Below are 57,671 nucleotides of genomic sequence, written 5' to 3' on the forward strand. Positions count from 1 at the left end.
CTGCTGCTCGATCGGCGCGCCCTCGGGTTCGGCGGCGACCAGGTCGGGGTTGCCCGCGCCGTGCGTCTTGCCGAAGCTGTGGCCGCCGACGATCAGCGCGGCGGTCTCCTCGTCGTTCATCGCCATGCGGCCGAACGTGTCCCGGATGTCGCGCGCGGAGGCCACCGGATCGGGCTGACCGTTCGGGCCCTCCGGGTTCACGTAGATCAGGCCCATCTGCACGGCGCCGAGCGGGCCGGACAGTTCACGGTCGCCGCTGTAGCGCTCGTCGCCGAGCCAGGTGTCCTCCGGGCCCCAGAAGATCTCCTCCGGCTCCCAGATGTCGGGGCGGCCGAAGCCGAAGCCGAAGGTCTGGAAGCCCATCGAGTCGAGCGCGACGTTGCCGGCGAACACCAGCAGGTCGGCCCAGGAGATCTGGTTGCCGTACTTCTGCTTGACCGGCCACAGCAGCCGGCGCGCCTTGTCCAGGTTCGCGTTGTCCGGCCAGCTGTTGAGCGGCGCGAATCGCTGCGCGCCCTGCCCGCCGCCGCCGCGACCGTCGGCGATCCGGTAGGTGCCGGCCGCGTGCCAGCTCAACCGGATGAACAGGCCGCCGTAGTTGCCGTAGTCGGCCGGCCACCAATCCTGCGAATCGGTCAGCACCGCCGCGACATCGGCCTTGAGCGCGTCGACATCGAGCTTGGCGAACTCCGCGGCGTAGTCGAAGTCGGCGCCGAGCGGGTTGCCCTTCGGCGAATGGGCGTGCAGCACCGAGACGTCGATCTGCTCCGGCCACCAGTCGGCGTTGGTGTGCGGGCGCTGATCGGTCTTGACCGTGGGGGACGGGATCGCCGGGTTCTCGCTCTCGCTTTCGCTGCGAGTCTCGGAACCTGGGGTGGGGCTGTCGGTCACGACATTCCTTCCTGAATTGTGATGCGGGCTGCGATCAGGGACGGACGGAGGCGGCCTGCGCGGCCGCACAATCGGGGCATAAACCCCAGTAGATGACCTCGGCCTCGTCGATCACGAAGCCGCTGTCGTCGGACGCGGTCAAACAGGGGGCCTCGCCGATCGCGCAGTCGACGTCGGCGATGGCACCGCACGTCCGGCAGACGACGTGGTGGTGGTTATCGCCGATCCGCGTCTCATAGCGGGCCACCAGGCCGGACGGTTGGATGCACCGGAGCAGGCCGGCCGCGGTGAGGGTGTGCAGCGAGTCGTACACCGCCTGGTGCGACACCGCCGACAGCCGCGCGCGCACGGCGCGGATGATCGAATCCGTATCGGCGTGCGGATGTTCGTGCACCGCGCTCAACACCGCGACCCGCGGAGCGGTCACGCGCAACGAAACTCCGCGCAACATCTGCTGGAATTCGGTGGCCGTGGGCACGCCTGGAAGTCTTGCCGGTCTTCTTGAACGAGTCAAGCATTGACATCGGCGGCCTCGGCACCGATGCTGACCAGTCGCTGTTGTGTTCGAACGGGTGCGCGGGTACTTTTGCGGACAGGTTCAGACACGAGCCAACGGTAGTCACTGCTTCGAGCATGCCCGTTTCGGCGGAGCCCGGGCCGCGGCTACACCCGATCACGCTGGGCGGCAGGTCCGTTCGGCGCTGACCCGGAGCGTTGTGCATGGCGAATCAGGTGAGTCCGCGGCGGCCGCGAATGTCCCGGCGGTTGTTGTCGCATAACCATCCACCATCGAACACCGGTGTGTTCGCCCACGGGCAGCTTCGCATTCGGGGCGAGACGCCGCGACCGGGTCTGCGTTTGCTGACCGTCCTCGGTGAACTCGATCTGGCCACCTCGCCGCTGCTGGATCGGGTCGTGCGCGACAGCGAACGCATTCCGGCGATGGTGGTGGACATGAGCGAGGTCGCGTTCCTGGGCTTCGCGGGAGTCGACGTGCTCGTGCGCGCCGCCGAACGGGCGGACGACGGCCGGCGCCGGTTCGCGGTCGTGGTGTCGACCCGGCCGACGCAACGCGCATTCGAACTGACCGGAGCCTACGCGTGGATAGGGTGTTATCCCCGGTTGGACATGGCGCTCCGGGCGGTCGCCGAGTAGCCGAGCCGGTGCCCCGCGCTATCTTGCGTCGCCCCAACACTTCTGGCAGGTTCGGAGATGGTCTCTGCGCGTAGCGCCGCGAGGTCGAGCATCGGCGGCGCCGAGACAGGCCGGTGGCAGCGTCTTTGGTCTGTCGGCGGATTCGATCGAATGGTGAGGACACCATGGACTCTGCGCTTGTTTCGGTAGGTTTGCCGCTGGTTCTGATTGTGATCATGTTCGGGTTGGGGCTCTCGCTCACCGTCGCGGACTTCACTCGAATCGCGAAGAACCCCAAGGCCGTTGCCATCGCGCTGATCTGTCAGCTGCTGGTGTTGCCGTCGATCGCGTTCGGACTGGTGCTGCTGTTCGATCCGTCGCCGGTGCTCGCGATCGGGGTGCTGCTGCTCGCCGCGTCGCCGGGCGGGACGGCGGCGAACCTGTTCAGCCACCTGTTCCACGGGGACGTCGCGCTGAATGTGTCGCTCACGGCGGTCAATTCGGTGATCGCGGTGGGCACCGTGCCGCTGATCACCAACTTCGCCATCGGCTACTTCGACCCCGATGGCGCGGCCACGGTCGGGTTGCAGTTCGGCAAGGTCGTTCAGGTGTTCGCGATCGTGCTGATCCCGGTCGTGCTCGGCATGCTGGTCCGGCGCTGGTCGCCGAACTTCGCGGACCGGATGGACAAGCCGGTGCGGATCGGCTCCGCGCTCACGCTGACGCTGGTGATCGGTGCGACGATCATCGACCAGCGCGCCGACATCGTGCCGTACGTCCGGGCGATCGGCGTGGCGATGATCCTGTTCTGCGTGATCAGTCTGACCGTCGGCTATCTCGTCCCGCGCGTGCTCGGCGTCGAGGGCCGCCAGGCGATCGCCTGCTCGATGGAGGTCGGCATCCACAACGGCGTCATCGCCATCACCATCGCCATCAGCGTCCTGGACAGCACCGAAATGGCCATCCCCGCAGCGGTTTACGGCGTCGCGATCTTCCCGCTGGCGGCCGGGTTCGGCTGGCTCGTCACCCGTCGCAACCCGCGACCGGACCCCCACGATGTTCCCGAGGTCTCCGCTGTGGCCGGGTTCGGGCCGGTGGCCGGAAGTCCCGAGGCGATGCTCGGCGAAGCCGCGTCGTACCAACCGTTTTCCCGCACCGAAGACGACCCGAAACCCTCGAGCTGACGACGCCAGTCAGCGCAGGTACCAGCCGGTGCCACCGATCGGGGTCTCCTTCTCGATGCGGGGCACATGCTGATCGAAGAAGAGTTTCGCGGTGAGCTCGGCTCGGCTCCGAACCTCTAGCTTGCCGAAGACCCGCTTGATGTGGTCGTCGACGGTGTACGCGGACAGGGCCAGCAGCCGGGCGATCTCGGTTCGGGAGAACCCGCGCGCGAGCAGGCCGACGACTTCGCGTTCCCGCTGGGTGAGCCGGTAGACGTCGGCGACCAGTGCCGCGATCTCGACCGGGCGGGTGGCCTCGATGATGATCGAGAGTTGCTCGTCGGGACCGGGCAGTCGTTCGGCGTGCAGGGTGAGCCAGCGTCCGGCCCTGGTGCGGACGCGGCTGCGCGCGCGGCCCGGTCGCGACCTGGCCTGGTGCGCCAGATTCAGTACGCAGTAGGGCAATTCGCGCTGCGGGTCGACATCGTCGTCGACCTGGTCGAGCCAGCGGGCGGCCGTCGGGCTCGTGGTGATCGGGTCGAGTTCCGGAGTCAGCAGGATCAGGCCGGGGCCGTTGATGTCCTCGCCCACCGCGATCTCGGTCAGCGTCAGCTCCCGGCGGATCGCGTCGGCGACCGCGCCGGTGGCCCGGGCGGCCAGCCGGGTGTCCGCATCGGCGAAGCCGGGGGCGTCGGCGGCCCGGAACAGGATCAGCGCACCCCACACGTTCGCGTTGCCGCCGAACAACACCCGCATCTCCCGCGTCATGCCGCTCGGCTCGAGCACCTGCTGATAGTGCCTGCTGGTTTCGGGATGTCCGCCGGTCGCCTCCCAGAGCGTCACCGCCCGCCGGGCGCCGCGGGCGAGCGTGGGCAGGGCGAGCGCGTCGTCGCCGCGCGCCTCGATCTCCAGCAGCTGCGGCATGTATTCGAGCGGCAGTCCGTCCCGGTGGAAGCCGCCCGTGGGCAGGACCGACGCGGGGTCGATGGTCAACGCGCACCAGGCGTCGAACGCGACGGCCTGGCGCAGCACCGCGGCCACCGCGCATTGCACGGCGACCGCACCGGACACGGTCCGGCACGCATGCTCGACGCCCGCGGTCAGCACGTCGAGCGACTTCCCCTGCATCCCCTCAGTATCGCGCGCCCGGGCGGCCCGGCGAATCCCCGGAACCGGGGATGGGCGGGGCCGGTCCGCCTCGGGAGGCTGACCGGTATGACGCGATCAACGGCCGGCCTGGCCGGCTTCACCGGCAGCCTGCTCCGTCCCGGCGACCCGGACTATCACTCGGCGCGGCGCCTGTGGAACGGTGCCATCGATCGATATCCGGGCCTCATCGCCCGCTGCCGGACGGCCGCGGACGTCGGGCTGGCGATCCGGTTCGGTGTCCGGCACGACCTGCCCATCGCGGTTCGCGGTGGCGGGCACAGCTTTTCCGGGTTGTCCATGTGCGAGGGCGGGCTGGTCATCGACCTGAGCCCGATGCGGTCGATCGCCATCGATCCACGTGACCGGCTCGCCCAGGTCGGTCCCGGGGTGCGGTGGCGGCAGCTGGATATGGCCGCCGAGGCGGTGGGTCTCGCGGTGCCCGGCGGCGAGGTCTCGCACACCGGAGTCGCCGGACTTACCCTCGGCGGCGGTGTCGGCTGGCTGTCTCGCCGATACGGTCTGAGCTGCGACAACCTCGTCGCCGCCGAACTGGTGACCGCCGACGGCGACCTGCTGGAGGTCACCGAGGACACCCATCCCGATCTGCTGTGGGGATTGCGCGGCGGTGGCGGCAATTTCGGCGTGGTCACCCGATTCACCCTGCGGCTCAACCCGATTCCGGTGCCGATGTATGCCGGGATGGCCCTGTACCCGCTGTCGGCGGAGCCGCTGTCGGTCTTTCTGGACGTGGCCCGCGACGCCCCGGACGAACTCGGTCTCAACGCCGCCCTGCTCACCGCGCCGCCCGCCCCGTTCCTGCCCGCGGAGCATCACGGCAAACCGCTGATCGCGCTGGCCGCCTGCCACACCGGCGACCTCGCCGTGGGCCAGGCGCTCATTCACCCACTGCGCGAAGTCGATTCGCTCCTCGTCGATCGGTTCGGGCCGATGCCGTACACCGCGCTCCAGTCCATGGTCGACGAGTCCGCCCGGCCGGGTCTGTCCGTGTACGGGCTGGCGGAATGGCTCGGTCCGCTCGACGATGCCGCGGTCGACCGGCTGGTCGAATCGGCCGAACAGTTCACCTCGCCGAATTCTCAACTCCTGCTCCGCATTACCGGCGGCGCGATCGCCCGGGTGCCGGAGGGCGCGACCGCTTTCGGCTTCCGTGACGCCGCCGCGCTGCTGACCGTTGCCGCTGCGTGGACGGATCGCTCGGATTCCGGTGTCGCGCATCGCAACTGGGCGCAGAACACGTGGTCGGCCCTGCATCCCTGGTCCGCGGGCGGCGGCTACGTCAATCAGCTGGGGAACGAAGGCGGCCAACGGGTACGCGAATCCTATGGCGAGGCCAACTGGCACCGGCTGGTCCAGTTGAAACGCAGATTCGACCCGGGAAACGTCTTCCATCTGAACCAGAACATCCCGCCCGGACAGCCCTGAGCCGGGCATGATCGACCGCCGAGGCGGTGCTCGGACGATCGTCGCCATGGCGGGGAAGGCGGGGAACGTTGTTATGATCGATTCGCTTTCGTAAGGGTGGCAAACGGGCCCGCAGGTGCGTTGGGGTCCGCCTGACAGTGGACAGGGGGTCGGCCGGATCCGCTTCCGCGGGAACGGCCGTGCCGCAATGGAAATACTCGTCTTGGGTCCGGTCGTGGTGCGCGCCGACGGCGCAGTGCTGGCGCTGGATCGTCCGCTGGAACGGGCGGCCCTGGTGTGTCTCGCCCTCGCGCGGGGAGTCGCCGTTCCGGACAGCAGGCTGGCGGCCGGACTGTGGGGTGACGAGGTCAGAGGGCGTCCGGTAGAACGCCTCTGGAGTGTCGTGTCCCGGCTGCGCACGACGCTGGGCGCGCACGCCGACGTGGTCGAGCGGACCGCCGGGGGATACCGATGTACCGCGACCATGCCGGATCTGCTCGCCGCCGAGTCGGCGTCCGCCCGAGTGCGAGCCGCCGAGTTGACCGGCGATCATGCGGCGGTACGGGCCGAATCTGCTGCGGCACTTGGCCACTGGCGCGGGCAGGCGCTGGCGGACGTGCGATCCGCGCCGTTGGTGGTCGCCGAGGCGCGGCGGCTGGACACCTGGCACCTGGAACTCACCATCGCCGGGATCGCGGCGGCCGTCGAGTCCGGCGACGCCGACGAGGTGGTCACCGAGTTGGCGCGGCTGGTCTCCGCGCACCCGGTGCACGAGACGCTGGGCCGGCTGTACGCGCTGGCCCTCTATCGGACGGGACGCCAAGCCGACGCGTTGAGCAGCCTCGACCGGTTGCGCCGGGCCGTGACCGACCGGCTCGGCGTCGCGGTGACCCCGGAGACCGCCACGCTGGAGCAGCGGATGCTGCGGCACGATCCGCTGCTCCGTCCGTCGTCCGACCGCGGCGTCGCCCAGCGTCCGGCCGAGGTCGAAACATCCACCACCGCTGAGATTCCCGGGCCGCTTACCTCCTTTCTCGGGCGGGAGCGCGAAATGCCCGAGCTACTTCGTCAGCTGGCCGATCCGGCGCCGGTCACGCTCACCGGCGGGCCGGGATGCGGCAAGTCACGGTTGGCGGTGGAAGCCGCTCGCGCAGTGGCTCGCGGCGGTCGCCGGGTGGTCACCGTCCAGCTGGCCGCGGTGCGGGAGGGCGATCTGGTGGGGCAGGCCATCGCCGAGGCCGCCGGGATCGACGCCGCGCCCGGTGACGAAATACCGTTGCTGGCCGCCGAATTGGACGGCGCGCTGCTGCTGATCGACAACGCGGAGCATCTGGCGGAGGAGGTTTCGGCCATCGTTGCCGCATTGTCCGCGGCCGCGCCCGGACTCACGTCGCTGATCACGTCCCAACGGCCGCTCGGGTGTGCTGGGGAAGTGGTCCAGCTGGTCAGCGCTCTGGATCGCCGAGCGAGCCTCACGCTGTTCGCCGACCGGGCCGAGATCGCCCTGGACGAGTCCGTCCAAGCCGACACGGTCGCGATCTGCGCGGCGGTGGATTGGCTGCCGCTCGGCATCGAACTGGCGGCCGGCCTCACCCGCACGCTCTCGATGAACCAACTCGCGAGACGTATCGTGGACACGCTGCGACTGCTGGTCGGCGGTACTCGGGACGGCGTCAGCGACCGGCACACCTCGCTCCGGATGGCGCTGGATTGCAGCTACCAGATCCTCGATCCCACAACGCAATCCGTGCTTCGCGGGATCGGGGTCTTCGCCGGCGGCTTCCCGCCGGACGCGGTCGCCGCGGTGCTGCCCGCCGGCCTCGGCCAGGACCGGATCGACACTGCCTTGGCGGAGTTGGAACACCGCAACCTGATCGCGGTGCTGACCGACGGCACCTACCGGCGTTGCCTGCTGCTCGAGACCGTCCGCGCCTACGCGCAGAGTCAGCTCACGGCCGAGGGTGAAATCGCCGCCGCGCGTGCGCGGCACGCGCAATGGTGCCTCGCGCACGTGCGTAGCGCCGCCGAGACGCACGGCGACGGCAGCGCGGAGGGCGCCGCGGCCATCTTCGCCGAGTGGCCGAACATCGCCGAGGCGCTGGATCGGGCACCCGGCACGCCCGCCGCCGCTACGGCGGTGCAGCTGGCGATCGCCATGCATCGGCCGTGGCTGATGCGGTCCTGGTACGCGCAGGCCGGTCGCTATTACGGCCCGCTGTTGACCGGAACCGATATCCCGGCCAACGATCGAGCGGAAGCGCTGAGCCGCTGGGCTTTTCATTGGATGATGATCGGGAAACTCGACGAGGCCGCCGATCTGCTCGACGAGGCGGCGACCCTGATCGACCCGTCCGACAGCGGACTCGTGGCCATCTCGGTGTACTACTGCCGCGGCTGCATCGACGTCGAACGCGCACGCTATCGGCACGCGATCCGCACCTTGCTCACCGCGGCCGAGTACGCGCGCCGGGCCGGGAACCTGCAGCGCGAATCCGCGTGCATCGATGCCTGCGCCTCGGCCCAATTGTTCGCCGGGGACGCGCGATCGGCGGTGGAGAACTATCGGCGAGCCGCGGACATCGACCGCGCCGAGGGCGACGAGCACGGGCTGGCCCGCGGCCTCAGCAACCTGGCCAAGGCATTGCTCGGCGTCGGGCAGATGACCGAGGCCGCGGCGTGCGCCGCCGAATCCGACGACTACGCCAAGCGATTCGATGACAGCCACATCCTCGCCTTGACCGAGCAGGTTCGAGCCGGGATCGCCGCGGCCGCAGGCGATCTCGACGCCGCCGAGGTGCACTGCCGCACCGCGCTCAGCCTCATGGGCGAGGAAATCGGCACCGCCGACATAGATCTCGCGGATGTGCTGATCGAGCGCGGCGCGCTGGACGAGGCGCGCGAGCTGGTGAATCGCGTACTCGACGACTCCGCCCCCGGCCAGACCACCTGGCTGGCCGCGCTGCCGGTATCGGCCGCGCTGGCCTGGGCAGAGGGCGATTACGCCGCGGCGGCGACCCTGGTCGACGAGACGACAGCCGCGCACGCCGCCTCCGGCTTCGGCTGGCCCCGTTACGTCAACCGCCTGGACACTGTCCGTCGCCGCCTGGCCGACCGTCAGAACTCCGAGTAGGCCACCCGACCGGGTGAACGCCGAGCGGGACCTGGTTGCGGCAAAGAGCGAGAAGAGCCTCCGCCGTGTCCCGCTCGCGGATCAGGACAGTTGGAAGGCCTCGGCCTTGGGCTCGCGGGTGGCGCGCCAGTAGCTGGTGCCGGTGCCGGGCCAGGATTGGCGGTTGCGGCCGGTGTGGTCGAGGAACCAGCTGTGGCAGCCGCCGGAGACCCACACGGATCGGTCGAGCTTGCTGTGCAGCCAGTCGTTGAAATCGCGCTGAACGGTGTCCTGCACCTCGAGCCGGGTAGAGCCCCGATTGTCCATCAGCTGAAGGCATTTCACGATGTAACGCACCTGGGATTCGATCAGGAACAGGATCGATTGCGCGCCGCCGCCGGAGTTCGGGCCCATGATCATGAAGAAGTTCGGGAAGCCCGCCACGGTCATGCCGAGGTAGGCCTCCATGCCGTCGCGCCAGGCGTCCTGGATGGTGAGTCCGTCGCGGCCGACGATGTGCTCGGTCGCGCAGCGGTTGTCGGTGGAGAAGCCGGTGCCGAGCACGACCACGTCCGCCTCGTGCAGTTCGCCGTCGGCGGTGCGGATCCCGGTCTCGGTGAACTCCTCGATGCCCGCGGTCACCAGGTCGACGTCGGGCCGGGCCAGCGACGGATAGAAGTCGCCGGAGAACAGGATTCGCTTGCAACCGAAGGTGTAGGTGGGGGTGAGCTGTGCACGCAGCTCCGGATCGGGCACCTGCTTCTTCAGATGGTGCAGCGCCATTCGCTTGAGCAAGAAGTTCCACCGGGGATGGAAGTAGCCGTAAACCGGCGCCTCGTGCAGCCAGAAGGCGGCATTCCGGTAGACCTTCATCGCGCCCGGAAAGAGCTTGAACAGGCGCTGCTCGACCGCGCTGACGGGACGATCCAGCTTCGGCAGCACCCAGTGCGGGTTGCGCTGGTACACCTCGACATGTGCTGCGGCATCGGCGATTTGGGGGACCAGCTGAATGCCGCTGGCCCCGGTGCCGATCACCGCGACGCGTTTGCCGGTCAGATCGACCGAGTGGTCCCAGCGCGCGGAGTGGAACACCGGACCGGTGAACTTCTCCCGCCCCTTGAACTCCGGGATGTGCGGCTTGTGCAGCGCACCGTGCGCGGCGATCACGGCGCGCGGGCGGTATTCGTCACCGTCCGCGGTGCGGACCACCCACCGGTCGCTGCCGTCGTCGAATTCGTAGGACACCGCCTCGGACTGGAAGCGGATATACGGTTCGAGTTCGTAATCCTTGACCACGCGCCGGATGTAATCGAGGATCTCCGGCTGCCCGGCGTACATCCGGGTCCAATCGGTATTGGGCGCGAACGAATACGAATACATCATCGACATGATGTCGCAGGCGCAGCCCGGATAGGTGTTGTCCCGCCAGACGCCGCCGACACCGTCGGCCTTCTCCAGCACGACGAAGTTGCGTTCGCCGGATTCCAGCAGTTTGATCGCCATCCCGACTCCGGCCAATCCGGTGCCGACGATCAGGACGTTCGGCTGCTCCGGGCTCACGTTGTCGGTCGATGCCATGGTTCCCTCTCACTGCTCAACACGTCCAGGCAGCCGGTGCGCTGTGCTGCCGATGCCCTGAAAACGGGTCGCCCTCGACCCTCGAAAAAAGCAAATTGCCAGCGAATGATTCGGCAACGAGCACCGACACGATTACACCACAATAGAACGCACGACGTACAGAAAAATGTTCATGCGCGTGCATGCGAGGACTGCCGGTCACACCGCCAAACGGTTGCCCGGGTCGGCGAGCCCGGCCGGGTCGGTGGTCTTACGCGCCGGCTTGGGCGCCGGCACCGTGATGGCGCCCGACTTGACCATGCCGGAGGTGAATCGTCGTGTGCCGATGGGTGTTCGGCGATCGGCGCCGTGCCCGGCCGAGTGGATGAGCGCCTTCGTCGGTTGCCACAAGCGCAGCAACGTCTGCTCGTCCGGCACATCCGCCCCGCGTGCGGCGGGTTCGCCCGCCGGTTCGCCGCCGGCGTCGGTGAGCCGCTTGGCCGCCAGGAACAGCTCGGCGACCATCCGGAGGTCTTCCTGATCGTCCTCCTCGACCGTGCTCTCGATCAGGTCGTCGATCGCATTCGGCAGCGGCAGAACATATCTGGCGACGATCTCGGCCGCGTCGTGGATTTCCATCCGCCGCCGGTGCAGCCGCTCCTGCGGCGAGACATTCCAGTTGTCCGCACGTTTGAGCTGGAAGACAACCTGCGGCGCGGCCGCCGTCAGATCCCGCCAGAGCGGATACATCCGGCGCGCGGCGCGGGATTCGCGATCCAGTCGCAGTTGCTGCACCACGGCCTGGACCGCGGACGGCACATACACCGTGACCAGCGCGGCGAAGACGAACAGCCCGGGCTCGCCGGAGGCGAATCCGTCGGCGACGAGGTTATAGGTGTTGCGGGTGAACGCATTACCCGCACCGACCGCGTCCAGCGCCACCGAGACGGCCATCATGCACACGGGCAGCGAGCTGGCCACACCGAAGCAGACCAGCGCGGCGACGGTGATCCGCTCCCACAGCGTGGTCGTCCGCCACACCGTGCCGCGAACCTTCAGGATGTAGTAGTAACCCGAAACAATAACGGGCAGAGCGGAATACAGCCCGATGTAGATGCCGTATCGCCAGCCGCCGTACTCCGCGATGGAGGTCATGCCCTGGCTGCGGGCGGGCGCGCTGAGGAACAGGAAGGCCAGCCCGATCGCCGCCGAGATCCCGATGACGATCTTGAACTGGGATCGGTAGCGCACCGGGCCGTTCTCGTGCAGCAGCGCCATTCCGAGCCCGCAGGCCCAGGCGGTCACGGTCAGCCAGTGCCAGGTGTCGAACACCGAGGGCAGGCCGCCGGGCACGAATTTCGCCACCTGACGGGCGAAGACCGGCTCGCGCAGCAGGGCCGCCGCCGCGTCGAAGCCGAGCAGAGTGTTGATCATCCGTCCGAAGACGGAGGTGTGCAGGGTCAGGGCGAGCCGAATCAGCGTGATGACAACGATGAACACCGTCGCGGAGATGGTGATCCCGGCGGGCAGATGGTCATGTGGCCACATGCTTTACAGCTCTTTCAGCATCGGATCGCGCCGCGGACCGACGGTCCTGGCGCGGAAGCCGATCAGGGTCGCCAGCAGCTCGGCCTCGTACTCCTCGATGGAGGCGTAACTGGATGCGCCGCGCGCGGCCCGCACTGTGGAGAGGTCGATTTCGTGATTCAGCGCGACTCCGCTCGTCAGGGTCGACCACTCCACCGCGGAGAGCGACGTGTCTTGTCCGTGGTCGAGCAACATGTGACTGACCTCGTGCAAAGCTACGTGCAGTTCGACGGCGGGATCGGAGGATTGCCGAAGAAAGATCACGTCGTAGCCTTTGCAGGCCAGCCACAGGCCACACAGACCGACCGGCGCGGTCGGCGGCAGCTGCAGGCGCACGATCCGCCGCCCACGGGTGCGCTCGACCGAGGCGATGAACTCCTCGATGGTCCAGTCGGCCGGCAGTTCGAGGCTGTCGACCACGGCCTGTAGTCGGGCGCGCGTGGAGATCTTGCCTCGGGTGGGCTTCCATCCGAGGCCGGAGACCTTGCGGCGGAACAGTTTCAACATTTCACCAGCCCCCTCGTCCGAACGAGGCGATCCGCGCCAGTGAGGTCCGGCTCGTCGGCATAAACGCTGGTCCGAGCTGCTGCGACAAGGCCGGTGGAATGCGGATCGTTTGTGTTCACGATTTCCTCCCCCGAGCACCTGGAGATCACACCTTGTTATCGCGCACCACAGCGGCATCGTTGCCACCGGCGCAATGTTGTTCGTCGAAGTCATCCGCTCAACGGGGAGCGCGACATTCTCCATTGTCCGGATAACTTCAGTGACCCGCATGTCGACAGACGTCGACTCGCCATAGTCGACTTGCTGGGCTGGCTTATACCCTACCTGTCACCCGGACTTCACGTAGCCGTAGTTTTCCCGTCATGGCCCCTAGATTACGCCTTTGACCTGCTCGTATGTGGGGGAATGGCGAGTCTGGAACGACTTCAAGTCGAATGTTGAAAGCGCAAGTCCCCGAGCGAATTTCAGACCGCGTCCGGGATTGCGCGAGGGCCGTCGGGCACGGCCGTCGCCCAGGCTGAGCTGGGGTTCGGGGGACACCGGACGGTATGTGACACGTGCTCGAATATGTTGTGTCTCAAACACTGTCGGAGACACGACGGAAACGCCGCGTCAGCGAATATCGTCTCCGTCGGCTTCGTGGTCGGACGGGCCGGGCTCGGCCGTGTTCTGCAGCGCCTGCAGCAGCCGGTCGATCGCCGTCTTGGGGAAGATCAGCTGATAGCCCTCGGTGTGACTGCGCGCCCGCTTCAATTCGATGCCGAGGCGGTCGAGTTCGGTGACCAGATCCACGACCGAGCGGTGCTTGCGGGTCAGGTTCTGCAGCGCACTGACGCCGCTTTCGACATCGTCGTCGTCCAGCGCGGCCGCGGGTGCGGGCGGCTCGGCGACCGGGGGCATGAGCGTGCCGCCGTGGTAGAGCGCCGAGGTCGCGCTCCCGGCCGGCAGACCGAGCGCCTCGAGCGCACGGTTGTACTTCGCCTCGGTGGTCGCGCTGATCGTGTCCACCTGCCCGCTCTCGATGCGGGACTGAACATTGCGCGTCGGACCGCCGAGGTCGTGGATGTGCTGGTGAGTTACCAGATCATCGGGAAGATTTCGCTGCCGGAACGCTTTCAGCTGCCGTCCGAACCGCTGTCCAGCCGACTCGACTTTATTACGCTTCACGGTCTCGCTGGCGCCCAATTCGTCGCCCATGGGAAGGATCGTACCACTTGTTTGCGCAGGGATGGTCATTGTGCCCACGCATCACCACTCATGCATGGTCGCAATAGCAAGATCATGCCCTTACGGCACACCCCGGGTCCCAGTATCGTCCACGACGATGCGCATCTGTGGAGCATGGACGCACACTGATGCACACGAATGTGTTGACATGAGTGCTTGTGGTAGTTAAATTCGGTACATGAGTGCGGATCTGGGCACTAGGCGTGAGGTGGGCACCGATCATGTGGAAGTTCAGCGCGACTAGCACGACTTCCAGCGCCATGATGCCTGCCCGCGTTCACCGGTCCAGCCGGCTCATAGCCGATGACTCGCCGCTTGCTCGGGGCTCGAACGGCTCGGCCCGACCGCCGAGGTCTCGTTCGAAGGGGGCCGACATCGCAGTCGGCAATAAGGGGAGTGCCGTGTTCCTCGAGGGGGGAACATGACCGTCCGCACAATATCGGCAATCGGTCGGAAACTCGACAATCAAATCAGCCTGCTCGATATCGCCTCGCTCTTGCGGTCGATGCCGCGGTTACGCGCATCGCCACGTTGAGCGAGGTTGGTCGATACGGATCCTGATCGACTCGGGGGCAACAACTTCGACGTTGCCTGCGGGGTCGATAGATGTGTGTTCACAAACGAAGGTAATGCGATGGATTCTGTGCACAGCTCCTCGAACGAGGCCGAATCGACCGCTCACGAGGGCATTGCCATCGTGGGAATCGGTTGCCGATTCCCCGGGCAAGTTTCCGATGTAGGCGATTTCTGGCAACTCTTGCTGGACGAACGCGATGCCGTTCGGGAGGTCCCGGAGGATCGGTGGACAGGCACCGCCTTCTACGATCGCGACGCGGCGCGCCCCGGCCACCTGCGCACCCGCGACGGCGGCTACCTCGACGACGTCTCCTCCTTCGATGCGCAATTCTTCGGCATCACCCCGCACGAGGCCGCGCGGATCGACCCGCAGCAGCGCCTCTTCCTGGAGACCACCTGGGAAGCGTTGCAGGACGCGGGAATTGTGCCCGAAGCGCTCGCGGGCACGAAAACCGCTGTCTACGCGGGTGTTTCGGGCCATGACTACGGCATCATCCAGCTGAACCCGGAGAACCGCTACCTCATCGGCGGTCACACGATGACCGGTGTCACCAATTGCATTGTGGCCAACCGGGTCTCGTACCTGCTCGACCTGCGCGGCCCCAGCATGACGGTGGACACCGCCTGCTCGTCGTCGTTGATCGCGATCCACCTCGCCTGTCGCAGCATCCGCTCCGGCGAGGCGTCGATGGCGCTGGTCGGCGGCGTCAGCACACTGCTCATTCCCGAGGCGACCATCGGCTTCAGCCAGGGCACCTTCCTGTCGCCGAACGGTCGCTCGAAGTCGTTCAGCGACACCGGCGACGGTTACATCCGCAGTGAGGGCTCGGGCACGATCGTGCTCAAGAAGCTGTCCGAGGCCGTCGCCGACGGTGACCACATCTACGCGGTGATCCGGGGCAGCGCGACCAACCAGGACGGCCGCACCAACGGCATGACCGTGCCGAGCGAGGACGCGCAGGCGCAGATGATCGCCGATGCCTGCCGCGACGCGGGCGTGGTGCCGTCGGACATCGGCTTCGTCGAAGCTCACGGCACGGGCACCGCGGTCGGCGACCCGATCGAGGCGCGCGCACTCGGCAAAGCGCTCGGCATCGGCCGAAATGGCAACGGGCCCTGCATCGTCGGCGCGGTGAAGTCGAACCTCGGCCATCTCGAGTCGGCGGCCGGCATCGCCGGCGTCATCAAGGCGTGCCTCGTTTTGCAGAACGGTGTGATCCCGGCGAACCTGCACGGGGCGGTGCCGAACCACGAAATCCCGTTCAAGGAACTGGGTCTGGAGCTCGCTCAGTCCCAGCAGCCGTGGCCGGGCGGCCGCCCGCGCCTGGCCGGGGTGAACTCCTTCGGCTTCGGCGGATCCAACGCGCACGTGATCCTGGAAGGCGCGCCGGAGGCGATCGACGAGACGCGGCCGGCGGACGCAGAAGCGAAGCAGGACAACGTCACCGAGCAAGAGCCGGTGCTGTTCACGCTGAGCGCGAAGACCAAGGACGCCCTGCGCGCCTACGCCGACAGCTACGCCGACTTCCTGGAGGAGTCGAGCACCGCGCTGCCCACGATCGCGGCCACCCAGGCCAAGGCGCGGGCGCACTACGACCATCGCCTCGCCGTCGCCGCCTCGTCCACCGACGAACTGCGCGACACGCTGCGTGAGGTAGCCCGCGGCTCGGCCCCGGAGGCCGTCCGCACCGGCGTGAAAGCCCCTGTCGCGCAAGACATCGCGTTCGTCTTCTCCGGCCAGGGCCCGCAGTGGTGGGGCATGGCCCGCGAGCTGCTCGCGACCAACGAGGTGTTCCGGCAGACGGTTCAGCGCATCGACGCCGAACTCGGCAAGTACGCCGATTGGACCGTGTCCGAGGAACTCGCTCGCGACGAGGCCGACAGCCGGATCGGCGAAACCTTCATCGCCCAGCCCGCCGTCTTCGCGGTGCAGCTCGGCCTGGCCGCCGTGTGGCAGAGCTGGGGCATCGTCCCCGCCGCCGTGGTCGGTCACAGCATCGGCGAGGTCGCCGCCGCCTACGTGTCGGGCGCGCTGTCGTTCGAGGACGCGGTGCGGGTCATCTTCCATCGCAGCCGGGTGCAGCAGCAGGCCTCGGGCAAGGGCAAGATGCTCGCCGTCGGCCTGCCGCTCGCCGAGGTCGAGCAGCGGGTCGCCGGCTACACCGGACGAGTCGCCATCGCCGCGCTCAACGGCCCGGAATCCGTTGCGCTGGCCGGTGATCCGGACGCGCTCGAGGAGATCGAGCGCGAGCTGAGCGCGGAGAAGATCTTCGCCCGGATGCTCCAGGTCAGCGTGGCCTTCCACAGCCACCACATGGATCCGCTGAAGGACGAGCTGATCTCCTCGCTGGACGGGCTCACCTCCGGTACGGCCACCGTCCCGATGTACTCCACGGTCTCCGCGGACATCGTGCCGACCGGCGGGCTCGACGCCGAATACTGGTGGCACAACGTGCGCGAGCCGGTGAAGTTCGCGCCGACCATCGATCGCCTGATCGAGGATCAGCACCTGGCGTTCATCGAACTGGGCCCGCACCCGATCCACGCCACCGCCATCGGCGAGCTGCTCGAGCAGCGCCACGTCGAGGGTCTCGCCGTCCCGTCGCTGCATCGCAAGCAGAGCGACCGCGCCACCCTGCTGTCCTCGCTGGCCGCGCTGTATGTGGCCGGCATCGAGCCGTCATGGGCCGCGCTGTTCGCCGGGATCGACGAGCGCGCGCAACTGCCGTTCTACCCGTGGCAGCGCGAAACCTATTGGCTGGAATCGGCTACGGCGCGGGAGCGGCGCTTCCCGGCGCTGAGCCATCCGCTCGTCGGTGAGCAGGGCCGGGTCGCGGACGAGCCGGACAAGCACGTCTGGGAGATCGTGCTCGACCCGGACCGCTTCCCCTGGCTCGACGATCACCGCGTGCAGGGCCCCATCGTCTTCCCGGGCGCGGCCTACCTGGACATGGTGCTCGGCTGTGCGGAGGACGCGTTCGGCGCCGGCCTGTACACGCTCGAGGAGGTCGAGTTCCGGCGCGCGCTGTTCGTCTTCGACGACCGCCCGGCGCCCGTCGTGCAGGTCGTGCTGACCCAGTCGATGCACTACTCGGTGTTCAGCCGCCAGGACGGCGACAAGGACTGGACGCTGCACTCGGTCGGCACCCTGCGCCGCGGCGCGCCCGACACCGAACTACCGGTGCCCTTCGCCGAGCTCGAGGCGGAGTGCCCGTTCGAGATCGAGCCCGCGAAGGTCTTCGCCAAGCTCCGCAACAACGGCCTGATGCTCGGCCCGACGTTCAAGGCGATCACCAAACTCGGCTACGCGGAACTCAAGTCGCTCGGGCGGATCGATACGCCGGCCGCCCTCGCGGACGAGGCGCCCCGGCACGCCATCCACCCGGCGGTCCTTGACTCCTGCTTCCAGTCGCTGTCCATCTCGATGGGCAACGACCCGAACAGTGAGGACAAGACGCTCTACCTGCCGGTCGAGGTCAAGCGGCTCAGCTTCTACGCGAAAGCCAAGGGCCGCGTGTACTGCTACGGGCGCGCGCAAGTCAGCGACGACATTGCGTACTGCCACGGTGATCTGTGGATCGTCAACGAGGACGGGACGCTCGTAGCAGAACTCGAAGGGTTCCGGGGCAAGTCGATCACCACGACCGCCGACGACGGCGACGCCCTGCTGCAGTGGCTCTACGAATTCCGCTGGCACCCGGAGCGGGTGCGGACCAAGACCCGCACGCCCGCCGAGTTCTTGCCTGCCCCGGCAGAGCTCGACGCCGCGGTGACCCCGCTGGTCGAGGAGCTGCGGAACTGGTCGGTCAACCGCGACTACCACGCGGTGGCCGAGGCCGAGATGGACGAGCTGTGCATCGGGTACGTGACCGAGGCGTTCTACAAGCTCGGCCTGCGATTCGTGCCGGCCCGCAACTTCGGCGTGGACGAGATCGCGGCCGAGATGGGCGTGGCCGACAAGCATCACCGGTACCTGGGTCGCCTGCTGGAACTGCTTGCGCTGCACGGAGTTGTCGAGAAGGACGACGACGCGTGGCGGCTGGTGGTCGTGCCCGATCGGGTCGACACCGCGGCGCTGCTCGCCGAGCTGCGCACGAAGTACCCGGACAAGTACGAGCCCGAGCTCGCGGTGCTGCGGCGTTGCGGCACCGAGCTGGACGCGGTGCTGCGTGACGACGTCAATCCGATCGAGTTGATCTTCCCGGAGGACGAATTCCAGTCGGTCGCCGACCTTTACGGCCCGTCGTTCTCCTTCGGCAAGGCCAATCGGATCGTCAGCAACGTGGTCGCGGAGTGCGTGCGCGACCTGCCGAGCGACCGTCCCATCCGGGTGCTGGAGATCGGTGCCGGCACCGGCGGCACGACGCCGTACGTGCTCGCCGAATTGCCTGCCGACCGTGCGGAATACGTGTACTCCGACATCACGCATCTGTTCCTCGGCAAGGCCCGCCACCGGTTCAGCGAGTACGACTTCATCGACTACCGTGTTCTCGACATCGAGAAGGACATCGAGGAGCAGGGCTTCGGCCTGCACTACTACGACATCGTCGTGGCCTCGAACGTCGTGCACGCCACCCCGAGCCTGTCCGCCACCCTGGAGAACGCCCAGCGTCTGCTGACCACGAACGGTCTGCTGCTGGTCGTCGAGGCGACGGTGCCGCCGCACTGGGTCGATCTGACCTTCGGCATGACCGAGGGCTGGTGGGCCTTCGCCGACCACGACCTGCGGCCGGACTACCCGCTGATGCGGGAGGCGACGTGGCGCGAGTTCCTGCCCACCGTCGGTTTCGACGGCGTGCAGATCTTCTCGGACATGGCCACGCCGGAGGAGACCGGTAACTCGGTCATCCTGGCCCGCGCCAAGGCCGTAGATCTGGCGCCGCATCAGCCGCGCATCGCGCAGGCGCCCTGGGTGGTGCTGGCGGATGCCGACGGTGTCGGTGACAGCTATGCCGCCCTGCTCACCGAGGCCGGCGCGGCCGGCGTGATCGTCACTCGCGGTGAGGATTTCGAGCAGGTCGACGCCCGCAACTTCCGGGTGCGCGCCAACAGCAGCGCGGATCTGCAACGGGTGCTCGAGCAGGTACGGGCCGACGGCGGTGACGTGGCCGGCGTTCTGCACCTGTGGAACCTCGATTTCGCCGAGGCCGAGCTGACCACCGCGGCACTGCCCGCGATCGAGTCCGACGGGGCCTACAGCGTGATCGCGCTGGCCCAGGCGGTCGAGGAGCTGGACTGGACGGTGACGCCGCGGTTGTGGATCGCGACCTCCGGCGCCCATGTCCTGGACCGGGCGGAACGCGTTGCGCTGAGCCAGGTTCCGAGCTGGGGCATCCTGCGCGTGCTGTTGAGCGAGCACAGCAGCCTACGGGCGAAGATCTTCGACTTCGACCCGGCGGCCCCCGCCGCTCAGCGGGCCACCCAGCTCTTCGACGAACTGCTGCACGTGGACACCGCCGACGAAGAGATCGCGTTCCGCGGGGACACCCGCTTCATCGACCGCCTCGAGCATGTCTCGCTGGCCGAGTTCGAGGCCTCGGTCGCGATCCCGGCCCGGGTCTCCGACGACACCCCGTTCGCGTTGGCGGTGCCGACCGAGCCCGGCGTCGAGCAGCTGCGCTACGAACGGCAGGAGCTGCCGTTCCTCGATCGCGGCGAGGTGGCCATCCGGCCGCTGGCCACCGGCCTGAACTTCCGCGACATCATGTTGACCCTCGGAATGCTGTCCGCGGGTGCGACTTTCGGTGGTCTCTACGAGAACAACCTCGGTGTGGAATGCGCGGGCATCGTCACCCAGGTCGGACCGGACGTGGAGGGATTGGCGCCCGGTGATCGGGTAGTCGCCTTCACTCGAGGCTGCTTCGGCAACCTGGTGGTCGCCGACGCCCGGCGGGTCTACACCGCGCCGGAGAGCCTGTCCGATGTCGAGGCGGCGACGCTGCCGATGGCCTACCTGACCGCGTGGTACGCGCTGGTTGAGGTGGGCAGGCTGCGCGCGAGCGACCGGGTGCTGGTGCACGCGGCCGCCGGCGGTGTCGGACTCGCGGCGGTGCACATCGCCCAATCCTTCGGTGCGACCGTCGTCGCCACCGCGGGTAGCGAGGAAAAGCGGGACTACCTGCGCTCGCTGGGCGTCGCGGATGTCTTCGACTCCCGTTCGCTCGACTTCGCCCAGGAGATCAAGCAACGCTACGACGGCGTCGACCTCGTGCTGAATTCGCTGCAGGGCGAGACGATTCCGAAGAGTCTCGAGCTGCTCCGCCCCCGCGGACGCTTCCTCGAGATCGGCAAGAAGGACATCTACGACAACTACAAGCTGGGCCTGAAGCCGTTCGGTAACAACCTGAGCTACTCCGCGATCGACATCGATCGACTGCTGGAGGAAGACCCGGCGCTGTGCCGCGAGGCGATGACCAAGGTGCTCGAAGCCGTTTCCGCGGGGACGCTGCCTGCGTTGCCGCACACCGATTTCGACGCCACCGAGGTGGCCGCCGCGTTCCGGTACATGGTGACGGCCAAGCAGATCGGCAAGATCGTCGTCGAGTACAAGCCCGACACCGAGCTGCTGATCCACCCGACCTCCAGCGGTGACGACGTCGTCGATGCCGAGGGCACCTACCTGATCACGGGTGGCTACACCGGATTCGGCCTGCGCACCGCGGAGTGGCTGGTCGAGAAGGGCGCCCGCACCGTCGTGCTGGTCGGACGCCGCGCACAGATCGACGAGGAGAACGAGGAGCCGATCGAGGCGATGCGGACCCTCGGGGTCAACGTGGTGCTCGAACGCGCCGACGTCTCGATCGAGACCGAGGTGGTCGGGCTGCTGGAACGGATCGCGGAGCTGCCGCCGCTGCGTGGGATCTACCACGCCGCAATGGTTTTGACCGACGGCCCGCTGGCAGGCATGACCGAGGCGGACTTCTTGCGCACCGTGCGGCCCAAGGTGGACGGCGCCTGGCACCTGCACAACCACACGCAGGATCTCGAGCTCGACGCGTTCGTCATGTTCTCCTCGATGAGCTGGAACGTCGGCACTCCCGGCCAGGCGAATTACGCGGCGGCCAACGGCTTCCTGGAAGCCCTCGCCACCCATCGCCGCGAGCTCGGACTGCCGGCGCTGACGATCAACTGGGGTGCGATGGCCGAGGTCGGGTTCGTCGCCCGGAACAAGCTCGACACCCTCGCCCGACTCGGCTGGACCCCGATCTCGCCGGACCACGCGCTCGACTTCATCGGTCGCTGCCTGGCCCAGGGGGTCACCAGCACCAGCGTGTTCGGCGTCAACTGGGCGAAGATGAACCAGGTCATGCCGATCATCCGCAGCTCGCCGCGGCTCGCCCACCTGGCCCTGGCCGACAGCGTCGGCTCGGCCAGCACCGGCGGCACCGAGGGACTGCGGGCCGAACTGCTCGAACTCGACGAGGGTTCGCGGCAGCCGCGGCTGGTGGAGGCGCTCGCGCAGCAGATCTCCCGGATCTTCGATATGCCGATCGACCGGCTGGCACACGATGTCGCGCTGACCGACCTCGGCATGGACTCGCTGATGGCGGGGCAGATCCGCAACGCGCTCGCCAAGCATCTGGACATCGACTTCCCGACCATGGGCCTGATGCGCGGACCGACGCTGGTCGAGCTCGCCTCGGAGGTCCTGGCCCAGGTGTTCGGTGACGGGTCGGCGATGATCGCGGCGGCGGCGGAAGCCGCAGGCACGCAACGCTGGATCCACACCGTGAAGGGACGTTCGAGCACGGCCTCGCTGCGGGTGTTCGCGCTCCCGTTCGTCGGTGGCGGCGCCTCGGTGTTCACGCCGTGGCCGAACTTCCTGCCGGACACCGTCGAGGTGGTGGGCATCCAGTATCCGGGCCGCGAGGACCGGGTCAACGAGGTGCCGATCGACTCGATGCCCGCGTTCATCGAGGAGCTGGCCGATGCCATGCTGCCGCACCTGGACCGCACCTTCGCGATCTACGGGCACAGCATGGGCAGCCTGCTCGCCTACGAGCTCACCAAGTACCTCGAGCAGAACTACGCCGAAGTCCCGCTCAAGCTGATCATCGGCGGCTGGCCGTCGCCGGCGCTGGTGGAAAGCTACGTGCGCAACCTCAAGCACATTCGCGACGGCTTCGACATGGATCGCGAATCCGACAGCCGGGTGCTGGAAGTGTTGCGGGACAACGACTTGCTCGCGATACCCGTCGAGGACGAGGCATCGGTCAAGCCGATGATGCCCGCGGTCCGGGCGGACCTGAAGATGCTCGGCGACTACCGCTTCGAACACGGTGTCGTGCTGCGGGCGCCGATCACGGTCCTGCGCGGCGCGGACGACCATCTGTTCGAGGTTGATCAGCTCCAAGGCTGGGAGAAGCTGACCAGCGGCAGGTTCGAGCTCACCACCGTGCCGGGTGGCCACCTGTTCATCCAGAACCCCAGCGCACAGGTGATGCGGACAATCGCCGACGAACTGTCCGCCGAGGACAGCTTCCCGACCTTCACCAGCCTCGTGATCGAGGACTGAGCAAGTAGCTCGAACGGAGAAAAATGATGAAACCGGTCGAACGTTACGACGTAGTGGTGTGCGGCGGCGGCCTGGCAGGGTTGACCCTGTCCCGGCAGCTGAAGCGGACCATGCCCGACCTCACTGTGCTGGTGCTGGAGCGGACCGCGGGCGACATCCCCGACGGCGCGTACAAGGTGGGGGAGGCGACCGTCGAGGGCGGTGCGCACTACTTCACCGAACAGCTCGGCCTCACCGGGTATTTCAACAAGCAGCACCTGCACAAGCTCGGCCTGCGCCTGTTCTTCGGCGACCAGCACGGCCCGTTCGAGGCGCGGCCCGAGATCGGTGCGCGACGGTTCCCCCGGGTGCCGTCCTACCAGGTGGACCGCGGCATCTTCGAGCGCGATCTGCGCCACGGCGCCAAGGATCTCGGCATCGACCTGATCGAGCAGGCCAAGGTCACCGACGTCGAGCTGGCCGACGGCGACGACGATCACGTGGTGCACTACGAGGTCGGCGGGCTCGAGCACACGGTCCGGGCGCGCTTCGTCGCCGATGCGTCGGGGCGGCACAAGCTGATCCAGCGCAAGCTCGGCCTCGGCGCCCCGAGTCCGCACAAGATCAACGCGGCCTGGTGGCGGCTCAAGGGCGAGTACGACGTCGAGGTGATGGCGCAGGCGAAGAGCCCCACCTGGCAGCCGAAAACCCAAGAGCGCCGGTGGTTTTCCACCAACCACCTGATGGGCACCGGGTACTGGGTGTGGATGATCCCGCTGTCCTCGGGCAACACGAGCATCGGCATCGTGACCGACGAGGCGATCCATCCGTTCCGGACCTACTCGACGGAAACCAAGGCGAAGCAGTGGATCGCCGAGCACGAGCCGACGCTGGCCAAGTTCACCGAGAACGCCGAGCTGCTCGACTTCCTGGTGCTGCGCAACGCGAGTTACGCTTCGACGCAGGTGTTTTCGCACAATCGGTGGTCGTGCGTCGGTGAGGCGGCGGTCTTCCTGGACGCGTTCTACAGCCCGGGTTCGGACTACATCGCCTACACCAACACCATCACCACGCGGATGATCGAGCTGGACCGCAAGGGCCGGCTCACCGAGGATGTCGCGCAGACCTACAACAAGCTGCTGCTCGACGACCTCTGGCCGAACTACCTGGCGATGTACAACGGCAACTACCCGATCTTCGGGCACGCGCCGGCCATGTTCACCAAGGTCATGTGGGACACCTCGTTCTACTGGGCGCTGCCGTCGCAGATGCTGTTCCGCGGCTTGCTCAAGAGCCCGGACGCGGCGGCGGAGTTCCATCCGATCGCGTCCCGGTTCCACGGCATCCAGACCCGGATGCAGTCGAACCTGCGCGCGTTCGCGGCCCAGGCCCCGCAGCCGGACAAGTACCTGTTCGTCGAGTACAGCAAGGTGCCGATCTGTGCCCAGCTGCACCTGGACCTGCTGACCGACAAGACCGCCGAGCAGACCTTCCGGGACATGCGGCGCAATGTCGATCGGCTGGAGTCCTGGGCGGACTCGTTCGAGCGGGAGATCGCCGCCCGGATCGAGCTGCCGGTGCGGGCGCCGGCCGAGCCGGCCTTGCAGGCATCCGCGCAATAACCGACCAGGAGAGGGAACTTGACGCAACGTACTTCGCCGCAATGACGGTCGCGAAACCGTCCGGCCCGGCGAACCTTTCGGAGGGCGCATAGCGTGTCGCTGACTCATCGAATCCAGTCGTACGGAACCCTCGCCCGGGGCCTGCTCGAGGGCTCCGGGTCGAACCGCACGCTGGCAGTCGAGCTCGAGCGCAGAAGCAGGCAGGCGAGCCACGCGGCGCGTCCGTTCCTGCTCTATGAGGACCAGCAATTCGACTACGCGCAGGCCAATCGCATAGTCAACCGGATCGCCCACGCCTACCGGGCCGCGGGCGTGCGCAAGGGCGACACCCTCGCCCTGCTGATGGAGAACCGGCCCGAGTTCGTCTGGCACTACCTGGCCGCTGGCAAGCTCGGAGTCGTTGCGGCGCTGGTGAATACCCGGGCCCGCGGCGACGGGCTGGCGCACGCCATCTCGGTGTGCGGGGCGAACCAGATGATCATCGGGTCGGAGTGCCTGCCGGCGTTCCTCGCGATCCGGAATCGGCTGGCGCCCGGGCTGATCGAGCGCTGCCTGGTGGACGAGGACCGGAAGGTGCCCGCCGGGGACGCCGCCGGACTGCTGCGGTTCGTGCAGAGCGCGACGTCCACCGATCCGGTCGAGACCACCACGCACGCCCTCAGCGATACCGGCGCCTACATCTTCACCAGCGGAACGACCGGGCTGCCCAAGGCCGCGGTCATGAGCCACCAGCGGCTGACCACCGTCGGCCGGGTCATCGGCGCGCTGGCCTGGCGGCTCGAACCCGGCGACGTCGTCTACAACTGTCTACCGCTGTTCCACACCAACGCCCTGGTGATGGCGTTGTCGAGCGTGCTCGCGCACGGCGCCACGCTGGCCCTCGGGCGCCGGTTCTCGGCGGGGACGTTCTGGCACGACATTCACCGGTTCGAGGCGACGGGCTTCAACTACATCGGCGAGATGTGCCGGTACCTGATCAACACGCCTTCGGATGATCGCGAGCGCGGGCATCGGGTGCGGGTGATGGTCGGGCAGGGGTTGCAGACCGATATCTGGACCACGATGCAGACCCGGTTCGAGATCCCGCGCATCGTCGAGATGTACGCGTCCACCGAGGGCAATATCGCCACGATCAACCTGGCCGGGGAGGTCGGGTCGGTCGGCAAGCTGCGCCTCGGCGGCAAGCTGGCGAAGTGGGACTTCGAGCGCGACGACTTCGTCCGCGACGCGGGCCGGCTGGTTCCGTGCGCGCCGGGGGAGACCGGGGTGCTGCTCGGACCGATCCGCAAGCGCACGCCGTTCGGCGGTTATCGCGACGAAAAGGCCACGCGCGCGAAGGTTGTCACGAATGCCTTCCACGAGGGTGACGCGCTCTTCAACACCGGCGACGTGTTCCGCATCGACGCCAAGAAGAATCTGTTCTTCGTGGATCGCCTGGGTGACACGTTTCGATACAAGGGCGAGAATGTGTCCACCACCGAGGTGCAGGAACAGCTTGTCCGGTGGCCGGGCATCGCCGCCGCCAGCGTGTACGGCGTCGAGATACCCGGCCGCGAAGGCCGCGCGGGGATGGCGGCCATCGTGCTCGCCGACGGTGCTCGATTCGACGGCGAGGCGCTGGCCGCGCACCTCGATGCGGCATTGCCGCCGTACGCACGGCCGGTCTTCATCCGGGTCCGGCCGACGCTGGAAACGACGGCAACGCTGAAACTGGCCAAGCTGGCGCTGCAACGCGACGGTTTCGCGCTGCGGGAAGGGGAGCCGATCTACGTGCGGGACGCGGGCGAGCGCGTCTACCAGGAGCTCACACCGGAGCGCTACGAGGCCATTGCCCGGGACAAGGAGGCGGCCATGACTTCAGAAGGAACTAAGCGGTTATGACATTGGAACCACTGGTCATTCACCGGTCCGGCACCGGCCCGCCGGTAGTGCTCGTGCATGGCGGCATGCCCGCGGCGATGACCTGGGCGGCGCAGCAGCAGCTCGCGCAGAACTGGTCGCTGATCGTGCCGAATCGCCGCGGCTTTCCGCCGAGCCCGGCCGCCCCCTGGCAGGACTTCCTCGCGGACGCAGACGATTTGGCCGAGCTGATCAAGGAGATCCCCGGCGGCGCGCATCTCATCGGCTTCTCCTACGGCGGCCTGAGCGCGGTGCTCGCGGCCGAGCGGCTGCCCCATCTGGTCCGCTCGCTGACCGTGATCGAGGCCCCGTTCTGGGTCGCGGCGCCCGAGGACGAATCCGTGCGCGCGCTGGCTCTGCTGTCCGATCGGTTCGCCGAGCATCCGGAGGACGCGCAGGCCGAGGCGGAGTTCTTCGCGGTGTCCGGCGTCGATCCGAGCATGCTCGCCAACGTCGGCGACGACGTAAGGCACGCAATGGAATTCGGCCGCAAGCTGCGTTCCCCGCGCGAGGCCACGCCGCGGTTCCAGACGATCACCGAGGCCGGCGTGCCGACGCTGATTTTTTCCGGCGATCACAACCCCGCGCTCGAGCAAGTGTGCGATGGTCTCGCCACGCTGCTCGACGCGGAGCGCGTGCATTTGCCGGGTGCCGGACATGCCGTCCAGCACGCGCCTGGTTTCAACACGATGTGGGAATCATTTCTGAGCGCCGCGGAACAGAGTCGCGGCAACGGAGGAGGCACAGATGAGCGATGAGGCCACGATCACCGGGAACGACAAGGTCCTGGAATACACGATCGAGCTCTTTCGCAGCTTTACCCCGCCCGGCGTCACCCTCCAGCTGCCTCCGCCCTCGGCGAAGGAGATGGACATGCAGTTCGAAGAGTATGTGCCGAACAAGTCGCTGACCGCGACGGCCGCGGCGCCGCCGAGTTATGCGAACGCGGTCGGAATCGTGCAGGGCGGCTTCATTTCCGCGATGTTCGACAACCTCATCGGCCCGCTGAGCTACCTGACCGCGCGCGGCCCGACGACCACGCTGGAACTGACCACGCACTTCATGCGCGCGATCTTCCCCGGGCAGCGGCTGCGGCTGACCGCGACCGTGCGCAAGCCGGGTCGCACGGCCATCTACATCGATGCCGAAGCCCATACCGAGGACAACAAGCTGGTGGCGATCGCACGGTCCACCGTGCAGGTTCTACCGATTCCGACCCAGTAGCCCGACGGCCCACCTTCGCCCCGGCGAAGGTGGGCGTCTTTGACCTCAGCGAGGTTTGCCGATGCCCTCTTTGCTCGAAATCAGTGCACATTTCTTCTTGCAGGTCGCGTTCATCCTCGTGACCTGTCGCCTGCTCTGGCCGGTGTTCCGCCGCCTCGGGCAGGTCCAGGTGGTGGCGATCATGGCCGCCGGGTTCGTCTTGGGGCCATCGGTATTGGGTGCGATCTGGCCGGCCGCGCAGGAATGGCTGTTCCCCACCACATTGAAGGTCGGCACCACGTCGATCACCCACCCGAACCTGACCGCCATCTATGTTGTCGGCCAGCTCGGTCTGGTGCTCTACATGTTCCTGGTCGGCGCCTCGTTCAAGCTGGACATCCTCCGGTCGCATCTGGGCAAGGCCGGCGCCACCTCGTTCGCCGGTATCGGCGTCCCGCTGGTGCTCGGCGGCCTGGTCGGCTGGTGGATGGTGGGGCAGGGCGACTACTTCACCGACAAGGTCGGCACCGTGCAAGGCGCGTTGTTCGTCGCGTCGGCGGTCGCCATCACCGCATTCCCGATGCTGGCCTGGATCATTCACGCCTCGGGACTGTTGAACACCCGGCTCGGCACCATGTCGCTGTCGTGCGCGGCGTTCGACGACGCCTGCGCCTGGGTGCTGCTGGCCACCGTGGTCGCCACGACCAAGGACAGCATGTCCGGCGCGTTCCTCGCGATCTTCGGCGGGCTGGGCTACCTGCTCTTCATGACCTTCGTCGCCCGGCGCTTCCTGGCCCGGTTGAACACCTGGACACCGCGCGGCGGCGATACCGAACGCACCGGCGGAATGGCCGTCACACCGTTGATCGTCGTGCTGATGGTGGTCCTGGTCGGCAGCTGGTTCACCGATTACGTCGGCATCTACTCGGTGTTCGGCGCCTTCGTGGCCGGCGCGGTGATGCCGCGCGGCGAGTTCCTCGACACCATCCGCGATCGGTTCGAGCCGTTGGTTGCCTACCTGCTGCTGCCCGGATTCTTCATCTACTCCGGGCTCAACACCAAGCTCAGCCTGATCTTCGAGCCGAAGGTGCTGGCGGTCGCGGCGATCGTGATGGTGGTGTCGTTCGCGGGCAAGTTCGGCGCGATCGGGCTCGCGGCCCGCTGGCAGGGGATGAGCTGGCGCGAGGCGGGCGCGATGGGCTCGCTCGCGAACGCGCGCGGATTGATGGAGCTGATCCTGCTCAACATCGGTCTGACCGCAGGGCTGATCACCGGCCAGCTCTACACGATTCTCGCGTTGATGGCGATCGTCACGACCTTCGTCGCCACCCCGGTCATGCGGCTGTTCGAGCGCAGCGGCTGGAAGGAGGGGCTGGTCTTCGGGCCGTCTGGTGAGGAATACCGGATTCCTGGGGACGATCGAACTCCGGAAGAGCGTCGAACTCCTGGGAAGGTGCTGGAAGTTTCTGGCGTCGATGCGGCCGACGGTCCGCCATGACGCTCGGGTTCGGATCGATTCAGGAAGAGCAGCTCCGCAACGGCCGTGGCCGCCGGATCGAGCTGCGCAGTCCCGGTGTGGTCCAGCCCCGGACGCTGTTGGTTGCCTCCGATCTACCGTTCGCCAGAACGGATTTCGAGGACGCGGTGGCGGTCAGCGAGAGTTTCGCGCTGGCGGGTACCTGCGCGTGGCCCGACGTGGTGGATCGAGCCGTGCGCTGGCGCCCGGATGTGGTCGTGCTCGACGCCTCGGCGGCGCGCCTGGACGGGCTCGCCGAAACGGTGGCCCGGCTGCGCGAACTGACGCAGGCGCCGATGATCACCCTGCTGGTGGATCACGGTGCGGCCAAGGCGGATATCGACCAGGTCGACGCGGTGGTGGCGCTCGACCGCGGGGTGTTCGCAGTGCTCGAGGTGCTGGAGGTGCTGATCTCGGGCGCGGTGCTGGCGATGGCGCCGCAACCGGATCGGGTGCACACCGATGTGGCGGTGGACTATGAAGTGCGGCAGTGTCTTTCCCCTCGCGTGCGGCCCCGCGTGGCCAAGGATTACGAAGTCCGGCAGCGGCTTTCGACGCTGACCAAGCGGGAGCGGGAGATTCTGCGGCTGGTGGTCGACGGGCTGTCCAATCGCGAGGTCGGTTCCCGGCTCTACATCAGCCCGGAGACGGTGAAGGAATACGTCAGCCGCATCCTGGCGAAGCTGAAGGTGACCAGCCGGATCGAGGCCGCGGTGGCCGCGGTCCGCGCGGAGTTCGACAATGGCGATTGGTAGGCGCCGTGGCGACCGAGCCGATGGCCTCGGTCGCCGCAGCCTGCCCCGCCAGGCGCGCCGAGCCGGGTCAGGAATTCTCGTTCGCGATCACGACGAAGAAGTCGTCGGTGGTGCTCGGGTAGCCCATGCGGCGCACATCGGTCGGCAGCGGCTGGTAATCGAACAATTGCCGCTCGTTGTAGGCGAACAGCTCGGCGCCCGTTCGCCCGGCGGTGTAGATCGAGACGCTCTTCGTCCAGGCGGCCTGGTTCGGTTCGGTCACCGAGAAAAGCGCGACGTTCTTGTACCGGTTCGCGTCGTCGGTGTTTCGGTAAGGGGGGCGGATCGCCGAATTGGTGTCGGCGGTCCAGCTCTCGTCTCCGTAGTCGGCTCCGGCGGCGGTGAAAACCGACAGCCACGGACCCCACGAGGTCAATATCTCGGTCGGTGCCTGGCTGCGCTCCGCGCGGGCCTGCAACTGTTTGCCGAATTCCTCGCTCGTGGTGAGCACGTGCGGGCGGCCGTCGGGCAGGGGAGTCGCGGTGACGGAATCGCGGCCGTCGAACTCGACCACGAACGCGTCGCGCGAATCGGCGATCACCATCTGAAATCCGGGCAGTTGCCGTGCGCTGTCCAGCGCGGGCAGCAGGCCTTTTTCGAGAAGTTCGACGGCGTGCTGGGCGGAATCGGCGGTCGCGCCGTCTATCGGCAGTCCGCTCGGCGACAGGAATTCGCCGTCGGTGCGTGTGTTGTCGTCCCAGCCGGTCGAGAAGAGGCGGCAATAGACGCCGGTGCGGCGATTGAATGCGAGCCACGTTCCGCCGTCGATGTCGAGCCCGCCCTCGACGTCGGCCAGTGCCGGGTTGTTCGCGGCCTGGATCGTGAAAACGCGTTCGCGCAGATACGGGTTGACCCGCCAGTGCGGCCCGTAGGAGAAGCGGTGTTCCAGCCCGAGTTTCCGGGCGGCTTCGAAACCGTGCGGCCGATAGATCGATTGGTCTCTGGCTTCGACGGCAACGAATCGCTCATTCTGTCGGTCGAGAAGAAACATACAAGTGCACATTGTATTTCCGTTTCACGTTCCCTGAGTGTCGTTCAGGGTCAAGGATATGTTGTCGATGAGCCTGGTCTTGCCGATATGTGCCGCGACCAAGAGCCGGGCCGGGCCGGATTCCGGCGCGGGTCCGAGTTCGGGGTCGCGCAATTCGAGATATTCGACCTCGACGCCCGCGGCGGAATCGAGAACCGAGCGCGCGGCGGCGAGTACCGCGGCCGCGCCGGCCGCACCCGACCGCGCTCCCGCCTGCAATGCCGTCGGCAGGGCGACGGCCGTTTCCCGTTCGGCCGGGGCGAGATACCGGTTGCGCGAGGACAGGGCCAAACCGTCCGGCTCGCGCACGGTCTCGACGCCGACGATCCGGATGCCGAAGTTCAGGTCCCGCACCATCTGCTGGATCAAAATCAGCTGCTGATAGTCCTTTTCGCCGAAGTAGGCGACGGTCGGCTTGGCGATCTGCAACAGCTTCGCCACCACGGTGAGCATCCCGCCGAACAGCACGGGCCGGGTCGCGCCGCAGAGTTCGGCGCCGAGCGGGCCGGGCACCACGGTCGTGCGCGGACCCTCCGGATACATGCCCGCGGGCGATGGTGCGAACACCGAACGCACGCCGGCCTCGCGGAGTAATGCGAGGTCGGCCTCGAGCGTCCGCGGATACTTGTCCAGGTCCTCGTCCGCCCCGAATTGTAATGGGTTGACAAATATCGAGACAATGACCTCGGATTTGCTTTCTCGAGCCTGCTCAACCAATGCGAGATGGCCGTCGTGTAAGGCGCCCATGGTGGGCACGAGGGCAACTTCTCGACCACTGTTCCGCAACGCAAGCGATACACTGGACATTGCCGCGGGTTCATGATGAACAGCCAATGCGTCGTCCGCATAATTGCTGTCGCCGAGTCGCTCCAACGATTCTCCCTCCTGATTGTTCGAAACGTGCTCCGACCGATGGCACGGGCTATGGATGAACCACTTCGACCGTACCCGAACACCGCCGATGGCGCACCGGTTCGTGACATGATGAATAGTTTGTTGATGAATCATCATTTGGCCTTCTATGCAACTCCCGGACTGTTGCCTGGGATGCGCTGGCCGTGATACTGTTCCTAACGGAAGATAAACTATCGGCGGCCCAGAGGAGGGCCCTGGCGGCCCGGCAGTCTCCTCGCGGGAATTAGACGGGTGCTCATGGTTACACAAGCGGAAACAAACGCCGGGAAACCGGTCGGCGATAATGCGGCCGATCCCAGTCCGACCGAAATAGAATTCGAGCAGTGGCGGGCGCTGAGCGCGGGCACGGGTGCGGAATTCTACGACGGTGTGCTCGCCGATGATGCGGTGCTGGCCGTGCCGTCCCCGCACTCCTCGCTCTCGCGGCAGATCGCCTTGAACGCGGTCGCCGGGGCGCCGCCGATCGAAACTTATCAGATACTCGAATTCCACGAACGGCCACTCGGTCCGGACGGTTATATCGTCTTCTACGAAATGTATCAGAAGCGCGTAGGTCTGGACGGAATATATGCCGCCATTTCTACGGTGTATATCCGCCGTGATAATCGCTGGCAGATGCAATATCATCAGCAGACTCCGATCAATAGAGGATCGGGAGAGCAGCGATGAGTCGTGAATTCGATGTCCTGATTTTGGGTTCCGGGCTCTCCGGCAGTTCATTGTCGCTGTGTCTACAAGCGGCCGGATTGCGCACCTGTATGGTCGATTCGAAACCGCACCCGCGATTCGCCATCGGCGAATCGACCATTCCGAACACCTCGAAGCTCTACAAACTGATGAGCATAAAGTACCGGGTGCCGGAACTGGCCGTGCTCTCCTCGTTCGACAACCTCATCGGGTCGGTCGGCACCTGCGGCATGAAGAACAACTTCGGCTTCATCTATCACGAGCCCGGCGGCATCGCCGACCGCGTGCATCAGTTCCCGCTGTCGGAGATCGTGGAAACCGAGTCGCACCTCTACCGGGCGGACGTCGACCAGTGGCTGGCGCTGCGAGCCGTCGACTACGGCGCGGTCCTGCTGGAAGGCGTCGGCACGCGCAACCTCGACATCACCGAACAGGGCGTGCGCTTCGAAGGCGATGAGGGAACCGAGATCTCGGCCGAATACGTCGTCGACGCGGGCGGGCGCAATTCGCCGCTCGCCACCGCGCTCGGCCTGCGCACGACGGAAGGCCTTCGGACCCAATCGAAGTCGATCTTCACCCACATGACCGGCGTCATCCCGTTCGACGAGATCACCGCCGTGCACGGACCGCGCGAATGGCACACGGGCACTTTGCATCACGTCTTCGACGGCGGCTGGATGTGGGTGATCCCGTTCGACAACAACGCGAAATCGACCAACCCGCTGTGCAGCGTCGGCATCACCTGGCGCATCGACGACGGCGACGAGAAGCCGATCGCGAACCCGCAGCAGGCGTTCGACGATTTCCTGGAGATCTATCCGGAGATCGGCAAGCAGTTCGAGCGGGCCGAGAACGAGCGCGATTGGATCAGCGCCGGCCGGTTGCAGTACACCTCCACGCAGACCGTCGGCGACCGCTGGTGCCTCACCTCGAACGCGGCCGGCTTCATCGATCCGCTGTTCTCCCGCGGCATGCAGAACACCGCCGTCGTGGTGGACCGCCTGGCCGAGCGGTTGATCGATCAATTCGAGGGCGGGTTCACGCCCAAGACCTTCGACGACATCGAACACATGCAGGCCAGCCTGATCGAGGAGAACGACTTCATCGTCGGCAACGCCTTCCGCTCGTTCACCGACTATCGGCTCTGGAACGCGTGGTTCCGGGTGTGGCAGGTCAACCAGGTGACGGGCACCATGCGCACCGAGAACCGGCTGCGCCAGGTCACCGAACTCGCCGCGGCACGCGGCGCCGGGACCGCGCCGCTGCCGAAGGCCGACGCCGCGCCGGGCGCGGGCCTGGACGGCTTCATCGATGCGTTCTACCTGAAGTCCGACCGCATCATGGAGTCCTACTGGAACAAGGAAACCAGCCTGGAAACCGCGGTGTCGGAATTCGAGAAGCTGTTCGCCGACGTCGATTTCCTGCCGCCGTCGTTCGGCCTGACGGATTTGTCCCAGCCCTACTTCGACATCGATATGGACAAAGTGGCGAGCGCGATCGCGTGGGCGCGCGAGGCTCGGCCGGGCATCCGCGAGCTCTACCTCGGCGGACTCCCGGCCGCGGAGAGTTAGGTGGATATGAATGGTGTAGCGGTGTCGTCGTACAGCGACCGGGTGGCGACGGCCGTCGCCGGATCGCTGAACGGCCTGCTCCGATTCGACCGCACCATGGTGACCGCACTGGATGGCCTGGAACGCGACGAATCCGAGCAACCCATAGTGGTCGTCCTGCGCGCCTATATGTATCTGCTCGGTGGCGTCCGGCCGCCGGCCGACGTGATCGAGGCGCTGCGCCGAATCGATTCGACCCAGGTATCCGTGCTGGAATCGGCACATCTAGACGCGATCCGGCACCTGCTGCACGGCGCGTACGGGTTGGCGGGTGACACCCTGCTGGAGATCTCGCGGCAATTCCCGGACGACGAACTCGCCTTGGCCGCAGGACATCAGGTCGATTTCCTGACCGGAGCGACGGAAACGCTGCTGTCGCGGCTGTCGTCCAGCCCATTGTTGACCGAGGGCACGACCGAGAACTATCCGTACCTGCTGGCGATGCTCGCCTTCGCCTACGGCGAGAACAACGAATTCGCCAAGGCGTACACAGCCGGTAGCCGGGCGTTGGCTCTCGCCCCGGACGACAACCCGTGGGCGGTGCACGCTTGTGCGCACGCACTGTTCGAGTCGCGGGACAACCACGCCGTCGCCGAGCTGTTGTCCTCGACCCGCAGTCGATGGAACTCCGAAAGTTGCCTGCTGCGAACCCATCTCAGCTGGCATCACGCACTGAACTCGATGGCCGAAGCCGATCACGACGCGCTGGCCGGGCTCACCGCCGAGGTCACCCGCGTGCTGGAAACCGAGTGCTCGGCCATGCAATTCTGTGACGCCGTCTCGCTGCTGTGGCGCCTGCGCCTGGCCGGCATCGCGGGCCCGGACGACTTCGCCGCGGTGGCCGACAAAGCCCTGGAAATCCGCGGCGCCTCGAATTCGGCGTTCGTCGATCTGCATGTCCTGCTGGCCGTCATCGGCGCCGATCTGCACGATCTGGCCACCCAGCTGGCAACGGAAATCGGCGCGGACGCAGCGGATACCGCGCAACATCTGATCGGCACCCGGCGCACCGCCGTCGGCGTGGCCGAAAGTTTCTCGTATTACTGCCGATCGAACCCGCAAGAGGCAACGCGGCGACTGATTTCGGTCCTGCCCGCCGTGGTCGGCGTCGGCGGCAGCATGGTTCAACGCGATCTCGCGCTGGAGCTTCTGCTCACCTGCGATCACGGTCGCGGGTCGGAACTGCTGATTCCCGCCGAGGTCGGTCTCGACAGACGTCCACTGGTGACGTACCTACGCTCGCGATAGGAATGATCGAACGAAATGATTAACCCATCGTCTCCCATCTGCACCGAAATCCTCACCGGCCCGGCCGCGTGGCAGAGCAGTGACTACACCGACCCGGACCAGTGGACGACGCCGCTGACCCCGGATGATGTGAGCGAGTTGTTCGCGGCGTTACGGCACAGCAGGCAGACCGGCAAAGAACTCGGCGCCATTACCCGCGCGGACTTTCCGCTCGATCGCCTCGCCACCAAACTGGCCGCCACGTCCCGCGAACTCGTCGACGGTCGCGGATTCGTGGTGCTGCGCGGCTTTCCGATCGCGTCCGAACTCGCGCGCTCCGATATCGAACTCATGTACTGGGGACTGTGCGCGCACCTCGGCCCGGCGGTGACCCAGAACGGTCTCGGCGAAATCATGGTGCCGGTCAAGAACTATGGCAACGGCGGACTGCTGAACGCGTCCACCCGCGGTTACCAGACCAGCGAGGCGCTGCCGTTCCACACCGACAGCTCCGACATCGTCGGACTGCTGTGCCTGCGTTCCTCGGGCAAGGGCGGCGACAGCAGCATCACCAGTTCGGTGACCATTCACAACGAACTGCTCCGCCATCATCGGGAGCTGCTCGGCCTGTACTACGCCGGTTTCTATTACGACCGGCGCGACGAGCAGGCCGACGGCGAGCGGCCGTACTACCGCAATTCCGTCTACGCCTGGCACGAGGGCAGGCTCACCTGCCGGTATTACGTCCGGCATTTCATCGAATCGGCCGCCGAGCGATTCGATCTGGACCTGTCCACGGTAGAACGGCTGGCGCTCAAAACCTTTGAGTCGATCGCCGACCGGCCGGAGCACAAGGTCACCATGCAGATCCGGCCCGGTGATATACAATTCCTCAACAATAATGTCGTCGTGCATGCCCGCACCGCCTTTGTCGACACCGATCAGGTCGCCCGTGAGTTGTTGCGGGTCTGGCTCAACCCATTCGGCGCGCCCGCCGCGCCCGCGGGACACGCGACATTCCGTGAAGGTATGCCGCAGAAGCAGATTCGCTGAACCGAAGGCACCGGACGGCGGCGCCCGCTCGCTCGTTCATCCCCCGCACCGAGATCAGGAGTACCGAATTGCAGTCTCGTAATATGTCTCGTCGCACCCGCCGGGGTGCGATGTGAGGCGCGGTCGTTCGATTGCTGTTGTCGCGCTGGCCATTACGGTCTGCCTATGGAGCGTCGCGTGCGGGACCGGCGGTGAGGTCGGCACGGATTCGAGCAACACCACCCAGTCCGCGACGCCGCCGGACGATCAGCTGAACCTGAACGGCACGGCGAACGTCCGCTTCGCGCTGGAACCGGTCAGCCTGAACACCTTCACCACGGCCGGCGTCGCGCTCGATCAGGCGTTGCTGGACAACGTCTACCAGGGCATGGTCACGGTCGACGGAAACGCCAAGGACAAGATCGTGCCCGCGCTGGCCACCTCGTGGGACCAGTCGCCGGACGGCCTGACCTACACCTTCCATCTGGTGCAGAACGCGAAGTTCCACGATGGCGCGCCGCTGACCTCGGCGGACGTCGTGTGGTCGTTGCAGCAGGTGACCGCGCCGGGCTCGAAGTCGTTGCGCGCGCAGGACTTCACCGCCGTGGCCGACGTCTCGGCACCCGACCCGGCCACCGTGACGATCAAGCTGAAGCAGCGCGACACCAACCTGCTGTGGAATCTGACCCAGCGCGGCGGCATCGTCTACAAGACCGGCACCGACTTCGCCGCCCTCGACGGCGCGGACAACGGTTCCGGGCCGTTCCGGGTGACCCAGTGGAACCGCGGCTCCACCCTCACCCTGTCCCGGGTGGACGGCTACTGGGGGCCGACGCCCAAGGTGGCGAAGGTGGTGTTCCACTACATCATCGACGGCAACACCGCGAACAACGCGGAGCTGACCGGCCAGACCGACATCCAGACCGCGACCGACCCGACGCTCCTGTCGACGTTCACCGGTAACGACAAGTTCGACATCCTGCGCGGCAACAGCACCGACGAGTACACCCTCGCGTTCAACGAGGCCAACCCGATCTTCGCGAATCCGGATGTGCGCCATGCCATTCGGCAGGCGCTGGACAAGAAGGCGATCATCAAGGCGGTCGGCGCGGGCATCCAGATCGGCGGCCCGGTACCGCCGCAGGATCCCTGGTACGAGGACCTCACCTCGATCGACCAGTACAACCCGGACAACGCGAAGAAACTGCTCGCGGCCGCCGGCTACGGCAACGGCCTGACGCTGACTCTGGAGTTCCCGAACCATTACGTCACCGCGCTCAGCGACGTCCTGGTCTCCAATCTGAAGGACGTCGGCATCACGCTCAACGTCCGCTCGGTGGAATTCCAGACCTGGTTGTCGAAGGTGTACAAGAATCACGATTACGAGCTCAGCGTGGTCAATCACGCCGAAGCGCACGACGTGAACAACTACGCCCGCGCGGATTACTACTTCGGCTACAACAACCCGCAGGTACAGCAGTGGTACAAGGACGCGCTGACCGCGGAGACCGAGGACGCGCGCAACGATCTGCTGAAGAAGATGACCCGGCAGATCTCCCAGGACGCACCCTGCGATTGGTTGTTCCTGGTCGAACTGAATACGGTGGTGCGCAAGGGTATCTACGGAGTCCCGCAGCACGAGACCAACAACCGGTTCCCGGCGACCAAGCTTGCGGTGGCCAAGTGACGGAGGTGTTTTGCTCTGGTATCTGATCCAGCGAGCCGGACTGCTCCTGGTGTCGCTGGCGGTGGCGAGCGTGCTCATCTTCGGGATGCTGCGCTTGCTGCCCGGCGATGTCGCGGCCACCGTCGCCGGTTTGCAGGCGACACCGGAGCAGATCGCCGCCATCCGCGCCGATCTCGGCCTGGATCGGTCGCTGCCCGAGCAATACCTGTCCTGGATCGGCGGGGTGTTCAACGGTGACTTCGGCCATTCCCAGCTGAACGGGACGTCGGTCGGCGCCGAACTGGAACAGAAGCTGGCCGTGACCGGCCCGCTGATCCTCGGGTCGCTGCTGATCGCTCTGGGGCTGGCGATCCCGCTCGGCACCTGGGCGGCCGTGCGGCATCGCAGCCGGACCGGGGAGGCGGCGAACGCGCTGTCCCAGCTCGGCATCGCGGTGCCGGGCCTGTGGCTGGCCATGCTGCTCATTCTGGTGTTCGCGGTGGAACTGAAATTCCTACCGGCACAGGGGTTTCCGGCTGATCGCTGGGCGGACCCCGGCGCCGCGATCCGCAGCCTGATCCTGCCGTGCGTGACGCTGGGCATCTCCGAGGGCGCGGTGCTGTTCCGCTTCGTGCGCTCGGCGATCCTCGGCGTGCTGTATTCGGAGTACCTGCGTACCGCCCGGGCGAAGGGACTGACCCGGACACAGGCCTTGGTGCGGCACGGTTTTCGCAATGCCGCGCCGTCGGTGGTGTCGATCCTCGGACTGCAATTCGCCGTCCTGATCGTCGGGGCCGTGGTGATCGAGCGGGTGTTCACCCTGCCGGGCGTCGGCAGCATGCTGCTGTCCGACGTGGCGAACCGCGACCTGGTGAAGGTCCAGGGCGAGGTGCTGTTGATCGTCAGCGCGGTGCTGGCGATCGGCTTCGCCGTCGACATCGTGCACCGGCTCATCGACCCGCGGCTGGAGGCCACGCTGTGATTCACGCCGTCAACCGACCGAAATGGCTGCGCAGGCGGCGTGCGGTGCAGGTCGCGCTCGGCGCGCTGATCCGGCGGCCGAGCGGGATCTTCGGCCTCGCCGTGGTCGGCACGCTGGTGGTGGCCAGCCTGATCGCGCTGTGGTGGACGCCGTACGACCCGCAGGCCACCAATCCGAGCAAGGCCTGGTTGCTGCCGTTCAGCGGCGGTCACCTGCTCGGCACCGACCGGGTCGGGCACGACGTGTTCAGCCAGTTGCTGGCCGGCGCGTGGCAGACCCTCGCGGTGGCGTTGGTGGTCGCGGCGATCGCGGGCACGCTCGGCCTGATCCTCGCGTTGAGCGCGCAGCTGACGCCGCACGCGGTCGGCTCGGTGGTGGTGCAGCTGATCGACATCATGATCGCGTTCCCGGCGCTGCTGCTGGCGATGGTGCTGGCGGCGGTCTACGGCGGATCGATGATGACCGTGGCGGTAGCCATCGGCATCAGTTCGGGCGTTGCCGTGGCACGGGTCGCGCGCGGCGAGGTAGCGCGAGTATTGACCAGCGATTTCGTGCTCGCCGCGCGGGCGGCGGGCGCGTCCACCGCGCGGATCGTGCGCAAGCACCTGTTGCCCGCGATCGCGCCGACGCTGATCGTGCAGCTGTCCTGGGTGATGGCCTTGGCCGTGCTCGCCGAGGCCGCGCTGACCTATCTCGGGTACGGCAGCTCGCCGTCCGCGCCGTCCTGGGGCGGCATCCTGCGCGCGCAACAGGACTACATCAAGGTGCGCCCGCTGCTCGTGGTGTGGCCGGGGCTGGCGGTGGCGCTCACCGTGCTCGGCTTCAATCTGCTGGGTGACGCCCTGCGCAGCGTCACCGATCCGCGGCTGCGCAAAGGGGTGCCGACGCCATGACGCTGCTGCAGGTGACCGACCTGACGGTCGAGATCGACGGCCGGGTCCTGCTGGACAAGGTCGACTTCGGCATCGAGGCCGGCGCGCGCCTCGGGCTGATCGGCGTCTCCGGATCCGGCAAATCCCTGCTCGCCCTGGCGATCATGGGGCTGCTGCCGGAGGAGGCGCGGGTGCGCGGCAGCATCCTGCTCGACGGTGTCGAGCTCATCGGGCGCAGCGATCGCGCGCTGTCGAAGATCCGCGGCAGCCGGATGGCCATGGTGTTCCAGGAGCCGCTGTCGGCGTTGAATCCGCTGATGCGGGTGGGCAAGCAGATCGCGGAACCGCTTCGGCTGCACCAAGGTATGGGCCGGCGACAGGCGCTGGCCGCGGCGACCGAGCTGGCCGCCCGGGTCGGGTTGCCGGATCCGGCGAACATCGTGCGTGCCTTTCCCCATCAGCTCTCGGGTGGCCAGCGCCAGCGGGTCGGCATCGCGATGGCCTTGGCCGCGAAGCCCGCGCTGCTGATCGCCGACGAGCCGACGACTGCCCTGGATGTCACTGTGCAGGCCGAAATCCTTTCGCTGCTCAAGGATTTGGTCGACGAGGAGGGCTCGGCGCTGCTGTTCGTCACGCACGACCTCGCGGTGCTGGCGCAGGTGACACAGCGTGTGCTGGTGCTGGGGAAGGGACAGGTGCTCGAAGACGGTGACCTGACCGAAATCCTGCACGGGTCGAGCGATCCGTATCTGCGCACGCTGCTCGAGCTGGCGCGGGCCACGTCGTTTCGGCGGGCGAGCAAGCTCGGCGTCGACAGCGGTTCCCCGGAGGTGGTGTCGTGATCCTGCTGGAGGCAACGGGTTTGAGCCGGTCGTTCCGGCTGCCGCGGACCAGCCTGCGGCATGCCCCGCCGATCCGGCGGGCCGTGCGCGATGTCAGCCTGTCGCTCGCGGAGGGCAGTCATCTGGGCATCGTCGGTGAATCCGGTTCCGGGAAGTCGACTTTGCTGCGGTTGCTGCTCGCCCTCGATCGGCCCGACGCGGGCCAGGTCCGGTATCAGGGCAAGCCGGTAGTGGGTCGCGATCTCGCCTGGTTCCGCCGGGAAGTGCAAGTGGTGCTGCAAGATCCGCTGAGTTCGCTGGATCCGCGGATGATCGTCGGTGATTCGATCGCCGAACCCCTGGAGTGCCTGCGGATTCCGGGCAGTCACGACTACCGGGTGGCCGAGTTGCTCGTCGCGGTCGGGCTGGAACCCGATGCGGCAGTGCGGTATCCGCACGAGTTCTCCGGCGGGCAGCGGCAGCGCATCGCGATCGCCCGGGCGCTGGCGCCCAATCCGAAGGTGCTCGTCGGCGACGAGCCGTTCTCCGCTCTGGACGCGTCCACCCGGGCCCAGATCATCGAACTGCTGCGAGATCTGGTGAAACAGTTCGGCCTGTCGCTGATCCTGGTCTCACACGACGTCGGCGTCGTCCAGCAACTGTGCGATCAGCTACTGGTGATGAAAGACGGCGAAATCGTAGAACGCGGCGCCGCCGACACGGTACTCGAACACCCCCAACACCCCTACACCCAGTCCCTCCTCAACGCAGTCCCAGTCCTACCCTTCTGACAGCACCTGAACTCCCGCGCACACTTTCACCCGCCGCGCACAAGCTGGCCCCCCGCGCACGACTTAGCCCGCCGAAACGTGCGCGGCCGGAGAAGAGATGCGCGGCGCCCCGCTACGGTGTCCCGCGCACGAGTTTGCCTGCTGCGCGGGGGATGGCTGGGCGCGCACGAGTTTGCCTGCTGCGCATGAAGTTGTCCGCTGATTTGTGCGCGGGGGGAGACGTGGTGCGCGGGGTTGAAGGGGTCAGTTGCTCGATGGGGTGATTACGATGCGTGCGCCGTGGGCGGGGACGTTGGTGATGTTGCGGACTCGGCCGCGTTCGGGGGCGCCGGGCAGCGCGAGCTGGTAGCGGGTCAGTACCTCGCGGAGCACCACGGCGCCCTCCATCAGCGAGAACCCGGCCCCGATGCAGCGGCGGACCCCGCCGCCGAACGGCAGCCAGGTGTTCGGCGCGACCGAGCCGTCGAGGAACCGGTCCGGTTGAAAACGTTCCGGCGCAGGATGATTCGCCGGATTCTGGTGCGCGAGCACGATCGAGGTCGACACCCGGGTGTCGCGGGGCAGCGGTACGCCGCCGATCGTCATGTCTCTGGTCAGCTGACGCTGCACGCGCCCGATCACCATGCGGTGGCGCAGCGCCTCTTTCACCACCGCCTCCAGATACTTGTCGTCCCCGTCGCGGGCCGCCTGCCTGGCCCGATCCTGCACATCCGGGGCGGCGGCCAGCTCGTGCAGCGCCCAGGACAGCGCCGACGCGGTGGTCTCGTGCCCGGCGAGCAGCAGCGTGACCAGCTGGTCGCGCAGTTCCGCGTCGCTGAGCGGTTCGGTGGCGGGATCGTTGCCGGAACCGACCGCGAGCAGCCGGGACAGCACGTCGGCGCGCTGATCGATCTCCGGATGGGCTCGGCGACTGGCGATTTCGGCGTAGAGCAGCTCGTCGATGCCGGTCAGGGTGGCGCTGAACCGCTGCCACGGCCCGAAGCGTTGCAGCCACGGCCATTTCCAGCCGAGCAGCACCACCGGGCTGATGTTCGTCACCCGGCGCAGCTGTGGGGTCAGCGCGTCCCGGCGCTGCTCGTCGGCGACGCCGAAGACCACCTGGGTGATCACGTCGAGCGTGAGGTCTTCCATGCGGGCGAGGATGTGCTCGGTCGTGCCCGCGTGCCACCGTTCCACCTGCGTCTTGGCGATGTCCTCGACCAGGGCGCGATAGCCGTTGAGCGCCGCATTGTTGAACGCGGGCATCAGCAGCCTGCGCGCGCGGGCGTGTTCACCGCCGTCGGTCAGCAGCACCGAATGCTCACCCATGATCATCGCGAGTTCCCGATACGCCTCGCCCGCATGCAGATCCGCCGGGTCGGCGGCGAAGATCTCCTTGATGTGCTCGGGCCGGGAGAACACCACGATCCGCGCCGGATACGGCGGCAGCAGCCGCACGGTGAAGACATCGCCGAAGCGCCGCGCCTGCGCGCCGAGGAACTGGGCGTGCCGCTTGGTGTGCAGGACGGTCTGTAGCAGTCGCGGTAGCCGCGGGGCCGGGGGATATGTGCCGGTCATGAGATGGTCCTTTCCGCCGAGTCGTGCTGGAGCCGTTCCGTCGCCGGCGCGCGCCGCCCGAGGACCTCGATGACGAGGAGGGCGACCGCACTGAGTGCCGCGGCGGCGATCGGAAGGGCGAAGGGACTGAACACCGCCAGGGTGATGCCGCCGGCAATGCTGCCGAGGGTGACGCCCAGATAGGTGGAGGACGAGTTGAGCGCGAGCACCTGGGTCGCCGAATCCGGTGCGGCGTCGAGCAGCATCGTCTGCATGGCGGGCGTGTTCCAGTAGAGGGAGAACGACCACACCAGCGTGAGCGCCACCAGCACCACCATCGAGATGGGGGCGAACGCGGTCAGGATGGCGAAGACGATCATGGTGCTGAGGAACAGGCCGAAGCCGATGCGCAGCGCGGTGGACGCGCCCTTCTTGTCCACGTAGATGCCGCCGGCGACCGAGCCGATCAGACCGGCGATACCCGCCACCGCGAACAGCAAACCACGTTGGCGCAGTGACGAATTCGAGAAGTCGGCGGCGAACGGGCCGAAGTAGGTGAACATCATGAGCGCGCCGCCGAGCAGAATCGTGTTGCCCAGCAACACGGTCAGCACCGGCCGGCTGGACAGCGCCGAGAGATGTGTCTTCGCCGAGACCAGCTCGCCGGGAACCCGCAATCGCCCGCGCACACAGAACAGCAGCACCATCGACAGCACGCTGAGTCCGGCGAAGGCGACGAAATTGCCGCGCCAGCTGAAGATGCTGGCACACAGGGTGCCGAACGGGACGCCGATGGCCAGCGCGCCGACGATGCCGGTGGACACGATGCCGATGTAGGCGCTGCGCTTCTCCGGCGGGGCCAGCGTGGGCGCCAGCGCGAACATGGCGGGCAGGCACGCGGCGGCCGCACCCGCGGCCACCACCCGCAGGATCATCAGCTGCCAGAACGAATCGACCACGGCGGCCAGCAGATTGGCGATGGTGAAGACGATCGAGGCGCCGACGAACACGCCGAGCCGGCTGCGCCGGGCCGAGGCGAACGCGATCATCGGCGCGCCCAGCACCAGCACCAGCGAGTAGGCCGAAACCAGCTGTCCCGCCGTGGATTCCGAGATGCCCAGGTCGGCGGCGAGTTCGGGGAGCACGCCCGCGATCATGTAATCGTCGGTGTAGAAGACGAATACGGCGAAGGTGATCGCTATCAACCAGAACGGCATCGGGCCTCCAGTGGAACGGGTGGTCAGGGAATCAGGTAGTCCATGGCGATCGTCCGCGGGTCGAGGCACAGGGACTGCTCCCTCATTGTCGACGGAGTGTGGGTTCCGGTGGTGAAGATCGCCGCCCAATCCCGGTGATACAGCGGATCACCGTCCCACGGCCGCCAGGCGATGTGCGGGGTCAGCGTGACGCGTCCCTTGTCGGCCCAGGGGCGCAACAGCTCCGCGCGCTCGTCGGTTTCGACGTCGGTGGTGAGCCGGCCGGTGCCGGTGGCCAGCCAGTGCAGCAGCGCGACGACATCGACGGGGGACGAGCGCGCCGGATTGATCAGGTGCCCGTCCAGGCGCAGACAGCGAAACAGCGCGTCATCGATGAAATCGGTGACCTCGGGCAGTCCCGGCAGCGCGACCACCATCAAGTGCGCGAATCGGTTCGGCAGGCGGTCCAGCGGTGTCGCCTCGGTGCTGCCGAACGCATGCGCGGTGCGCGAACGCGGACGGACCACGGTCACCGTCGCGCCGAGCTCGGCCAGCGTCGCCGCGATGGTGTGGCCGAACGCCCCGTACCCGACAACCAGGGCTGCACGGCGGTGGAAGGGCTTCGGCACATCATCGAATGTGTCTTTGGCGCAGTGCAATACGTGCTGGGTGATCACATACTCCGACAACGACGGCGCATAGGCCCGCGCGCTCCTGGTCACCAGATTGTTCCGGGCGAGCGCCGGGATGTGCGGATAGTTGGGTCCGGACGAGACCAGATGCACCCAGGAATCCGTAGTCACGGCGGCGGTTTCGGCCAGCTCGGCGTCGGTGAGGTCGTGTGCGGCGAGGGCGATCATCTTGTGCGCGAGCGCCGTTCCCGCCGTCACCGGTTCGACGCGCACCCCGAGTTGCCGCAGCTCGGCGGCGACGGTGGCCGCGTCGGTGGAGGCGCCCAGGCAGTAGAGCGTCGCCGGATCCACCGTGACGGCGCCCATCAGCGTCCGCTGGTCAACGCCAGGGGAACTCGGATATGTCCGTGCAGGACAATCGAATCCCGCCATTGCCGGCCCGGCAGCAGCCGGGCGTCCGGGTAAGCGGAGAGGAAGCTGCCGACCGCTACCTGACCCTGGACCTTCGCCAAGGACGACCCGAGGCACCGATGTACACCGGTCGAGAAGCTCATACTCGTTCGCGCCGAGACGTTTTCGACGTCGAGCTTGCCCGGGTTCGGGTAGGCGCGCGCGTCGTGATTGACCGCGCCGACCCAGATCAGCGCCCCGGTACCGGGCGCGACGACCCGGTGACCGATCTTGGTCTCCACCCGTGCGGTGCGGTGGGTCAGCTGAATGGGGGAGTCGTAGCGGAGCAGCTCCTCGAACCACGGGTCGGTCAGGCGGCCGTCGGCGAGCACCTCGGCGCCGAGGCCGTGTTCGAGCACGGTGACAATGGAATTCGCGATGAAGCTGACCGTGGTCTCGAAGCCGGCCGCGAAGACGAACCCGACCAGGGTCAGCAGTTCGGCGAAGGTGAGTTCGCCCTCCGCGTGCTTGCGGACGCAGTCCTTGAGGAAGCCGTCCTGGAGCATATCCGGATCCTTGGTGCAGTCCACCACGAACTTGGTGAACTTGCGTGCCTCGGTCATTCCGCGCCGGTACTCCGGGAAGGTGATGCCGACGTCGAGCAGCTTCGCGCCGTGCCCGCCGAGCGAGTCGAGCATGTCGTCGCCCAGATCGGGGATGCCGAGGAAGTCGGAGATGACCCGGATCGGGATCTTGCGGGCGAAATCCGCGACCAGGTCGATGTTTTCGCGGCCGTCGAGTTCGGCCAGCACCGCGTCGGTGTGCTTGGTGATGATGTCGACCGACCCGGTCACCGCGCGGTGGGTGAACATCGGGAAGACGAGTTTGCGCAGCCTGGTGTGCTCGGGCGGGTCCATGAAGACCAGGGCGGGCGCGTCGAGCGCGATGGGCACCGAACGCTTGGTCAGCCAGCGGTAGAACCCGGCGGTCGGCGGAATCGCAACGGGCTGGTCGGCCGACCAGTCGTTGCTGCGCAGGATCTCCTCGCTTTCCTCGTAGCCGGTGATGACCAGGCCGGCCGCGCTGTCGTGCACGCCGGCCGATGCGCCGATCTTGGTCAGGATCGCCCGGTACGGGTCGCCCTTGGCCGGTGGCCGGAGGAATAGCCGGCCGACGTCGTTCTCGTCGCCCAGCATCGAGTCGGGCAGTAATCGGAGCGGGCCGTGTAGTAGGAACCAGCGAACAGGATCAGTGACCACCGAGTTCACGGAGGACAACGTCGACACCCCCTTGGCGTTGCATTGCGGCATAGAAGTTTTCGCGCTCGAACCGGAACAGCGCGGCCTGCTTGTGCGGCAGATCGATCTCGCCGAGTTCGTGGCCGTCCACCACCTTGCACACGCTCCGGTTCAGCGTGCGCACCAGCTGATTCGAGGCGGACGGGTCGGAGATCACGCCGGTGCACTCCGGGTAGGTCTCGAACATGCCGGCGATGAGCGCGACCCAGAACGGCAGCGCGTATCCGAAATAGTCGGGCTCGCCGATACAGCCGTGCATGCCCATATCGTGGTCGGGCGTCTCGTAGTAGTCGGCGACCACGTCGAGCGCGGCGAAGTACAGCTCGGCGTACCCGCCGTGCTGCCCCTCCTGTCCGACGAGGAAGGGGCGAGTCTTGTTGTCGGAGAACTGGAATTCGATCTCGGTCTGCCAACCGGCCCGGTCCCAGTCCTTGTGCATCGCGAACTGCACATGCGGTCGCGCCATCCACTCGACCACCTGGTCGATCTCGGCCGAGGTGGACGGCGTGACCGGCGTGAGCTCCCACGGCTTCGGCAGCGTCGGCACCTTCCATTCTTGGAAGGCGAAGTCGGTCAACGGTTTCCCGCGTCGCCGGGACCGATCGATGGGTCTGCGCTCACTCGCCACTCACGGCACCTCGTTCGCGCTGGCCAGCAGTTCGAGCGCGGCGAGGACGGCGTCGGTGCGGCCGGTGAGCCGCGCCCGTCCGCCGAGCCGGATCCGGTCGAACGTCGCTTCGACGGCATGGGTTTCGATGAGCTCGGCTCCGGCGATCGGCTGGCCGACGCGCCACATCCAGCCGCCTGAGGCATCGGCATCGGCTTTCGGCTCGTCCCAGCCGAGTCCGGCCTGCACCCGGAGGTTGAGCAGTTCCAAGTCGATGCCGGTGATGATCCGCGACTGGAACGGAACCTCGCCGCCGGACGCCCGCGCGCATACTTCGCTGACTACGACATCCTCGAAAGCATCACCGCTGGAAAGGTATTCGACGTGCGCGGTGAATGTGCCGTCGAGACCGAGGGCGGTGCACGTCCGGGTCGCGAGGTCGGCCAGCTTGGTTTCGGTCGCCGGGTCGGTCCTGGCCGAGCCGGAGCCGCCGCCGCGGGTGAGGTCGAGCAGCGAGCGGATGTAGAGCCCCGAGAACAGATGTGTCACAGTGCCGTTCACGACGAGCACTTCGGAATGGTACTGCGGGCCGTCGAGTAACCGTTCGACCAAATCGTCGCTCAGTGCGGTGAGATCGACGTCGCCGAACTTCTCGGTCCGGATCCCGCGCAGGTTCGCCTCCGCGGCGGGTTTGACGATGACCAGCTCGTCGTCGGCGAATCCGGTGCAGCCGCCTGCCTTTTCGACGCTGCCGTCGGCGACGATCAGCGTCTCCGGGACCGGGATGCCGGCCGCCGCGAGGGTCCGGCGCATGACACCCTTGTGCCGGTAGTTCTCCAGCGAGCCCGCGGGGATGGGGGTCGGCAGGCCCAGGTCACCGCACAGCTGCGCGGCGACACCGAGTAAATACTCGTCATTGGTGACGATCGCGGTGGTTCCGGCCGGGATCAGCGACGCCCATTCGTCGATGTCGGCGATCCGTTCGTCACCGATATCGTGCAGTGCCACATCGCCTTCGCGGATCAGCGGCACCTCGCCGGTGCGCAGAATCCGTAGCTCGGCGCCGGTGGCCGTGACCGCCGAGCCGAACTCGGCCAGCCCGACCGTGCCGAGCGACTGCTTCGCCTGTAACAGGACCACCGTTGCGCGATCACCTGATGACAACACGCCTCCATGCCTCTAGGTGCTGGTCCACGCGTTGGCAGCCGGTGACGACGGCTTCCGGATCGCGCGCCAGCGAGATTCGGATCAGATCGGTGCCGAGTTTCGGCTGGGCCCAGTAGAACAGTTCGCCGGGCAGCACGTGCACCCCGATCTCACCGAGTTCGGTGTAGAGCGCGCTGGCCTCGACGCCTTCCGGCAGCCGGAATGTGTCGACGGAGATCCTGGATTCAGGATAGGCCGGTGCAAGGTTGATGTGGTCGCGGGCCAGGGTGCGGTTGCTCTGGATGCCGCCGCGCAGCCGGTCGTAGCCGCCGTGTCTGCCGTCCTCGGCGAACAATTCAACGATCCGCAGGATGAACGGCGACGCCGAGAGCATGTGGTCGGAGTACATCCGCGCCAGCGGGAGCGGATTGCCGACGTTCCAGTTCAGGAACCCGGCCTTCAATTCCTGTAAGGGCCAGAGCTTTCCGGTGTCCTCGATGGTCGCCCAGTCGAGGTCGTACTGACCGAGCACGGCGTACATGTCGTACTGGGCGCGCAGATCCTGTGCGCGGAAGCAGGAGTCGATGACCAGCACGGTGTCGCGATCGGCGCACGCGGCGGCGATCTGGTGCAGGCGATCGGCGTCGATCACGGCGCCCGTCGGATTGTTCGGCGAGACGGTGAACAGCACGCCGTGCGCGGGGATCACGTCTTCGAGGGTGCCGCCGGCCAATTCGGACTCGGCCACCGAATGGATGGACAGTCCGTGACCGGCCAGCAGGTCGTGCAGGTTGTCGAACGTCGGCTCGACCATGGCGACCTTGCGGTCGGCGAGGCGAATCGCCTTGCCGATCATGTCGATCGCGGTCGAGGAGGAGTAGCAGCTGCGGAAGGTGACGCCGTCGGACAACGCGGTGTGCTGGCCGATCGAGGACAGGAACGCGTTGCGCGCGCTCTTCTCGACCACGTCGACCGGGAGCTTGCGCGTCTGCGCGAAGACCTCCGGGAAGCCGGCGACGATCTCGGATTGCGTGCTGGACAACGACATTCGCGGATGACCGTCGGACAGGTTGACACCGTCGACCAGCGCCTTGACTTCCAGGTCGGTGATGTTATCAGGCATGCAAACGACCATCCTGTTGCGTCTTGGTCCGCCGGGCGGCAGCGGCCATGGTCATGATTTCGAAGATCACCGCGACGCCGAGGTGCGCGGTGATGTCGGCGGAGTCGTACGGCGGCGAGATCTCGACCAGCGAGACCGTGCGGATATCCGGCAGGTCGAGTTCGCGCAGCAGCCGCAGCGCGAATGCCGAGGAAGGACCGCCGACCTCGGGGGTGCCGGTGCCGGGCGCGCACGACGGATCGACGAAGTCGATGTCGAAGGTCAGCGCGACCGGGTTCGAACCGACCTTGTCCCGCACGATCCGGCCGAGTTCGCGCGGGCCGATATCGAGGGCGTCCTCGCAGTGGATCACGGTGAAGCCGAGGCCGTCATCGGCCAGATCCTCGCGGGGCACGCTGCCGCGCATGCCGATCTGGATGCTGGTGCTGGGATCGATCAGGCCCTCCTCGGCGGCGCGACGGTACACCGTGCCGTGGAAGTGCTTCATGCCGAAGTAGTTGTCCAGCACGTCCCGGTGCGCGTCCAGCTGGACCAGCGACAGTGGCCCGTGTTTCCTTGCGGCCGCGCGTAATTCGGCGATCGCCAGGCTGTGGTCGCCGCCGACCAGGATGGGCAGCGCGCCGATCTCGTGCACGGCGCTGACGCTGCTCTCGATCAGCTCGAGCGTTTGCAGGTGGTAGCCGGGCACGATGTGCACGTCGCCGCCGTCGACGACGGTGAGCAGGTCGGTGATGACCAGGTCGCGTTCCCGGCTGCCCAGCCGGCCCAGCGTGCTCGCCGAGCGGACCGCCTCCGGCCCGAAGCGGGCGCCGCTGCGATAGCCGGTCGCGCCGTCGATCGGCACGCCGAGGATGACGGCGTGCACCCCGTCCTCGGCGGTCAGCTCCCGGATCGGCCGGTAGGGGAGCCGGAAGAAGGTCCGCGGCCCCGAGCTCAGCCGCGACACCGCCTGGCTGTCGGTATAGTCAGTCATCTCGGTTTTCCTTGGCCCGCAACAGCATTGCGGTCACGATCCCGGTTTCGTCCAGGCCGGGGGTGTCGACGTCGTCGACCACCACCTCGAGTCCCGCGCTGTCGTAGAGATCGGCCCAGTACTGCTTGGGCGCCAGGCGCTGGTCGGTGAACGGGTGCAGCAGGAAATAGTGGTTGTAGTAGTTGGTGCGGTGCGGGTCGCGCATCTTCTCCGCGTCATCCCAGCAGTAGTCGATATCGATGACCAGCAGTTCGATGCCGGGGTTGTTGTCGAACAACGTGCGCAGGAACTTCCGGACGCCGTCTTCGCCCTCCTGGCCCAGGATTTCGTGGATGACGAAGCTGATGATGCCGAAGTCGTAATGGGCGTCGGTCTGTTCGAGATGGCCGATCGCGTCCGCGTTGACGATATCGATCCGGTCGGCGTGCACCGATCCGGCGACGAATTCCACCGCGGCCGCGGCGCCCTCGGGGCTCGGCTCGATTCCGGTGAGCCGCATGTCCGCGTACTTCTCGGCGAGGGTGGTCAGGAAGATGCCGCTGCCGCACCCGAGATCGATGCCGCTGCGATAGGTCTTGCCTCGCTGGTCGAGTACCCGGTACATCAGCGGAATCGCGTCGTGCACGCTGATTTCACAGCTGCCGACGCCGACCATGCGGCCGTCCCTGGGTACCGCGGCGGGGTCGCCGAAACCGCGGCCGATATCCAGGAAGGTCCGGCCGTAGCCGCCGATCATCATTTGATACCAGCCGCGTGCCTCCCAGATCTGCACGAGCTTGTCGGTGGCCCGGTCGTTGTCGATGTATCCCGCCGTGCGCAGGAACAGCTGCAACGCTTCGACCCGCTCGGGTGTCGTGACCACCGACTCCAGCGCTTTGCGCGCCGAGACCTCGTTCACCACGATCTGTTCCAGCACACCGTGTTCGATCAGGTTGTACAGCACTGCCGACTGCACGTATCCGCTGAACGGCTCCAGCGCTTCGATCAGGCGATTCCGGTTAAGCATGTCGTTCATACCTCTCTTTCGGTCGGTGCTCCGCCGGTCAGCCAGCGGCGAGCCGATCGGGATCACCGACGAAGGCCAGCTCGTATTTGTTCTGTCGATATCCGTAGGCGCCCGAGGAAAGGTTGGTGAACAACGTCCAATCGGAGAGCTGCGGTGCGGCGGGAATCAGGCCGTGCTGGGTCGTGCGGCCGGGCTTCGGGCAGATCAGGTCCAGTCCGGCGATCTGCGCGAGCAGCGTCGAGGCGCCTTCGATGCGCTCGGTGAAGTTGCCGATGCCTTGCAGCAGCATGCTGCGCTCGGCGGCCCAGAAACCGTAGCGTTCGTCGAAGGTCGCCGACTCGAGCGCGGCCTGAAAATCGCGTTCGGTGCTCGCGGCGAAACGGCGCAGTTTCGCCAGCACCACCGCCGGTTCTTTGACCGAGGTCTGGCCACCGTCGAGCACGCGTTGGGCGAGCGCGTAATACATCTCGGCTTTGGCCGCCATCCGGGCCAGCGCCTGGATCCAGGCCGGGTGGGTCATGCCGGTGCCCGCGCGCAGGTTGTTGCAGCGCTCGATGGATCCGTCGATGAACACGCGGGAGTTGGGCACGAAGGCGTGGTCCAGCTCGATGATGGCGTCTTGTTCGTCGAGGGCATCGATGGACTGGTCCGGGAGCTCGTGCGCGCCGCGGAAGCCGGCCCGGGAATGCACGGTCACGCCACTGCTGTCGGGTTCTATGGCGACGCACAGCGCGGTGTAATCCTCGGCCGGGGTCAACTGGCGATAGGGATAGATCAGCAGCACGTCGGAATAGAGCGCGAGCGTGGCCAGCTGTTTGAAACCGCTCAGGTAGATACCGTCGGCATCACGCGCCACGACTCGCAGCAGATGGTCTTCGGAAATGCGCCCGCGTTCGGAGATATCGGAGATCGCGTGGGTGAGGATCCAATTGCCGGCCCGGCATTCGCGGTGGAACTCCCGGATCGCGTCCGCGCCCTCGCCGAAATGGTCCGCGTTGGCGGCCCAGGCGGAAACGATGCCGGCCAGGAAGTCCGGGCTCCGGCCGAGTAATCCACCGCTGTGCGTCGCGAAACGGCGCAACTGCCCGGCGTACTCCAGGAATTTCTCTTTCGTTTCCGGTGGAGTCCAGATGCAGTCCCAGAACAATTTCATATCCGGATTGGTGCGCAGCCCGTCCAGGGTTTTCGCGAACGGGGTATCGGTGCGCTCGGCAAAGGTGGCCGAAATGGTTTCGGTCGAACCGCCGATCTGCTGAGTTTCCACTGGATATCCTTAGTCCTGCGACCTGGCGGTCAGAAATGTAGCTGCGCGCGACTTCGGTCGGAAACTGCTGTTGACGTGGGGATCCGGGCGTCCGAGTAATCGGATGACTACCCCCGGGTAAAGTTCAGGCAATGTAGACCTCTGATCAATTAAATCGAATTCATAACACCTCGGCTTCAGGATGGGCAAACCTGTAGCCCACCCCGCCTTCAAGGTAGCCGACCTACCGGTGTGTAACCATTGCAGATCCTGTGACGCTGCTCACATCGTAGCATTTCGCGATTTCCTGCCGATTGCTCGTTCTGCATTATCTTAATGGCATCGGACAGGCAGTTTGTAAACCCCCCGATCGGGGGGATCGAATTCGAGTGACAGCCCCCTTATTGGGGGGTTGTGGATCTCGTCGATAACGAGAGAATGTGACCTGATGTGAGCTAGCAGCATACCCGGTCTCAAACGACTCTTGGTCAAATTTGTGCTGGTCGGGAGGGTGCGGTAAACGGCGTTGCGACGTGGGTGTGTCGGTGCTAGATTCGGGGCCACCAGGGGCTGAGATTTCCCTGATCGCATTCAATCCGTGACCCCGATGTCGGAAGGGCGGTATTGGTGGATACGAATCGGGTGGGGTCCGGTGAATTCGATCGGCAGGCGATCGAGGAATGGGTGGCAGAGAAGATAAGCCAGATCATCGGAATGAATCCGGCGGCTATCGATCGCGCCACCACCTTCGCCGCGTACGGTCTGACCTCGTCGGATGCGGTCGGGCTGTCGGGTGAGCTGGAGGAGTGGCTCGGTCGCAGCCTGCCGGAAACCCTGCTGTACGAGCACCCGACGGTAGAACAGCTGAGTGCCGCACTTGCCGGCACTGTTACGCAAGTCGGCACTGCCGCACCGGATTTCGGTGCGATCGGCGCGACGGCCGGATCGACGCCCGATGTGCGCGAACTGGATTCGGACGATCACGCGGTGGGTATCGCCGGAATGGCGTGCCGATTCCCCGGTGGGGCGAACACACCGCAATTGTTCTGGCGCAACCTCGCCGACGGCATCGACACCGCAACGGAGGTGCCCCAGCAACGCTGGGACGCACAGCAATTCTTCGATCCCGATCCCTATTCCCCGGAGACGACGTACACGACCAAGGGCGCCTTCGTCGACGACATCGCCGGATTCGACGCCCAGTTCTTCGGCATCTCGCCGCGCGAGGCGATCCGGATGGACCCGCAGCAGCGGATGCTGCTGGAGACGGTGTGGGCGGCGCTCGAGGACGCCGCGATCCCGGCGGAGCAGATTCGGGGGAGCCGGACCGGGGTGTTCGTCGGCATGATGGCCGACAGCCGGTATGCGAACGTGCTGGTCGACCACGGCGGCCACGGCGAATTGGACGACCCGTACGTGGGTCTGGGAAGCGCGTCCAGTGTCGCGGCCGGCCGGCTGTCCTATCTGCTCGACCTGCGTGGGCCGAGCCTGGTGGTCGACACCGCCTGTTCGTCGTCGCTGGTGGCATTGCACTTGGCGATCAACAGCATTCGCAACGGCGAGTGCGATCGGGCCGTGGTCGCCGGGGTCAGCGCGATCGTGCATCCCGACACCTACCAGCAGGCCTGCAAGATGCGCATGCTCGCCGCCGATGGTCGGTGCAAGACGTTCGACGCGGAGGCGGACGGGTTTCTGCTCGGTGAGGGGTGCGGCGCGGTCGTTGTCGAGCGGCTCGCCGACGCGCGAGCGCGCCGGCATCAGGTGCTCGCGGTGGTGCGCGGGTCGGCGGTGAACCAGGACGGCATGAGCAACGGGCTGACCGCGCCGAACCGGGCCGCGCAGGTCGCGGTCATTCGCGCGGCGCAGCAGAACGCCGGAATCAGCGCGGACAGTATCGATTTCGTCGAGGCGCACGGCTCGGGCACGCAGCTCGGTGACGCGATCGAAATCGGCGCGCTGACCGAGGTTTTCGGCGCGACGCGGGCGGACGACCGGCCGCTGTATGTGGGTGCGGTGAAGACGAACGTCGGTCACCTGACCGGGGCCGCCGGAATGGCCGGGTTGATCAAGACCGTGCTCGCACTGAACCGGGGCGCCATTCCGCGGAATCTGCATCTGCGGGAACCGAATCCGGCCATCGACTGGTCGGCCGGTCCGGTTCGGCTGCCGCACGAGACCATTCCGTGGCCGCGCGAAGACCAGCGGACGGCCACCGCCGGGGTCAGCTCGTTCGGCTGGTCGGGGACCAACGCGCATGTCATCGTGTCCGCGCCGGCGGTCGACCTGCCTGAGCCGGATCCCGAAGAGCGCTGGCACATTCTGCCGCTGTCGGGACGTTCGCCGGAGACGTTGACCAACACCGCGCACGCGATGTCGGAGTACCTGCGCAGCCATCCGCGACTCGCCTCCGCTTACGTGGCGACCACCGTGCAGACGGGGCGCAATGCCATGCCTTGTCGCACGGCGATCCCGTTCCGGACACTCCTGGACGCCGCCGAGGCCCTCGACGAGGTCGGGCGCCGGGTGCCGGTCGCGACCGTGCCGCGCGGACCGCAGCCGACCGTGCGATTCGTGTTGCCGGGCACCGGTGATCAGTTCGTCGGGATGGGACGCGACCTGTATCGATCGCATCGGGTGTTCCGGGACGCGATCGATCACTGTGCCGAGATCGCGGCCGAATCGCTGGGCATGGACCTGCGTACGGCCCTGTATTCGGACGCGGCCCCGGCCGCGTCGGACCCGTTCGCCGCGTTGCGTGGCGGCGCGGCTGCCGCCGGCCAGCTGGTCACCCGAATCGACTTGGCGCACGCGGTGGTCTTCTCGCTGAGCTACGCCGCGGCCCGGATGTGGCAGAGCTACGGCATCGAACCGAGCGGCCTGCTCGGCTACAGCCTCGGCGAGTACTCCGCCGCCTGCGTGGCCGGTGTGTTCGCGGTCGAGGTGGCGTTACCGCTGGTGGTGCGGCGCGCGCGACTCGTCGCGGATGCCGAACCCGGCGCGATGCTCACGGTCGCGACCGCCGCGGACCGCGTCGCCGAGTATCTCGGCCCGGACCTGTCCTGTGCCGCGATCAACAGTCCCAACACGGTCGTCGTCGCCGGTACCGAGGACGCGATCGTCGCGCTCGAACAGCGCCTCGCCGCGGACGAGATCGCCGCGCGCCGGGTGCCGACCACCCGCGCCATGCATTCTCCGCTGCTGGATCCGTTGCGGGAGCGGCTGATCGAGCTGTTCGACGGCATCGAGCTGCGCGCGCCTCGAATTCCGTTCGTGTCCAACCTGACCGGCACGTGGATCACCGGCGAGCAAGCGCGGGACCCGAATTACTGGGCGGACCAGATGTGTTCGACGGTCGAGTTCGCCGACGGGGTGTACACGCTCGCCGAGTCGGACCCGTGCGTGGTGATCGATCTCGGGGCCGGACAGCTGGGCAGTCTGGTCAGTCAGGTGCTGATGCAGTCCGGTGGGGCCGCGGCACTGCCGACGTTGCGCGGCTCCGCGACGCGGGATCCGGACGAGATGATCGTTGCCCGCACGCTCGGTCGGCTGTGGGTCGGCGGCGTGGACGTGGACTGGTCGCGTATCGGCTCGTCGGGCAGGTCGATCTCGCTGCCGACGTATTCGTTCAAGCACCAGCAGTTCTGGCCGGAGCCGGGGAACGGCCGGGCGGAGCCGGTCCGCGCGATCGCCGGGACGGCCACTGCGGCAACGGAACTCTTCGAACCGCAGTGGGTCACGGCTCCGGCATCCATTGATTCCGTGGACCGGCAGGGCCCCTACCTCGTCTTCGTCGACCCCGACACATGCAGCGCCGAACTGGCCCGGCACCTGGCGAAGCTCCTGGACGGCGTCGACTGGGTATCTGTCGCTCCGGGAACCGAATTCGGTACTTCCGGCGCGGACTGCTACCGCATCCGGCCGGACCGGCCGGCCGACTACGCGGAACTCATTGCCGCGCTGGCCGATCGGGAACTGCTGCCGCGCAGCGTTGTTCATCTGTGGTCGGTCAGCGGTCCGAACGCCGAGCCACCGGACAGCGTCACCGCACATCGACGCCTAGGGTTCGACAGCCTGATGGCACTGGCCGGGCAGTTGGGTCGGCACGCCATCGACGGATGCCGGATATTGGTCGTCACCGACCACGCGCAGATCATCGATCCCGAGGACGACCTGCATCCGGGCAAGACCACCGTGACCGGACCCGCGCTGACCACGGGACAGGAATACCCGGGCCTGGCAGTACGTACCTTCGACGTCGTCACCCCGGTCGACGACGAGGACGGCTCGTGGGACGAGCTGACCGAAGCGGTTGCCGCCGAACTGAATTGGCCGGGAACCGACACCGCGATCGCTCGCCGCGGCAGGCGCAGACTGGTGAAACGCTTCAGGCCACTCACCCTGGACGCGCCCACACCGTACGTGCGTGACGGCGGCGTCTATGTAATCACCGGCGGCACCGGAAGTATCGGCCTCCAGGCGGCAGCTCACCTGGCCGCTGCTGCCGCCGACGTGAAGCTGGTCCTGTTGGCCAGGACCCCACTGCCGGATCTCGACGACGAGGAATCGGTCGCCAAGGCCGGCGGGGCGTCCCGCGCAAAGGCGACCGCTGTGCGCGATCTGACCAAGTCTGGTGCCGAGGTACTGGTGCAGTCCTGCGATATCGGCGACAGGGACGCCATTGCCGCCGCAATCACCAACGCACGCAAGCAATTCGGGCCGATCGACGGCGTGATCCACGCCGCCGGCGTGCTGTCCCCGGACGCGTTCACCACGATCGCCGAGACCTCGCCGGAGATCAGCGCGGCGCACTTCCGCGCCAAGGTCGACGGCACGCTCGCCCTCGCCGACGCACTCCGCGGCGAGCGACCGGACTTCGTCGTCCTGCTGTCCTCGATGTCGGCGGTGCTCGGCGGCATCGGCTTCGCCGCCTACGCCGCCGCGAACGCATTCCAGGACCAGTTCGTCGCGATGCGCGGCCTGCCCGGCGGGTCTGCTTGGCGCTCGGCGTGCTGGGATACCTGGCAGGCGACTGTCCAGC

Annotated in this window: 40 protein-coding genes (2 of these 40 cut by a window edge); 21 read left to right on the top strand and 19 right to left on the bottom strand. The window is 67.0% G+C overall.

Features of this window, described 5'->3' with window-relative positions; all coding sequences use genetic code 11:
- Positions 1-891, bottom strand: the beginning of a protein-coding gene (gene katG / locus F3087_RS07765) for a catalase/peroxidase HPI (protein WP_150401165.1). It extends 1,329 nt beyond the left edge of the window; 891 of the gene's 2,220 nt are visible here — the first part of the coding sequence; its start codon is at positions 889-891; its stop codon lies beyond the left edge, outside the window.
- A gap of 34 nt (positions 892-925) precedes the next feature.
- Positions 926-1,342 carry a Fur family transcriptional regulator gene (locus F3087_RS07770; protein WP_375906804.1) on the bottom strand — a complete coding sequence of 139 codons (417 nt, stop codon included), beginning with the start codon at positions 1,340-1,342 and terminating at the stop codon, positions 926-928.
- A 269-nt stretch (positions 1,343-1,611) separates the two neighbouring features.
- Between F3087_RS07770 and F3087_RS07775 the strand changes: the two genes are divergently transcribed.
- Both F3087_RS07775 and F3087_RS07780 read left to right on the top strand, forming a co-directional pair.
- The gene (locus tag F3087_RS07775) at positions 1,612-2,046 is read left to right on the top strand and encodes an STAS domain-containing protein (RefSeq protein ID WP_150401167.1); all 435 of its coding nucleotides are present in this window, start codon (positions 1,612-1,614) and stop codon (positions 2,044-2,046) included.
- 164 nt (positions 2,047-2,210) lie between these two features.
- A complete protein-coding gene (locus F3087_RS07780) occupies positions 2,211-3,209 on the top strand; it encodes a bile acid:sodium symporter family protein (RefSeq protein ID WP_150401168.1) in 999 nt (332 codons plus the stop codon).
- A 9-nt stretch (positions 3,210-3,218) separates the two neighbouring features.
- Here the strand turns inward: F3087_RS07780 and F3087_RS07785 are convergent, their stop codons facing one another.
- Complete coding sequence (locus tag F3087_RS07785; RefSeq protein WP_150401169.1) at positions 3,219-4,316, bottom strand: helix-turn-helix transcriptional regulator; 1,098 nt, start codon at positions 4,314-4,316, stop codon at positions 3,219-3,221.
- Between the two features lie 87 nt (positions 4,317-4,403).
- On the opposite strand from F3087_RS07785, the gene F3087_RS07790 reads away from it, so the two are divergent.
- Both F3087_RS07790 and F3087_RS07795 read left to right on the top strand, forming a co-directional pair.
- Complete coding sequence (locus F3087_RS07790) at positions 4,404-5,780, top strand: FAD-binding oxidoreductase (RefSeq protein ID WP_191093842.1); 1,377 nt, start codon at positions 4,404-4,406, stop codon at positions 5,778-5,780.
- Positions 5,781-5,967: 187 nt separating this feature from the next.
- Positions 5,968-8,889, top strand: a complete 2,922-nt coding sequence (locus F3087_RS07795; protein WP_150401171.1) for an AfsR/SARP family transcriptional regulator — start codon at positions 5,968-5,970, stop codon at positions 8,887-8,889.
- Positions 8,890-8,970: 81 nt separating this feature from the next.
- Here F3087_RS07795 and F3087_RS07800 read toward each other — a convergent pair whose 3' ends face one another.
- From F3087_RS07800 to F3087_RS07815, 4 genes are all read right to left on the bottom strand, one after another.
- Entirely contained in the window at positions 8,971-10,446 is a 1,476-nt protein-coding gene (locus F3087_RS07800) for a flavin-containing monooxygenase (protein ID WP_150401172.1), read from the bottom strand.
- Between the two features lie 198 nt (positions 10,447-10,644).
- Positions 10,645-11,973, bottom strand: a complete 1,329-nt coding sequence (locus F3087_RS07805) for a DUF6545 domain-containing protein (RefSeq protein WP_150401173.1) — start codon at positions 11,971-11,973, stop codon at positions 10,645-10,647.
- Between the two features lie 3 nt (positions 11,974-11,976).
- Positions 11,977-12,519 (bottom strand): hypothetical protein, encoded by a 543-nt coding sequence (locus F3087_RS07810; protein ID WP_150401174.1) that lies wholly within the window; start codon positions 12,517-12,519, stop codon positions 11,977-11,979.
- A gap of 612 nt (positions 12,520-13,131) precedes the next feature.
- Entirely contained in the window at positions 13,132-13,716 is a 585-nt protein-coding gene (locus tag F3087_RS07815) for a hypothetical protein (RefSeq protein ID WP_150401175.1), read from the bottom strand.
- A 664-nt stretch (positions 13,717-14,380) separates the two neighbouring features.
- On the opposite strand from F3087_RS07815, the gene F3087_RS07820 reads away from it, so the two are divergent.
- The 7 genes from F3087_RS07820 to F3087_RS07850 all read left to right on the top strand — a co-directional run bounded on the left by F3087_RS07820 (position 14,381) and on the right by F3087_RS07850 (position 29,811).
- On the top strand, positions 14,381-22,837 hold the full coding sequence (locus tag F3087_RS07820; protein WP_150401176.1) for a type I polyketide synthase: 8,457 nt from the start codon (positions 14,381-14,383) through the stop codon (positions 22,835-22,837).
- A 26-nt stretch (positions 22,838-22,863) separates the two neighbouring features.
- Positions 22,864-24,438: an NAD(P)/FAD-dependent oxidoreductase gene (locus F3087_RS07825; RefSeq protein ID WP_191093843.1), complete on the top strand. Its 1,575-nt coding sequence runs from the start codon at positions 22,864-22,866 to the stop codon at positions 24,436-24,438.
- Between the two features lie 93 nt (positions 24,439-24,531).
- A complete protein-coding gene (locus F3087_RS07830) occupies positions 24,532-26,319 on the top strand; it encodes a long-chain-acyl-CoA synthetase (RefSeq protein WP_150401178.1) in 1,788 nt (595 codons plus the stop codon).
- A complete protein-coding gene (locus F3087_RS07835) occupies positions 26,316-27,095 on the top strand; it encodes an alpha/beta fold hydrolase (RefSeq protein ID WP_150401179.1) in 780 nt (259 codons plus the stop codon). The genes F3087_RS07830 and F3087_RS07835 overlap by 4 nt, the downstream gene beginning before the upstream one ends.
- Positions 27,085-27,561 carry a PaaI family thioesterase gene (locus F3087_RS07840; protein ID WP_150401180.1) on the top strand — a complete coding sequence of 159 codons (477 nt, stop codon included), beginning with the start codon at positions 27,085-27,087 and terminating at the stop codon, positions 27,559-27,561. The genes F3087_RS07835 and F3087_RS07840 overlap by 11 nt, the downstream gene beginning before the upstream one ends.
- Before the next feature lie 61 nt (positions 27,562-27,622).
- The gene (locus tag F3087_RS07845; RefSeq protein ID WP_150401181.1) at positions 27,623-29,038 is read left to right on the top strand and encodes a cation:proton antiporter; all 1,416 of its coding nucleotides are present in this window, start codon (positions 27,623-27,625) and stop codon (positions 29,036-29,038) included.
- Complete coding sequence (locus F3087_RS07850; protein ID WP_150401182.1) at positions 29,035-29,811, top strand: LuxR family transcriptional regulator; 777 nt, start codon at positions 29,035-29,037, stop codon at positions 29,809-29,811. Before F3087_RS07845 ends, F3087_RS07850 begins: the two co-directional genes overlap by 4 nt.
- 67 nt (positions 29,812-29,878) lie before the next feature.
- Here F3087_RS07850 and F3087_RS07855 read toward each other — a convergent pair whose 3' ends face one another.
- Positions 29,879-30,841: a hypothetical protein gene (locus F3087_RS07855; RefSeq protein WP_150401183.1), complete on the bottom strand. Its 963-nt coding sequence runs from the start codon at positions 30,839-30,841 to the stop codon at positions 29,879-29,881.
- A 24-nt stretch (positions 30,842-30,865) separates the two neighbouring features.
- Positions 30,866-31,753 carry a pantoate--beta-alanine ligase gene (panC, locus tag F3087_RS07860; protein ID WP_396897538.1) on the bottom strand — a complete coding sequence of 296 codons (888 nt, stop codon included), beginning with the start codon at positions 31,751-31,753 and terminating at the stop codon, positions 30,866-30,868.
- 279 nt (positions 31,754-32,032) lie between these two features.
- On the opposite strand from panC, the gene F3087_RS07865 reads away from it, so the two are divergent.
- The 9 genes from F3087_RS07865 (at position 32,033) to F3087_RS07905 (ending at position 41,483) form a co-directional block, all read left to right on the top strand.
- On the top strand, positions 32,033-32,464 hold the full coding sequence (locus tag F3087_RS07865) for a nuclear transport factor 2 family protein (protein WP_150401184.1): 432 nt from the start codon (positions 32,033-32,035) through the stop codon (positions 32,462-32,464).
- Positions 32,461-34,053, top strand: a complete 1,593-nt coding sequence (locus tag F3087_RS07870) for an NAD(P)/FAD-dependent oxidoreductase (RefSeq protein ID WP_150401185.1) — start codon at positions 32,461-32,463, stop codon at positions 34,051-34,053. The genes F3087_RS07865 and F3087_RS07870 overlap by 4 nt, the downstream gene beginning before the upstream one ends.
- Positions 34,054-34,074: 21 nt before the next feature.
- The gene (locus F3087_RS07875) at positions 34,075-35,340 is read left to right on the top strand and encodes a hypothetical protein (protein ID WP_150401186.1); all 1,266 of its coding nucleotides are present in this window, start codon (positions 34,075-34,077) and stop codon (positions 35,338-35,340) included.
- Between the two features lie 15 nt (positions 35,341-35,355).
- Positions 35,356-36,372: a TauD/TfdA family dioxygenase gene (locus F3087_RS07880; protein ID WP_150401187.1), complete on the top strand. Its 1,017-nt coding sequence runs from the start codon at positions 35,356-35,358 to the stop codon at positions 36,370-36,372.
- 112 nt (positions 36,373-36,484) lie between these two features.
- Complete coding sequence (locus tag F3087_RS07885; protein WP_150401188.1) at positions 36,485-38,038, top strand: ABC transporter substrate-binding protein; 1,554 nt, start codon at positions 36,485-36,487, stop codon at positions 38,036-38,038.
- A 10-nt stretch (positions 38,039-38,048) separates the two neighbouring features.
- Positions 38,049-38,999: an ABC transporter permease gene (locus F3087_RS07890; protein ID WP_150401189.1), complete on the top strand. Its 951-nt coding sequence runs from the start codon at positions 38,049-38,051 to the stop codon at positions 38,997-38,999.
- A complete protein-coding gene (locus F3087_RS07895) occupies positions 38,996-39,892 on the top strand; it encodes an ABC transporter permease (RefSeq protein ID WP_223884911.1) in 897 nt (298 codons plus the stop codon). The genes F3087_RS07890 and F3087_RS07895 overlap by 4 nt, the downstream gene beginning before the upstream one ends.
- Positions 39,889-40,713 carry an ABC transporter ATP-binding protein gene (locus tag F3087_RS07900; protein ID WP_150401190.1) on the top strand — a complete coding sequence of 275 codons (825 nt, stop codon included), beginning with the start codon at positions 39,889-39,891 and terminating at the stop codon, positions 40,711-40,713. Before F3087_RS07895 ends, F3087_RS07900 begins: the two co-directional genes overlap by 4 nt.
- Positions 40,710-41,483: an ATP-binding cassette domain-containing protein gene (locus F3087_RS07905; protein ID WP_150401191.1), complete on the top strand. Its 774-nt coding sequence runs from the start codon at positions 40,710-40,712 to the stop codon at positions 41,481-41,483. Before F3087_RS07900 ends, F3087_RS07905 begins: the two co-directional genes overlap by 4 nt.
- A 243-nt stretch (positions 41,484-41,726) precedes the next feature.
- Here F3087_RS07905 and F3087_RS07910 read toward each other — a convergent pair whose 3' ends face one another.
- The 10 genes from F3087_RS07910 to F3087_RS07955 are packed head-to-tail and all read right to left on the bottom strand — an operon-like array spanning position 41,727 to position 52,654.
- Positions 41,727-43,040 carry a cytochrome P450 gene (locus F3087_RS07910; RefSeq protein WP_150401192.1) on the bottom strand — a complete coding sequence of 438 codons (1,314 nt, stop codon included), beginning with the start codon at positions 43,038-43,040 and terminating at the stop codon, positions 41,727-41,729.
- Positions 43,037-44,236 carry an MFS transporter gene (locus F3087_RS07915; protein ID WP_150401193.1) on the bottom strand — a complete coding sequence of 400 codons (1,200 nt, stop codon included), beginning with the start codon at positions 44,234-44,236 and terminating at the stop codon, positions 43,037-43,039. The genes F3087_RS07910 and F3087_RS07915 overlap by 4 nt, the downstream gene beginning before the upstream one ends.
- A gap of 23 nt (positions 44,237-44,259) precedes the next feature.
- Positions 44,260-45,213, bottom strand: a complete 954-nt coding sequence (locus F3087_RS07920; RefSeq protein WP_191093844.1) for an NAD(P)-dependent oxidoreductase — start codon at positions 45,211-45,213, stop codon at positions 44,260-44,262.
- On the bottom strand, positions 45,213-46,496 hold the full coding sequence (locus tag F3087_RS07925) for a cytochrome P450 (RefSeq protein WP_191093845.1): 1,284 nt from the start codon (positions 46,494-46,496) through the stop codon (positions 45,213-45,215). Before F3087_RS07925 ends, F3087_RS07920 begins: the two co-directional genes overlap by 1 nt.
- Positions 46,486-47,112, bottom strand: coding sequence for a GNAT family N-acetyltransferase (locus F3087_RS07930; RefSeq protein WP_191093846.1), 627 nt, complete (start codon positions 47,110-47,112; stop codon positions 46,486-46,488). The genes F3087_RS07925 and F3087_RS07930 overlap by 11 nt, the downstream gene beginning before the upstream one ends.
- Before the next feature lie 51 nt (positions 47,113-47,163).
- Positions 47,164-48,306 (bottom strand): ATP-grasp domain-containing protein, encoded by a 1,143-nt coding sequence (locus F3087_RS07935; protein ID WP_150401197.1) that lies wholly within the window; start codon positions 48,304-48,306, stop codon positions 47,164-47,166.
- Positions 48,293-49,411 carry a pyridoxal phosphate-dependent aminotransferase gene (locus tag F3087_RS07940; RefSeq protein WP_191093847.1) on the bottom strand — a complete coding sequence of 373 codons (1,119 nt, stop codon included), beginning with the start codon at positions 49,409-49,411 and terminating at the stop codon, positions 48,293-48,295. Before F3087_RS07940 ends, F3087_RS07935 begins: the two co-directional genes overlap by 14 nt.
- A complete protein-coding gene (locus F3087_RS07945) occupies positions 49,404-50,384 on the bottom strand; it encodes an arginase family protein (RefSeq protein WP_150401199.1) in 981 nt (326 codons plus the stop codon). The genes F3087_RS07940 and F3087_RS07945 overlap by 8 nt, the downstream gene beginning before the upstream one ends.
- Positions 50,377-51,399 (bottom strand): methyltransferase domain-containing protein, encoded by a 1,023-nt coding sequence (locus F3087_RS07950; RefSeq protein WP_150401200.1) that lies wholly within the window; start codon positions 51,397-51,399, stop codon positions 50,377-50,379. The genes F3087_RS07945 and F3087_RS07950 overlap by 8 nt, the downstream gene beginning before the upstream one ends.
- 28 nt (positions 51,400-51,427) lie before the next feature.
- A complete protein-coding gene (locus F3087_RS07955; RefSeq protein ID WP_150401201.1) occupies positions 51,428-52,654 on the bottom strand; it encodes a 4-hydroxyphenylacetate 3-hydroxylase N-terminal domain-containing protein in 1,227 nt (408 codons plus the stop codon).
- Positions 52,655-53,260: 606 nt separating this feature from the next.
- Between F3087_RS07955 and F3087_RS07960 the strand changes: the two genes are divergently transcribed.
- Positions 53,261-57,671, top strand: the 5' portion of a protein-coding gene (locus tag F3087_RS07960; RefSeq protein ID WP_191093848.1) for a type I polyketide synthase. It continues 473 nt past the right edge of the window; the window shows 4,411 of its 4,884 coding nt (coding positions 1-4,411); its start codon is at positions 53,261-53,263; the stop codon falls past the right edge of the window.

The organism is Nocardia colli, from assembly GCF_008704205.1.
GTDB classification, from domain to species: Bacteria; Actinomycetota; Actinomycetes; order Mycobacteriales; family Mycobacteriaceae; genus Nocardia; species Nocardia colli.

Bases quoted from the DNA above. Each gene is read 5' to 3' on its own strand.
- F3087_RS07790 (WP_191093842.1), top strand. From the start codon at position 4,404: ATGACGCGATCAACGGCCGGCCTGGCCGGCTTCACCGGCAGCCTGCTC.
- F3087_RS07915 (WP_150401193.1), bottom strand. From the start codon at position 44,236: ATGCCGTTCTGGTTGATAGCGATCACCTTCGCCGTATTCGTCTTCTAC.
- F3087_RS07805 (WP_150401173.1), bottom strand. From the start codon at position 11,973: ATGTGGCCACATGACCATCTGCCCGCCGGGATCACCATCTCCGCGACG.
- F3087_RS07825 (WP_191093843.1), top strand. From the start codon at position 22,864: ATGAAACCGGTCGAACGTTACGACGTAGTGGTGTGCGGCGGCGGCCTG.
- F3087_RS07800 (WP_150401172.1), bottom strand. From the start codon at position 10,446: ATGGCATCGACCGACAACGTGAGCCCGGAGCAGCCGAACGTCCTGATC.
- F3087_RS07920 (WP_191093844.1), bottom strand. From the start codon at position 45,213: ATGGGCGCCGTCACGGTGGATCCGGCGACGCTCTACTGCCTGGGCGCC.
- F3087_RS07770 (WP_375906804.1), bottom strand. From the start codon at position 1,342: ATGTTGCGCGGAGTTTCGTTGCGCGTGACCGCTCCGCGGGTCGCGGTG.
- F3087_RS07950 (WP_150401200.1), bottom strand. From the start codon at position 51,399: ATGAACGACATGCTTAACCGGAATCGCCTGATCGAAGCGCTGGAGCCG.
- F3087_RS07820 (WP_150401176.1), top strand. From the start codon at position 14,381: ATGGATTCTGTGCACAGCTCCTCGAACGAGGCCGAATCGACCGCTCAC.
- F3087_RS07780 (WP_150401168.1), top strand. From the start codon at position 2,211: ATGGACTCTGCGCTTGTTTCGGTAGGTTTGCCGCTGGTTCTGATTGTG.
- F3087_RS07810 (WP_150401174.1), bottom strand. From the start codon at position 12,519: ATGTTGAAACTGTTCCGCCGCAAGGTCTCCGGCCTCGGATGGAAGCCC.
- F3087_RS07900 (WP_150401190.1), top strand. From the start codon at position 39,889: ATGACGCTGCTGCAGGTGACCGACCTGACGGTCGAGATCGACGGCCGG.
- F3087_RS07855 (WP_150401183.1), bottom strand. From the start codon at position 30,841: ATGTTTCTTCTCGACCGACAGAATGAGCGATTCGTTGCCGTCGAAGCC.
- F3087_RS07815 (WP_150401175.1), bottom strand. From the start codon at position 13,716: ATGGGCGACGAATTGGGCGCCAGCGAGACCGTGAAGCGTAATAAAGTC.
- F3087_RS07835 (WP_150401179.1), top strand. From the start codon at position 26,316: ATGACATTGGAACCACTGGTCATTCACCGGTCCGGCACCGGCCCGCCG.
- F3087_RS07880 (WP_150401187.1), top strand. From the start codon at position 35,356: ATGATTAACCCATCGTCTCCCATCTGCACCGAAATCCTCACCGGCCCG.
- F3087_RS07910 (WP_150401192.1), bottom strand. From the start codon at position 43,040: ATGACCGGCACATATCCCCCGGCCCCGCGGCTACCGCGACTGCTACAG.
- F3087_RS07840 (WP_150401180.1), top strand. From the start codon at position 27,085: ATGAGCGATGAGGCCACGATCACCGGGAACGACAAGGTCCTGGAATAC.
- F3087_RS07945 (WP_150401199.1), bottom strand. From the start codon at position 50,384: ATGACTGACTATACCGACAGCCAGGCGGTGTCGCGGCTGAGCTCGGGG.
- F3087_RS07775 (WP_150401167.1), top strand. From the start codon at position 1,612: ATGGCGAATCAGGTGAGTCCGCGGCGGCCGCGAATGTCCCGGCGGTTG.
- F3087_RS07850 (WP_150401182.1), top strand. From the start codon at position 29,035: ATGACGCTCGGGTTCGGATCGATTCAGGAAGAGCAGCTCCGCAACGGC.
- F3087_RS07845 (WP_150401181.1), top strand. From the start codon at position 27,623: ATGCCCTCTTTGCTCGAAATCAGTGCACATTTCTTCTTGCAGGTCGCG.
- F3087_RS07785 (WP_150401169.1), bottom strand. From the start codon at position 4,316: ATGCAGGGGAAGTCGCTCGACGTGCTGACCGCGGGCGTCGAGCATGCG.
- F3087_RS07795 (WP_150401171.1), top strand. From the start codon at position 5,968: ATGGAAATACTCGTCTTGGGTCCGGTCGTGGTGCGCGCCGACGGCGCA.
- F3087_RS07865 (WP_150401184.1), top strand. From the start codon at position 32,033: ATGGTTACACAAGCGGAAACAAACGCCGGGAAACCGGTCGGCGATAAT.
- F3087_RS07940 (WP_191093847.1), bottom strand. From the start codon at position 49,411: ATGCCTGATAACATCACCGACCTGGAAGTCAAGGCGCTGGTCGACGGT.
- F3087_RS07870 (WP_150401185.1), top strand. From the start codon at position 32,461: ATGAGTCGTGAATTCGATGTCCTGATTTTGGGTTCCGGGCTCTCCGGC.